Raw genomic sequence first — 57671 nt, 5'->3', positions numbered from 1 at the left:
CTAATCCCTCTACATCAATATCTGCATTAAAAGTTAATGTATTTGCTGATAAAGCCAAAACTCCACCTGTACCAGTTGCATCATTCCAAGGTGCTGCAGTTAGTGTTGCATTAATGTTTGCATCATTTAAATCTGGAATTCTTAATACTTGTACCTTACCTGTAGTATTATAGTTTCTAATTAAAGCATATCTAGGAGTAATCACATTTCCTGCAATTGAACCCACTTCAAAAAACTCATAATTCCCTGCTTCATTTATCGCAGTAACAGAGCCTCCAGTAGCATTATTTGCTGTTGAAACTGTTGCTCCTTTCATTTGAATAATTAAAGCTTTGTCTCCAACAGCAAACGCAGAAGCATCAGCTACTGTTATTGTATGAACACAATTTGCATCACAAGGTAAACATACTGGATTATTAATATTTGTTACAGCCGTATAATTGTTTATCACTCCTGAAATATTTTGGGAGAAGATAAACTGACTAAAAAAAAGAAGTAAAAAAACAGGTATTTTTAACGAATAACCTGATACTCCTTTTTTAAAATCAAAAAGGTTAAATTGTAGTAATTTCATCATACACATATATTTATTTAATTATAACACAAAAAATAAAAATTAACACTTATTACATATTTATAGTAAAAAATGTTAAAAATAGTCTGCAAAAATAAAACATGCCATTTGATTATAAACAGGTAGAAATACCTATTTTTTGATTTTCTCTTGAAAAATCAATTAATAATGATTTCCTCATTATTATATATTTAGTCAATAGCATTTATAAAAGTGTATTGTATTCTTATTAAACAATACACAAATTTTGAACAAAAATATTAAGATATTTTTAAGATATTTGCATTTGAAGTAGGCTTTCTTCTGTAGAATAAATACTACACCACACTTAATCGATTATATTCTATATTTCATCGGAATTAATTAACATAAAAAACTATTGAACAGATTTTACTTCATATTTTTCTTATTTCAATTTGGATATTCTCAACAGAATTTTTATGAAAAATGGTATTCTGCAGATACTGAGCATCTACCACAAAATTCAGTAAAGAGTATTTCACCAGATAAATATGGTTTTATTTGGATGACCACTGAAAATGGATTAGTACGATTTGATGGTGAAAAGTTCAAGGTGTATAATAGTTCAAATACTAATACTGTTTCAAACAGGTTTCTATATCTTAGTGGAAATATTCAACAAGATTCTTTAAGTTCTTTTACTGAAGATTATTCAGACAATATTTTTATAACAAATAGAAAAGCAACAAAACTTAAACAAAAAATTTCTAAAGAATTAACATCAGAATATGACAATAAAAGATTTTATCTAAATCACAATAATAAAAATAGACTAAATTTTGATTTACTTTATTCTAAAATTCATGACACTAAAGGAAATTATTATTTAATAGAGAAAAATAAAATATCTTTTTTTGATAAAAAAGGGAATACAAAAAGCGAAGTAAAACACAAATACAGTTCAACTAATGATTACTTTTTAATTAAAAATGAATTGATTTGTATGGATCCTAAAGGAAACTATTCCTTATATAAGGATAAATTTCTAAACTTGGACAAGATCAATATCCCAACAAATTCAAAAATAATTTATAATTATTTGTCTCAACAATATTTTGTTTGTACAAACAAAAAAATTTTATTAGTAAAGAAAACAACTAACAAACTTTATTTAAAAACGTTACACGAGCAAAGCAACATAAGAAACTACATTCCTCGTTGTGCTTATTATGACATAAAAAACAACAAATTATTTATTGGAACAGACAATAAAGGTTTAACCATAATTACCCTTAATAAATTTAAAGTTTTAACCAATAAAAAAAACATCAACAACAATTATTATTCAACTATACCTATTTCTAAAAATGAATTTATAACAGCAAAAGGAGAAATTTACAACAAGGATGAACTTGTAATCGATTTAAAACTAAACACTCTAGGTAACCAATATGGAATTACTTTAGATCTTCAAAAAAACATTTGGATTCAAAATGACAACAAACTAATTCGATTTAATAAAGCCACAAACTACAAATCACATACTATAATTAATTTTAATTTAGAAGTTGCCACAATTTTTTGTGATTCAAAAAATAAAATTTGGATTGGTTTTAAAAATGACTCAAATAAATTAGCTGTTGTAGCCACCATCAATGCCTATAACAAAAAACCTATTCCTATTTTCTTAAAACATATTGTTGAACCAGTAAACTTTTTTGCAGAAACTGAAGATCATTCTATTTTAATGGCTGGAAAAAAAACAATAATAACTTATAATGAAACCAATAATAAAATTAAAAGAATTCCAACTGGTAAAAATGATGTGAGGAGTATTTTTATTTGTAAAGACAAAAATATTTGGATTTGTACTTATAGTAATGGTTTCAGTTTGCTTAAAAACGATATATTTTATAAGCTTCCCTATGACACCAATTTGTTTTTAAATTCGGCTCATTGTATAAATGAAGACAAGGATGGGCATTTTTGGATAAGTACCAATAAAGGATTAATTGAAGTTGATAAAAAAAGCTTATTAAAACATCTTAAAGACAATTCTCCTATTTATTATCATCATTATGATGCAAAAAACGGTTTTTTAACTAATGAATTTAATGGTGGCTGTCAACCATGCAACTCAACACTCGAAAACGGCTACTATATATATCCAAGTTTAAATGGATTAGTTGTTTTTCATCCAGAAAAAGTCAACAAGATTTTACCCTCTGGTGACTTTTATATCAATGAAGTTGAGACCGAAAATAAAACAATCCACTTTAACGACACATTGTTTACTGATAGAGTAAATAATCGTATAGAAGTAAAGATTGATTTCCCATATTATGGTAATGAAAATAATATTCACTTTGAAGCAAAATTACAACTTGGCGATAATGACAAATGGACAAATCTATTCAATGAAAAAAGTATTAGTTATACTAATTTACCTCCAGGAAATCATACCTTATTTATTAGAAAATTAGGTGATTTTTCATCAAAATATCAAGTTAAAAAGATTACCATTTGTGTACCTTTTTTATACTATGAAACTCTTTGGTTTAAAGTATTTATTTTCTTATTAATAGCAGGTCTTTTTATATATACTGTAAGACTTAGATACAATTATATTGAAAAGAAAAACCAAGAATTAGAGCAAATCATTGATGAACGAACGAATACTTTAATTAAAACAGTTAATACTTTAAAAATCACAAAAAATAATTTAACACAAGAAATAATTCAACAAAAAAAATTAATTGGAACTATTAGTCACGATATTAAAAGTCCTTTAAAATTTCTAACTATAACAGCAAAACATTTAAATGAAAAATCACTATTTTTAGTTGACAACAGCATAAAAGAAGAAACAAAAGTCATGCATGAATCGGCAAATCAATTATACCGATTTGTAGAAAATCTAATTGATTACTCCAAAATTTTTATTGGTCATAAAGATATGAACCAACAAGAGAAAAAAAATATAACTTGGATTATAAATGAAAAAATAAAATTATTCAAGAGTATTGCTGAAGCTAATGCTGTCATAATCACATATAAAGACTTTACTACTTCTCAAGTAATAGTAAATAAAAAAATACTTAATATTATTATTCACAATTTGTTAGATAATGCCACAAAAAATACAGTTAATGGTACAATAACAATTGAAGCAAACACTACTAAAAATAAAATCTATATTAGTATAGAAGATACAGGCACAGGAATGCCAGATGAAATCAGAAATTATTACATTAATCTACATAAAAATTTTGAAACAGATAAATTAGCTATCCAAAATTATGGTTTTGGGCTTCATATGGTTTTAGAACTTCTACGCTTATTAAAAGGTGATTTAAAAATTTATTCAAAAGAAAATATAGGAACTAAGGTTGTCATAATTTTAGATTATTAATTAAGCATTGTACATATGAAATTTTTCTATTAATTCAACCAAATTATTTATTTTCAATTTTTCGAAAATCCTGTTTTTATACGTACTAACTGTAGACATTTGTATCCCTAATATATTTGAAATTTCTAAATTCCCTTCTCCTCTTACCAATAAATTTGTTATTTCGTTTTCTCTATTCGAAAGCTTATCAAATGGATTTACTGGTTCATTGTTCAACTTACTATAATTTAGTTGATTGATTAAAGCATCTGTCAAAAATTTCCCAGAACTCATAATTGATTTTACTGCTTCAACAATTTTTTCTTCACTACTCAATTTGTTTAAATAACCATCTGCACCAGCATGAATATATCTTAAAGCATAAAATTCTTCTTCATGCGCAGAAAACATAAGTATTTTTACTTCGGGAACAATAGTTTTAATTTCAGCAATCATTTCAACATTTTTCCCACCTGGAATATTAATATCTAAGACAATTAAGTTGTATTTAAATAACTTAACTTTTTCTAAAGTTTCACTAAAAGTTGAAGTATATTGAATATCCAAATTATCAATTTCGCTTTTTAAAATGATTGACACACCTGTTTTTACGACCAAATGGTCATCAACTATTAAAATTTTATAACTCATTTTAAAGAAATTTATAAATGCTAAAATAATAAATTAATCATATATTATTTTTAAATACTATTTTTGCACCAAATTATTACACATGGGTTTTAAAGACGAAATAAAAAGAAGACGAACATTTGGAATCATATCACATCCTGATGCTGGTAAAACTACTTTAACTGAAAAGCTTTTGCTATTTGGTGGTGCCATTCAGGAAGCTGGTGCTGTAAAAAGTAATAAAATAAAAAAAGGAGCTACTTCTGACTTTATGGAGATTGAAAGACAGAGAGGAATTTCTGTAGCCACTTCTGTTTTAGCCTTTATATATAAAGACAAAAAAATAAATATTTTAGACACACCAGGTCATAAAGATTTTGCAGAAGATACTTTTAGGACATTAACGGCTGTTGATAGTGTTATAGTGGTTATAGATGTTGCCAAAGGAGTAGAGGAACAAACTGAAAAACTTGTTAAAGTTTGTAGAATGCGAAAGATTCCTATTATTGTCTTTATCAACAAATTAGACAGAGAAGGTAAAGATGCTTTTGATTTACTTGACGAAGTAGAACAAAAATTAGGGTTAAAAGTTACTCCGTTAAGTTTTCCGATTGGAATGGGTTATGATTTTAAAGGAATTTATAATATTTGGGAAAAAAACATTAACTTATTTGAAGGTGATAGTAGAAAAAACATTGAAGAAACTATCGCTTTTTCAGACATTGAAAGTAAAGAATTAGATACTATTGTAGGAGAAAAAGCCGCAAATCGATTAAGAGAAGAACTAGAATTGGTATACGAAATATATCCTGATTTTGATAGAGAAGCCTATTTAAAGGGTGACTTACAACCCGTATTTTTTGGTTCTGCCTTAAATAATTTTGGTGTAAGAGAACTTTTAGATTGCTTTATTGAGATTGCACCAACCCCAAGACCTAAAGATTCTGATACTCGTTTAGTAAATCCAGATGAGGATGTATTTAGTGGATTTGTATTTAAAATCCATGCTAATATGGATCCTAAACACAGAGACAGAATTGCTTTCGTCAAAATTGTTTCAGGAACTTTTGAAAAAAATAAACCTTATTTACATGTAAGACAAGGTAAAAAAATGAAATTTTCAAGTCCGAATGCCTTTTTTGCTGAAAAAAAAGAAATTGTAGATATTTCTTATGCAGGTGACATTGTTGGTCTTCATGATACAGGAAATTTTAAAATTGGAGACACATTAACTGAAGGTGAAGGTATGAATTTTAAAGGAATACCTAGTTTTTCTCCAGAACATTTTAGATATATTAATAATGCAGATCCTTTAAAATCAAAACAATTAGAAAAAGGAATAGACCAATTAATGGACGAAGGTGTAGCACAGTTGTTTACTCTAGAAATGAATGGAAGAAAAGTAATCGGAACAGTTGGTGCCCTTCAATATGAAGTCATTCAATACCGTTTAGAACATGAATATGGTGCAAAATGTACCTATGAAAATTTTCCAGCATATAAAGCCTGTTGGGTTAAACCCAAGGACTCTAAAAATGAAGAATTTGCAGAATTTAAAAGAGTAAAACAAAAATTTCTAGGTCATGATAAATATGGCCAATTAGTATTTCTAGCAGATAGTGAATTTTCAATACAAATGACACAACAAAAGTACCCAAGTGTAGAATTATTTTTCACATCAGATTTTCGTATTACATAATTTTTCAATATAGTTTGCAATGTATTTATTCTAAATCAAATACTGCTAACCCAATTTACCTAGAATAAAATGAAATCTAAATTAGTTAGTTTTATCTCACCTTTTGTGTGGAATGTTTAGCGTAATTACTTTTGCATAAGAAAATCCACCTGTAGATGATGAACTTCTTCCTGCTGCATTTGGTTAGCGATTACAGATGTCTCTTTTGCTATTTTTTATTTTTAAAATAAATATCATAAAATGAAATCATAAAAAAAGTTGCTTACGCAACTTTTTTTATTTAGATAAGGTAACAACTTATTTATTTTTTTTTTGCTCACGTGCTAATAGTGTGTTTTTCAACAACATAGCTATTGTCATAGGACCAACTCCACCAGGAACTGGAGTTATGAATGAAGCCTTCTTAGAAACATTTTCAAAATCAACATCTCCTGTTATTTTATATCCTTTTTCTATAGATTCATCTGGAACACGAGTTATACCAACATCAATTATTACAGCATCATCTTTAATCATTTCTGCTTTTAAATAATTTGGAACTCCTAAAGCTGTGATTATAATATCTGCTTGACTTGTAATTTGGTTAATATTTTTGGTATGACTATGTGTTAAAGTAACTGTTGAATTACCAGGAAATCCTTTTCTCCCCATTAAAATACTCATCGGTCTTCCCACAATATGACTTCTACCTATCACAACTGTGTGCTTCCCTTTTGTTTCAACATTGTATCTTTCTAAAAGTTCAAGAATACCAAAAGGAGTAGCAGGTATAAAAGTAGTCATGTCTAAAGCCATTTTACCAAAGTTTTCTGGATGAAAACCATCTACATCTTTACTTGGATCAATTGCTAAAATAATCTTTTGTGTATCAATTTGTTTTGGTAACGGTAACTGAACTATAAAACCATCTATATTATCATCTTCATTTAATTCTTTAATTTTTTTTAAAAGTTCCGTTTCTGATGTAGTACTTGGCATCTTGATTAAGGTAGATTCAAAACCAACTCGTTCACAAGATTTCACTTTGCTTCCTACATAAGTTAAACTAGCTCCATCATTACCCACAATAATAGCCGCTAAGTGAGGTACTTTCTCTCCATTTTCTTTCATTTTTAAAACTTCTGCTGCAATTTCATTCTTAATGTCATCAGAAACTTTTTTACCGTCTAATAATTTCATTTTGTTGTTGTTAGTAGTTAAAATATCATAAAAAAAAGACGCGAAATTTCGCGTCCTTATATTATCTCATTCCTTTCATTCCTCCCATCATCTTCATAAGATTCTTTCCTCCACCACCTTGCATCATTTTCATCATCTTACTCATCTGTTCAAATTGCTTCATTAATTGATTTACGTCTTCAATTTTCCTTCCAGCTCCTTTTGCAATTCTATTTTTACGCTTTACATCAATCAAAGAAGGTTTACTTCTCTCTGCAGGTGTCATAGATTGAATAATTGCTTCAATATGTTTAAATGCATCATCTTCTATTTCTACATCTTTTAAAGCTTTTCCAGCACCTGGAATCATACCCACAAGATCCTTCATGCTACCCATTTTCTTAATTTGCTGAATTTGAGATAAGAAATCATCAAAACCAAATTCATTTTTTGCAATTTTCTTTTGTAACTTTCTTGCTTCTTCTTCATCATATTGTTCTTGAGCTCTTTCTACTAAGGAAACAACATCACCCATTCCTAAAATTCTATCAGCCATACGAGAAGGGTAGAATACATCAATTGCATCCATTTTTTCTCCTGTACCAATAAACTTAATAGGCTTGTTAACAACCGACTTAATTGAAATTGCAGCTCCACCACGAGTATCACCATCTAATTTAGTTAGAATAACTCCATCAAAATTTAATCTATCATTAAAAGCTTTTGCTGTATTTACTGCATCTTGACCTGTCATGGCATCTACAACAAATAAAGTCTCTTGAGGTTGAATAGCCTTGTGAACATTAGCAATTTCAGTCATCATTTCTTCATCAACAGCTAAACGACCAGCTGTATCGACAATAACTACATTAAAACCATTTGCTTTTGCATGCTTAATTGCATTTTGTGCAATTTCAACTGGATTTTTATTCTCAGGTTCTGAATATACTTCTACTCCTATTTGATCACCAACAACATGCAATTGATTAATTGCAGCAGGACGATAAATATCACAGGCAACTAATAATGTTTTTTTTCCTTTTTTAGATTTTAAGAAATTGGCTAACTTACCAGAAAAAGTAGTCTTACCAGAACCTTGTAAACCTGACATTAAAATCACGGATGGTGTTCCAGACAAGTTTATTCCTGCAACATCACCACCCATCAATTCCGTTAGTTCATCTTTAACAATTTTAACTAATAACTGACCTGGTTGAAGTGTAGTTAATACATTTTCACCTATTGCTTTTTCTTTTACTTTAGTTGTAAATTCCTTAGCTATCTTAAAGTTAACATCGGCATCAAGAAGTGCGCGTCTAACTTCTTTTAAAGTATCCGCTACATTAACATCGGTAATTTTACCATGCCCTTTTAATATATGAAACGCTTTATCTAATTTATCAGTTAAATTATTAAACATAATAGTATTTGATTTTAATAAGTTGCAAAGATAGTATAAAGTGTAAAAGTTTCAAAGAGAGAAAAGAAACTTGTTTAACATATGAATCATTATTTGTTTTTAGTTGGGTTTTCAAATAAAAATCCAAATTTTAATCTTTAGATCACTATAAGTAATTACTACCTTCGCTCCTTCCCACTTTCCTTCTAAGTCAAGTTCCAATTCTCTTTCGCTTACATTTGAGTTTGTTTCCCAAGTTTCATTTATTACATTCTTATTACCAATTACTTATATAAAAAGAACCAATACTATCAATAATTAAATTATTGAGTTTATTTTCTTAAATTTGTTACTATATGTAAAACAGTTACATTAAGCTTTACTCTACTTGTTATATATATTGAGGAAGAAAAAACATTTGCAAAGAGAAAATTTCACTGCTATTTTTAAATCAAATGTTAAATCATAAGGCAATTATCTTTTGCATAAATGTGGTAATGAAGAATAAGAGAATATAGTTAACAAAAGAAACTTTTGTTATATTGTGGCACATAATATTCCTTTAAATATAGCCTTTCAATAAAAAAGGAATCTTAAAAATTTGAGAACAAAATAATGAAACCATAAACATCAATTAGAACAAAAACAATTTAAAAAGAAGCAATTAAAGACAATCAATGCAATTAATGAAACCTAAATGCTTTTTTAACATATAAAATAGATAAAAAAATAGTAAAAAATTACTAAAGAATTAATATTGCAACGTAAAAACTATTGAAAAGTGATAACTGATTTCAAGTCGCGCAAAACAGCCTAACTTACTTGTAATCAAAATAAAACCATGACAAAACAAAAATACATACTTACCAAATGGATTAATAATGAAGAGACAAATGATTCTGAAAAGAATCAAGATCAATATACATACGAAAGTGATAAAGAACATTCTGTTCAATTAAAGACTATAAATTTTGATGAAGACAATTTACTTAATAAAATCAAATTTAGGAAAAATGATTCTTCTAAAGTAATACAAATAGCACAAAATTGGTTTTTTAGAATTGTTGCATTAATTCTTATTTCATTAGGTATCTTCATGTTTTATCAAGACAACAATTGTATTATAAAGTTTACCAAAAAAGGAGACAAATCAGTATTTATGCTACCCGATAAATCAGAAATCACCTTAAATTCTGATTCTGAAATTAAATATAAAGATAAGAATTGGAAAAAAAATAGAATAGTATATCTAAATGGTGAAGCTTATTTTAAAGTTACTAAAGGGGAAAAATTTGAAGTAAATACTACTTTAGGTAAAGTATTGGTTTTAGGAACTCAATTTAATGTAAAAGCAAGAAATAATCGTTTTGATGTTATTTGTTTTAAAGGTAAAGTAAAAGTGAATCATAATGACAAAACCATTACTTTAAAGCAAGGTGATAAGATCTCTTTTGAAAATGACGAACTTATAATTCAAAAAAAAACTTCTGAAACCAAGCCAAGTTGGATAGAAAATGAATTGTCATTCGAACAAGAACAATTACAAAATATAGTGGAAGAAATTGAACGTCAATACAATATCTCTATAAAACATAATTTAGAAACTAGAAACCAATTGTTTTCAGGAAAAATACCTAATAATAATTTAAAAATTGCACTTCAGATCATAGCCACAACCTTCCAATTACAAACAGAAAAAATTTCTGATTTTCAATATGAATTAAAAAAAATGGATGAGATTTAAACAATCTTTTGCATACTTATTTTCAAAACTACAACTCATGACAAGCACTGTTGTTAATAAACCTTACTTTCTTGAATTAACTCCAAATGCTTCATTTAATATATCATTTTAAATACTAATTCTATTAAACGATTTGGATCTTTATTTTTATTTACATCAAGAAAACATCTGCAAAAACAATTGCTCAATTTAAAGCTTTATCTATATTTGCTGAAGAATGATTCTTGCCGTTAAAAAAGGATATTTATACTATCCTAAAAATGTAAAACAAAATACTAATTATTAATACTTATTAAATGATTTTAACAACAACCAATACTATAGAGGGTTTTAAAATAGCCGAATACAACGGCATTGTTTCGGGAACTGCTGTAAACATGCAAAAAACGAAAATGACTTTTAATATGCAAAAATATTATGCAGGAATTAGCGAAAGCATTTCAGAAATTAAAGAACAAGCTTTCGTACAACTAAAAGAGAATGCTGAAAAATTAAATGCAAATGCTATAGTAGGTATAAAAGTTGATATTGAACTAACAGAAAGTAGTATGATTAGTGTTTCTATAACAGGAACTGCAGTTAGTATTATTAAAAAAAGAGACTAATTATTCTTGCTAATTCACTTAAAAAATCATTGAAATAACATAAGTTACTCCATTAAAACAACAAAAAACGCCTTAAAATAACTTAAAAGGCGTTTTTGTTGCTTAAAATTAATCTTTTATTTTAAATCCTTTTCGAAGTATATCTTCCATTAAGCACCATTTTGTAAAAGAAGATTGTAACAAATTGGCTCCCACAAAAAGGGTAAACCACAACCAGTTTTGGTTGACATACATCGCTAATAACACACTGATTATTATAAATGTTCCTGCTATAGCTCTAACTATTCTATTTATCATTTTATTATTTTTTAATTTGATTTTTCAATATTTACAACTGCTATATGTATACGAGAAAGGGTTTGCTGTTTTCCATTAAATGTATTAACCGATTCAAATAACTTGTCTACATTTTCTTTTTTTACAAAAGCATAAAACAAAAGGGATTCCGATTTATTCATTTCACTTGAGAACCAATTGGATTCAAAAGCGTCTTCAGTATTATCTCGATATCCTATTACTTCACGATAAGAAAAAGTAGTCACTTCTGCTTGTTTTAATTGCAATTTGATTTCCTTTTCAAACTCTTTAATCGCTGTTATTATTACTAATTTCATAATTCTTAATTATTAGTTTCCTCTTTGCTTTCTTTTATCACTTCTTCTTTCTCCCATTTCTTGCGCTCTACTATGTAATAAATCAAAGGCACAACAAGTAAGGTTAAAATGGTAGAAACTATGGCTCCAGCTACTAAGGAAATGGCTAATCCTTGAAAAATAGGATCAAATAATATAATCGATGCTCCAATGACTACTGCTCCTGTCGTTAGCAAAATAGGAGTTGTTCTTACAGCTCCTGCTTCAATAATGGCTTGTTTTAAAGGAATACCATCATTCAATCGGATTTCTATAAAGTCAATTAATAAGACCGAGTTCCTGACCATCACTCCTGCTAAAGCTATCATTCCAATGAAAGAGGTTGCTGTAAAAAACGCATTCAAAAGCCAGTGTCCAAATACAATTCCAATTAAGGAAAGTGGAATAGCAACCATCATTACTAATGGCGTTTTGAAATTTTGGAACCAACCCACAATCAACATATAAATAACAATAATCACTACTAAGAAAGCGGTTCCTAAATCACGAAAAACTTCTAAAGTAATTTGCCATTCTCCATCCCATTTTACAGTAAAATCACTTTCATCTGAAGGTTGATCGATGTACAATTCGTTAACTGTGTAGCCTTTTGGTAATGTCATTTTTTGCAACTTCTCGTTCATTCCTAAAATTGCATACACTGGACTTTCCAATGCTCCTGCCATATCGGCTAAAACATACACTACTCTTTTTTGATCTTTACGATAAATGGTGTTTTGTAAAGTATCTGTTTTTACTTTTACCAAATCACTTACCGAAACCACATTACCTTGTGATCCTTTAATTTTCAAATTTTGAATGTCTTGCAATGATGTTTTATCAGCATCATCTAGCGACAATACGATTCCTACTGGATCATTAGATCGTTCATCATACAAATTAGATACTGGCATTTCTCTTAGCAAATACGTTAAATTACCCACTACTTGTTGCGGAGCAATGCCATTTAACATCGCTTTTTCTCTATCTACTTCTAATTTGTATTCTACTTGAGGAGCTTCCACCATCCAATCAGCATCTACAACATCAGCAGTATTTTCTAAAATCGTTTTTACTTGATGCGCTACTTTAATTTGATCTTCATAATTAGGACCATATACCTCAGCAACTAGTGTTGATAAAACGGGTGGTCCTGGTGGCACCTCAACAATTTTCACATTGACACCATATTTTTTAGCAATCTTTTGTATTTCTGGACGCACTACTTTTGCTATATCATGACTTTGCAAATTTCTGTCTTCTTTGTGTAATAAATTTACTTGAATATCTGCCATATTACTTCCACCTCTCATGTCGTAATGACGAACCAATCCGTTGAAAGTGATAGGTGCAGAAGCTCCAACATAGTTTTGGTAATCGACTACTTCTGGAACTGTTGAAAGATATTGTGCAATTTCTTTCGTTACTGCTGCTGTTCTTTCTAAAGTAGTTCCTTCTGGCATATCTATTACTACTTGGAACTCGTTTTTGTTATCAAAAGGCAACATTTTCACTGCTACCGATTTCGTAAAGAACATGGCTACTGAACCTAATAATAAAACGATGGTAACGATAAACATTAGGTTTCGTTTTTTCGAACTATCTAATAACGGTTGCTCTATTTTCTTATAAATTCTATAGATTAATGACGTTTCTAAACCTTTCTCTTCTTTGTGAGCTTGTTCATCTTTTTCCTGCAGTAAGTGGTAGCCCAAATATGGTGTAACAGTTAAAGCAACGAATAATGACAATAACATAGCAATAGAAGCCCCAATTGGCATCGGACTCATATAAGGTCCCATCATTCCAGATACGAAAGCCATGGGTAAAATTGCTGCAATAACTGTAAAGGTTGCTAAGATGGTTGGATTTCCTACTTCATTAATCGCATAAATAGCCGCTTGTTTGAAAGGGAGTCGCTTCATCTTAAAATGTCGGTGCATGTTTTCGGCAATAATAATACTATCATCGACTACAATTCCTACTACGAATACTAATGCAAAAAGCGTAATTCTATTTAAGGTGTATCCCAATAAATAATAACTGAATAACGTCAGTGCGAAGGTTAACGGCACAGAGAAGAACACTACTAATCCACCTCTCCAACCCATAGCCAACATTACTAAAACAGTAACGGCTAAAATGGCAACACCTAAGTGCATTAACAATTCCCCAACTTTATGAGAAGCGGTTTCTCCATAATTACGAGAGACTTCTACGTGAACATCGGTTGGAATTAAATTCTTTTTTAATCCTTCTACTTTTGTTAGAATTTTATCCGCAATTTGCATGGCATCTGCTCCTTTTACTTTGGCAACTGAAATCGTTACTGCTGGATATTCTGATTTGTAATTTGTAAATTTCTCATTGGCTTTGCCATATCCAAAAGATACATAATTCTTTGGTGTTTGTGGTCCATCTTGAATATTGGCTACTTGTTTTAAATAAACCGGTCTGTTTTGGTTGACACCAATTACTAAGTTTTCTACATCTTCAGAAGTGGTTAAAAACTTGCCTGTTGTTACTAAATATTCCGTATCGTTTTGAACGAAACTTCCCGATTGTGCGCTTCCATTATTGGCTTGAATCATTTGTAGGATACTTAATGCGTCTACTTTGTTTTCAGCCATTTTATCTTTGTCTAAAACGACTTTCAACTCACGTGTTCTTCCACCTATTTCTTTGGTAATCGCAACATCTTTTACTTTTTCAATTTCTGAGGTTACTTCTTCTGCTATTTGACGCAATTGAAAATCGCTGTATTTTTCGCTCCAAAGCGTTAACCCTAACATAGGTACATCATCGATCGAACGGGTTTTTACCACTGGTTTATAAACACCTTGAGGGAACATGTCTTGATGTTTCATCAATTCGTCATATAATTTCACATAGGAATCTTCACTGTTTTCTCCTACATAAAATTGCACTACTATCATCGCTTGACCGTTCATAGCCATACTGTGAATGTGCTCTACTCCTTTGATATTCCCTATTACTTTTTCTAGTGGTTTTATGACTCTACTTTCCACTTCTTTAGGGCTTGCTCCTGGATAACCCACCATTACGTCGGCCATCGGAACATTAATTTGTGGTTCTTCTTCTCTTGGAATTAAGAACGAACTATACGATCCAATAATCATCAACGCTACCATTAATAAAATGGTTAGTTTCGAGTTGATGAAAAAATTGGCTATTTTTCCTGCTATACCTTCTTGCATGAGTTTAATGTGTTAATTTGTTAATGTGCCAATTAGTCAATGAGTTGATCTGTTAATTATCAAATTGTCTCATTTTCTTATTGTCTTATTGCCGCATCATCTAATTGACTAATTTAATTTTAGCTCCGTTGTACAACTTTCCATCTGCTGAAAGGATGAACTGTTCGTCTGCTGCTAATCCTGAAAGGACTTCTACTTGGTTGCCGTAGGTTTTTCCTATTCGTAACCAACGTAAGATGGCTACATTTCCACTTCCAACTGTGTACACTCCTGTTAATTGACCGTTTCTTACTAAAGCACTTTCTGGTACTAAAACCGTTCTTCTATTTGTTGCAGTTTGTGTTTTTTCTATTGGAAATTGTACGTTGACAAACATGCCTGATAAGATACTTTTATCCGTTTTGTCTAAGTTTATTTTCACTAAGTATTGTCCGCCTGTGTTTTTGGCAGATAAGCTTACTTCTATTACTTTTCCTGTTACTTCCTTGTTTAAGGATTTGATGTTGATGGTTACAGGCATTCCATTAGTAATCGCTGAAATATCACTTTCAGAAACCATAGCTGTAACTTGCATTTTTCCTGAACCTTCTATGCTTACTAAAGGCATTCCTGGATTGGCCATGTCTCCTTCTTTTATGAAAGTATTGGTTACCGTTCCACTGAATGGTGCTGTTATATTTGAATACTTAAACTGTGCTACTACTTCGTTACGCATTTGTTTGGCTGCTTCTAAACCTGCTTTTGCCATTTCGTAACGTGAAGTCATATCATCTAATTCTTTTTGAGAAGCACTTTGTTGGGCAAACAAGTTGGTAAAACGTTCATAATCTTTCTTTGCGTTATTGAAAGCGGCTGTTGCTTGTGTAATAGAAGCATCCACTTGTGCTTTTTTCGCTTGTAAGTCGGTGTTATTGATACTAACTAATTGCTGACCTGCTTTTACATTTTGTCCTACTTTCACATTGACTTTGGTTACATAACCCATCATTCTGGTACTTAAATTAGCACTGTTTTCGGATTCTATTTTTCCACTGGCTGATACATACGGATTGGTGTCGTTTATACTTTTTCCAGATACCTTTACTGGAATAGCTGGTGTGTTGTCTACGGCTTCTTTTTTATCACTACCGCATGAGGTTAGGGTAAGTGTTATGGCTATAATTAGGGTTGTTATTTTTTTCATTTTATATTGTTGTATGTTGTGAGTTGTATGTTGTGGGTTGTCAGTTATCGGTTTTCTGTTGTCTTCTTTGTGTTTTTTTCTTACTATTAACTAATCACTCTATTTAACCAAAAACTGTAAATATTCTTTCGTAAAATTGTATTCAAAAACGGCTTGTAGGTGTTCTAATTCTTTTTGGGCTACTTGGGTTTCTGAAGTTAGTAAATCGCTAGTTTTTTCTAGGCCTTGTTCGAATCTGTTTTGACGAATTCTGAAGGCTTCCTGACTTTGTTCGAAAGCTAGTTTAGATAAATTCACTTTATTTTCCGCGTCTTGTAATTGTCGGTTGGTTTTGTTCACTTCTAACTGACTTTGCTTTTTGTATTGTTCGGTTTCAATGGTGGCTTTGTTGAAATCCGCTTTTGCTTTTTGGGTTTTTCCAATGTTTTTGTAGCCATCGAAAATATCCCATGATAATTGCGCTCCTATTAAATAGCCTTTCGCATTTGTACTTAGAAATTTACTATCGTATAATTGGTAATTTCCAAAAGCATTTAATCGTGGTAGAAAACCATATTTAGAGGATTGGAACATCTTTTTATAGGCTTCTGATGATTTTTCCATAGCTTGAATGTCTTTTCTAGAAGAGTTTAAGCTAGTGTTTATTGCTTCCAAAGTAATTTCGTTTGCCAATTCCTCTGTAGGTTGATAGGTTTTTCCATTGGTCTCTTCATTTAACAGAAAAGCCAAATAATCGGAAGCATTTTGCACATTACTTTTGGCATATTGCAATTGGTTTGCAATTTCGTTTACTCGTACTTGGACGTTTAGTAAATCGGTTTTTTGTAGCATACCATTTTTGAAGTAGTTGTTTACCATCTTCAAATTACTTTGTGCCGTTTCGTTTGCTTTTTCTAAAACAGTAACCGCTTTGTAAGCCAATTGCAATTGCATATACGCTTTTGAAGTTTCTAGTACCAAATATTCTTTGGTTCTTTCCGTTTGCAATTGGAACGCATCCATTTTCGCTTTGGCCGCTTGCCTTCCTAACAAACCATCGATATTTAGCAGCGGCTGTTTCACTTCAATTACTGTGGCAAAATTTTGTATTCTATCGGGGTTGTTTAACAAGGCAGGATTAAAATCGGCTTGTGTTAAGATTTCCTGATTTAATTTGGAACCAAAAGCCATTAAAGGATTTGTGGTAACGATTCCTGTATAAGACACATTTACATTAGGCATAAAAATCGCATTGGACTGACGGTAATCGGCTTTTGCAGATTGATAGGAAGCTTCTGCTACTTTGATTTGCAGGTTCTTTTCTGTGGCTTTTTGTACGACTTCCGCTTTGGATATGGGAAGCGTTTCTTGGCTATGCGCTACTGTTGCGAGTAGTACGATGGCAAGTAAGTAAAATCCTTTTATTTTCTTCATTGTTTTTTTATTCTTATTTACAAGAACAAAAGTACAATGGCAAAAATGAGGTTTTGGTAACCAATGTTACATAGCGGTGTAACTTTGGTTACAGAATAAATGATTCATTAGAGGGAGTAGTCATTAGATTGTGTAAACTCATTTAATGTTTCAGGTTCAAGTCTTAATTGATATCAATTAAGACTTGAACCTGAAAAAGATTTAAGAAAGAGTATATTTAACAATCTAAAAAAAAGATATGGAAATTAAAGATGGCAAATTACCAAAAGATTTCGCAAAAGAGTTTACTACAAAAGAAGATTTTCATTCCTATTTTGAGAGTTTATATAAGCAAGGAATTGAGCAACTTCTACAAGGTGAACTAGATGCTCATTTAGGGTATGAAAAGCATAAAATAGAAGGGAATAATTCAGGTAATAGCCGTAATGGATCTTTCTCCAAAACTATAAAATCAGAGACTTTTGGTGATATGGTTTTAAATATTCCTAGAGATAAAAATGGCAAATTTGACCCTCAAATTATCCCAAAAGGAGAGACGATGAGTCAAAAAATTGAACATGCAATTTTAGGTATGTATAGTCGAGGAATGACCCGTAGCGATATTGTAGAACAAGTAAAATCGGTTTATGGAATATCAGTTAGTGAAAGTACAATTTCTACGATTTCTGATAAAATTTTAATCGATGTAGAAGATTGGACAAAACGAATTCTAGAGCCTCAATATTTAGTAGTATGGATGGATGCTGTACATCTCAAAGTTAGAACTGAGGGTAAATACATCAACAACGCAATGCACATAGTTATTGGGTTAAGAACTGATGGAATAAAAGAAGTTCTAGGCATGTGGCTTAACAAAACTGAATCTGCTTCTTTTTGGATGAGTGTATTATCGGACTTAAAATGTAGAGGTGTTGAAGATATCATTATTGCTTGTACTGATAATTTAAAGGGATTTACAAAAGCAATAAAAGGTGTTTTTCCTGAAACGATAACGCAACTATGTATTGTACATCAAATACGAAATAGTCTAAAATTTGTAGTTTGTAAAGACCGTAAAACGTTCTGTGATGACATGAAACAAATCTATACTAGCATCAATCAAGAAAATGCTGTTGAGGCTTTAAACTCGCTTAAAAGCAAATGGGGTCAAAAATACAAGTATGCTATAGATGGTTGGGAAAACAATTGGGAAAATATAATGCCCTTTTTAGAATATCCACCAGAATTAAGAAAAATAATATATACAACCAATACGATAGAAAATTTGAATAGAAACATTAGAAAATACACCAAAACTAAAGTGCAATTCCCTGATGAAAAAAGCGTAAAAAAATCAGTCTATTTGGCTATAAAAAATTCTAACGAAGGATGGAAAAGACCTATACTAGGATGGGGATTGATTATGAATCAATTTTTGGTTATCTTTGGGAATAGGTGTAAAATTAAACATTAAAACATTTTGTGAGTTTACACAAAATTATGTCCAGTCTCTTGATTTCGTTTAAACAGAACTTAATACACATTAAACTGCACTTAATACATAATAAACGTAATTCGATTCACATTAAGCCGCACTTAATACATAATAAACAGAACTCAATACACATTAAACCGAACTTAAAACATCATAAACATAACTTAATACACATTAAGCAGCACTTAATACATAATAAACAGAACTCGATACACATTAAACCGCATTTAATACATAGTAAACTTAACTCGATTAGTATTAAACCAAATTAGATTAGCAGTAAGCAAAACTGGATTACTAGTTTATGCATTTGATACATAGCACTTTGCAATTGATTACTAGTTCTCTGAATCAAGTTAGCAGTAAACAAATTAAGAAAGTGTAAAAATCACTTCGAAGTCAGGAGATTTTGAAGAGCGAGGGGGAATTAAACAAGCAAATAAACATGTTTTAATGGCAACGATGACCTATAATTTAAAGAAATACATGAAGTTTGTGGTTAAAAAGCCAAAAGTAGTTGTTCAAGTTTTATCGGTAAAACAAGGGAAAGTACACACTTTTCTAAAAACACAATTTTATGAGTTAAAAATAGCTTTTTTAAGCCTATCAATTTTTGTAAAATTGTCCTTTAGTCAAAAAACAAACCTCGTTTAAATCACTTTAAATGAGGTCAATATTTTTATTTATTTAGAAAATTTAGCTTTTTGGAGAGGTTGTACAACAGCTACCGGTGTTGTAGCCAGTTATTTTTTGTCAATTCGTATCTTCTATCTGTACAATTGTCTCTTTCATTAAAAAATTCACGCACAGGTTTCATAAATTTATCTAAGATTTTTACTGACCCAACATTAGCAATATTGACATCTGCGGTTACTTTTCCAACTTTCATTTGTTTGAAATAATATTCCAACATTCCTTTTGTTGTTTCAGTTCCGTATCCTTTTCCCCAATATTTTTCTCTAAAGCGATATCCCAATTCTTTTTCGTCCTCTTCATTTATTAAAAAAAGAGCAAGTCCAATTAATTCAGTTTTCCCTCTTTCAAATATTCCGAAAGCACATTTTTGGTCATTTAAATCACTTAATTCCAAATTAAGACTTTTATTAAATCTATCCTTAATTTGATTTTCCGTAAATGCTTTTTGAGGTATAAGTTCTAAAACTTTAGGGTCAGTGAACAATTCAGCAAAGAGTTCCTTATCTACGCTTTGTAAACGCCTTATTTCTAATCTCTCTGTTTCTAATATTTTCATTTAATCAGTACGGTTTGTGTTTAATTGGCTACAACGTTAGGCTGCTTGTGACAGTTGCGTAAATCTATAACAAAACTTTACAAGTACAAAACTACTCATAGAATTTTCGAAGAAAACTCCAAAAAAGCACTAACCTAGCAATTGCTACAAACGGTGGTTGTGCGTTCGGTTTTTACTTTTCTTTAAAGGTTTTCAAACACTGAACCATTATAGACATGTTCTTTTTTAAATCATTTGTTCTTGAAGCAGATGCATTTAAATAGTAAAAACTATTATCATTTTTACTTTTAGTTATTAAGGAAATTATTTCGATTTCACCAGAATTTCCAGAATTTGATCTATAATGTACAAAGTAAGAATCATTTTCATTAAATAATGTTTTGCCCGATTCAATTAGTTTATAACCTGAATTCTGTCTTAGCTTTTCCAATATTATTTTATATTCGGTTTCTAAAGTTTTGGAATTAGAAAACCCTTTTCCTTTTTGTATTGAAATAGCATCAATAAAATTTTTTTCGTTGGGTTTTGAAAACGCATCTATTCCAATACTAATTTCATCAACTTCATCATAATTTTCAACTTTCCATTCCCATTTAATTGGCAGAAGAAACTCAAAAGTATTATTTGGATAAGTAACAGTTTTTCTAGCAACTTTTACAGGATAATTTTCATATTGTTCAAATGTAAATTGTTCACTTGAACAAGATATTAATAAAAAAAGTAAAAATATATTTGTAATTAATTTCATTAATAGTATTTTTTTTCAGCATTCCACAAAACTGACGCACAACGTTAAGCCAGCTAAAAGAAGCGCCTTCCTTTAGTGGCTTTTCAAATATAAAACAATTTTTAATTTTTCTCTTAATTCGTCAATCTCTCCATTCAAAAGCAGGTTGAAATAGTCTTTTGCTGACTCTAATTTGTCAAGGTTGATTTTATAGTTTTCTTCTTCTCCAAAGTTTCCAAACATTGTCAAGCTTTTATGAAACTCGAGAACAAATTCATCAGTATCAGCTCCATATACACCTACCCAAAATCCACCGTGTTCATCGTCCATATTTGTCAGGTCATTTAAAGCTTTGTCAACGTCTGAATTTGTGATATCGTCCTTGTCGTATCCCGCTGCATACTGAATATATGAACCTTCAATTTTAATCATTCAATTTCTTCTATAATACTTTTAGTCAATTCTATTTTATATTCCGATTTTTTAACATTCGAATCGAATGGAACGATTATTACGTCAGCCCAAGCAACCTTTTCAGAGTCATAGACATATGGTGATTCTTCAAGTACAAACCAAGAATCTTTTCCGTCCCAAATCAATCTAAAACAATGCTTTTCAATTCTGTTTACCCAAACAAAAAATCGAGAACCAAAAGACTCTTCATGATATTCTTGTTTTATAAGTTCATAACCCTTTTTGTTCAAAGTGTCATTTAGTGACTCTTTAATTAATTCACAGGTATCGTCTATATTTTTGGTTCGATTCATTCTAATTAAGCACAACGTGTTGCCGCTTGTGGCAGTTGCGTAAATTTATAACAAAAGATTACAAGTACAAAACTCCTCGTGGAATTTTCGGAGAAAATTCCGAACACACACCGAGCCTAGCAATTGCTACAAACGGATGTTATGCACAGTATTTATAGGCCTAATTCTTTTAATTTTCTAAAAATATCTGCTGTATTTTCACCTTCTTCAATTGGTCTTTCGGATTCTTGTTTAGTTAATAAATAAGATTCAATACCATTTTTAGATCCAAAAATAAATTTTTCTGAATTTTGCATTTGAGAGAAATTAGTTGTTAGTTTTTCTATTTCTGAAAATGGAGCAACTGAAGTTCTTCTGAATATTCTATTTCGAAGTTCTTCTGGGCATTCTGGCATCAAAACTAATTTATGTTTTGAGTTTATAGGTAATTCAAGAATGTTTGTTGAGTCGAAAGGAGCAAACCTTTCAGGGTTATTATTTTTTGCAATTACTGGATTATCACTTGTTATAAATTCTAATCTATCTTCTTCAATTTTATGAACACAAATTGAATCATTTTCTAATCTTAGAGCAATTAAATTTAAAGCTGTTTCTAACTGAATTATAATCATTCCAGGTTGTCGTTCTTTGTTAAATTCTGATGTGAATTCTTTAAGAGTTTTTCCCGCAATAGATATTTTTTCTCCTTCGTATGTAAAATAATCTGTTCCTGTTTGTTCACAAAGTTGAAACATTCTTTCAAAAACTCTACCCATTAAATCACGACTAAGGTTAACCCATTTTGTAGTTCGGTAGTACATTGTTATAACAGTAGAAATAATTAATCTTCTTTCTTCAGCTGTTATTTCAATTTTATTTGGGTCAGTTAGAATGTTATAAATTGTATCATAATGGCCTTCAAGTTCTTGTGAATAAAAATTCTCTATAGCCATTTTTTGTTCATTAGTTTCACCTGGTAAAGTGTAAAGATGTTTTTCTAATGCAACATTTTTAATATTTGAATTAAAGATTTTACTTACTTCTGCTTCGTTTGCGGGTAAGACTTCTATATAAAATTCATCTCCTTTTTGTTCTCCAAAATGTTTTAAGTATGTTCGAGGAACAAAATGCTGTCTTTTTACCAAATCTGTTGCCATAGTTTATCAGAATATTGTGCATAATGTTCAAGTATAAGAGCAGTAGCGGATTTTAAGGCGATTACCTGTCCGCCATCACTAAAGTTTATTAAATGCACAGACCTTGATTTTACCACTTCACCCGCTATTGCTTTTATACAATGTTAGCTACAGCTTTTTCTAATTCTTCACTAAACGAAGGGATTCTCTTGCGCTTGATTTGTTTCAAATAATTTGAGACTATATTTCTTGAAAGCCTTTTTACCCATTCATCATTTCTAAGGTTAGACTTATAATCAAAATCTTCTGCCAAATCTCCTACTTCCGCATTTAAATCAATAATAATATCATCTATTATTACCAACAATGCCTCCTTCAGAGCAGACCTCAATTCTTTTGTTGAAACATAAGTTTCAGGGTTTTGAATTAGTTTTTGACCTACAACATCATTTTCAAGGATTCCACGAGTAATATACATTAATGCATATTTGGTTAGTGCATATCTTGCAATAAGCTTATTTTCTAAGTCTTCAATTTTGTCAACAAGTGCTTCGTTAATTATTTGAATTAAAATTAGTCTTGAACCATTTACTTCAGGTCGGGCAAAAAGTTTATTGTAGGCATCCTCAAATACTTGATAAACTCTGTGGGTATTCCAGGGCTCACCGATATCAAATGACATAAGAAACACTCCCATTGTTTCATTCGAAATTACTTTTAAACCATTCGGTGCAATTTCGCCTCTTTTAATTTCATAAAAATATTCAGTACCAAACTTTTCGCTAATTTCATTTTGAAGTCTAATTTGAATTTGGTTGTAAGATTTGAAGTCTCTTGGTTTAACTCCATTCTGACTATTAGAATACTCGGTAATCTGAGAAGAAAGAGGTGAATTTATAGGCACCTTAATGACTTTGGTTAAAATTTTTAAATCCTCAGTTAGGTAAGCTTGATTTTTGTGAAGTGAGGTTAAACTTTGGCATCCGTTTACAACATAAAACCTTTTTATCTTTAGTACATCTTCAACCTTTTCCACCTCTTCAGCAACAATAGTAATTCCATTATGGAATAATGGAAATTGTTTATGTAATCCCTTGTCTTTAATACTTCTTACTATTCCTTTATTAATTTTTGTATTCCCTAATGCGCCTCTAACATTGTAATCAAATATGGATTGGTCACTTATTCCCTCAAGTTGGACAAGTTCAATAGCCTTTATTGGTGCTATGTAAGTTATCGTATCTGCATCAGCAAAATAAGTTGTCGTTTCATTTTCAGATATATCAAATTCAGCTTCTGCTTGAACATTTATTTCTTTTTTGTCACTGATATATTGGCTCTCCAATACTGTTTTACCATAGAACTCAATAAAATCTATTTGATTGAGAAGAGCCTCTCCATCAGCTGATAAATCAACATTTGTTACGAAAACTCCCCTTATTTTATAGGCATCAAGTTTTTCAACTAAATCCAATCTTTGTATCAAAGATGAAATTTGCGCTTTACCTGCCGTTTTCACCAAATTTTCTAACTTTTCCTTTGAACTAAATTGGTCAAGCGTTCCTAAAAACTCCTTTAAGGTACTATCACCTATTGATTTTTTTTCACTTTGAGCTATTTTGGTTTGAAATACATCTATTGTGCTCATTCCCTCATTAATATAAATTCCATCCACACCTTTGTCACCACTGTTATCACAAACAGAATCAATGGCAAGTTGTCGGTCAAGTCGGTAGTATTTTTCTAGATACCACATTAAAAATGAAGCACTTTCTGTACGACCGTCAATATTATAAAAATCTATTTCTGAAAGTATTTCTGGATATTTTACTGTCATTGTATGTTGTTTTAAGTTGTAGCTAACTTGTTTATATGTATAACAAAATCATACAAAGCCATCCAAAAATAGGTAGATATGTATGATAAATTACATTTTTTATACATACAAATCTAATCTATTCAATTCAATCACACAATACGTATAAATACGTATTTTTCGTGTTTTTTGTACGTATTTATATGTACGTAAGTTGTTTTTAGGGTAAGAAGTGTGTTTGTAATCATTTTAATTTGGGTAAAAATAAAAAGAAAGTAAATCGCTTTTTTACGGGAATACGTAAGAGAGAAAAGTTTTTTAAAAGAATGTTATCGATATTCTCTACAAGCGGAGAAGCATCTTTATAAAAAAACACTCGAAGTGACGGTGTACGGTTTTATTTCTTTTTGTAAAAGCAATAAGTATTATTAAAAAAAAACATCTCATAATAAACAACTTACAATTAAAAATACTGAAAAAATGACAACTAAAAGTGAAAATCTGGCAGTATAATACTCTTTTCATTTTAAAATAATGTTAAAGATTTTAGCTTCTTCGTTTTGGTATTTTATTTGTGCGAATAGTATAGAAAGTAATAAAATTTTCAAACTCAAAATAATGTTTAATTAAAAATTTAAATCATGAAAAAGTATGTATTAATTTTAGTGGTTGCATTATTAAGTACAAGTTGTAATGGGCAATCCAAAGAAAAAAATGGAGAAAAAATAAAAGAAACTGAAAAAGCGATAGTTGGGCAACCAAAGGGGAACTGGACAGTAGAAAAAGAATTTGATGATGAAGGAAACTTAATCAAATATGACAGTATTTATTCTTGGTCTTCAGCTGGCAATTTAGATAATCTTTCTTCTTTAGAAAAAGATAGTTTGCTAGAATCTTTTAAGTCACGATTCTTTACAAATTTTTCAGATTTTAAAAATCAAGGATTTGATTCTCTTTTTTCTAAAGATTCTCTTTTTAGTAAACATTTCTTTACTGATGATTTTTTTGAAAGTGACTTTGGCAAAGACTACATGGATATTGACAAAGTAGCTCAAGAAATGATAAAAAAACAAAAGCAATTTTTAGAGAAGTACCAATCTGAATTTCACAAACCTGAAGAAAAAAATAAAACTTTGTAAGATTTATTTTATGTACAGTGAATTAAAACGTGACATAATTATTAAGTTAATCGATTTGTTAAAAAAAGAAGCTGTCTAAAATGGACAACTTCTTTTTTTATATAAAACTTTAAAGCTATTATAAAATATAATCGGTATTAGTGAAATTACTTTTTTTACTGTCTAATAATTCTTGTAGAATGGCATTGTTGTAATCGTAGTCTTTTGAAGCTACAAAGGTTCCTTATCGAGAACGAACGTAAGGCATCATGAATACTTAGTGTTCCTACCGTAAAGACTAATTATTTAATTCTAAAAACAAATCTTCAAAAAGAATTTCTTTATCATTATCGTAACAGTCATAATTTGTCCCAAAGAAATAGTACCTGAACTTTTCATTGTTTTTCGTTTTAATCTGAATCCATTTATATTCCCATGGAATGAACCACATCAATATAAAATTATTTAATATAAACCTTAATACCGTTTTAAAACGACTCCTTTTGTTAGAAGATTCTGTCCATTCCTCTTTAAAAATAATTTCCGAAATATGTTCTATTTTGAATTTTCTTTTTCGTAATCCTTTAAAAAGACTCGATTGAATTACTATTTCTTCTTCATCTAGTATCAAATCAGTATTGGTTAGAAGTATTTGGATTACAAATAATAGAAGATAAATAATTACAATCTCAAAAACACCTATTTGTGAAGGAATGAATTCAGAATAATTTATAAAGCTACTTGATAAATAAAGAACCCACACTAGCATGAAGTTTCTAAGTCCTTTGGAGAATATGGAATCAAAAATATTGCACTTAAATTCAATCATTTTTATTTCTTAATTTAATTACAGTTATTTTTACTCCTTTTCATAAAGATAGCAAGAATGTTTCATTGTTTTTATAGAAAAACTTAAACAATAAATTTTTCCTAATTTCCAATAATTCCTAATTCGTCTTTAACATCATTCCATTGCGAAAGTTTTGTTGGATTTACACTCCATTCTTCGGCTATTTTCATAACGAGTTCTTCGTCTGGATAATCTAAATCTTCTCGTTCCCAATAACTATCTGATGCTGCTTCTTTAGATAATGAATTGAATAAATTCAATCCTGTTTCAGCAGTTGTTGGTTCCCCAAATATTTTTATATTCTCCCCTTTTTCTCCTAAGTAGGAATAAATTCTTACTGTTTTTCCCTTCACCGATTTCATCCAATGATGATACTCTACTACTCTGTGTGTTCCAAAAGATTGTGCTTCACCAAATTCTGAGCTCAATTGGTTTAACTTTGTTTCCAATTCGTTTAAATCGTTCAAACTACCTCCATTTCTCATTAATTGCATGCCTACTACTAAAGTCCATTCTCCAATTTGTGGAGTGATGAAAATTCCATCATTATACGCTGTCTCAATACCACTTTTCCAATTGGCATCTTGGGTGTTTTTAAGATCTAAAATTTCTATTATCCTTTTTTTGTCATTTGTTTTAACTGCTATCCAAACTGTTTTATAACCAAAATCAATTGGAGTATCTCTTTTGGTTAAAATTTCCTTTAGGTCTTTTTTATATTGTGCTGTAACACCATTTCTTTTGGCAATCCAAATAGCTAAAAATATAAAAGCAACAATTCCTATGATTATTAGTATTTTCATTTTATTCAATTTAAATTCAACCACTTATCAAATAATTTATCATTTTAATCCGTTCTCACAAATCTAAACTATTACTGACAAAACAACAATTCTATCCTGATTAATTCTCTTTTAATAAGAAACTGACATAAAGCTAGCTCCAAGTTCAAAATTATCTATAAATGTTTTTTTAAATTCATCTTTTCGTAGGTTGACTATTTCTTTAGTGTCTGAATCTCTATAATGATCTACACATGATAACGCAAACTTAAAGTCTTCCTCAAGTGCAAAATTACTGGTATTTTCATTGCAGAATTTATTCCAAAATTTATCATTCATACTCATTCGTTGCTCTCCTACACTTTTGAAATAAAATCCTTCTTTTTTTTCTGTAGTATAGTATTTAACAATAATCCAATCATTATGACTATCGTCAAAGCACTTTTTCAAATTTTGATATCCTTTCTTTTTTTCAAAATCTTTTAATTCCCTTTCAAGTTGTTCTTCGTTTTCACGAATCAAAAAATTACTATCATTTGACTTAAAATGTGCTTTCACTTTTTTTTCATTTTCACTTCCTTTAATGATTATGATACTTTCTACTTTTGTTGGAACTTCTATTTCTTGTATGTATTTACTGAAGTGATCAAAATCAACATTAAAGGAATCAAATTTCTCTCTAATCTCTGCTCCTGTTTCACTATAAATATCTTCTCCAATATAGAATAAGTGATGTTCTTGTGCTTTTTCTAAAGTTGCTTTATAGTGTGTGATATCTAATCCCATTTAGTTTTTAATTACTTAACACAAAGCTATACTTTTACTTGTAAAGTGGCAATAGGTGTTAAATAGCTTCTCGATACATTTTTTAAAAAAATGCTGTTCGCATTATATAAAGACATTCAAAGTGATGTGTGCCGTTTAGAAAAATTTAAGAGTATCGAAATGTTGCATTTCTTTAAATACTAAGTCTAATTAAACTGTTGCTATTTAAAATATTCTATCTATGATTTATGTTACAAGAAAATTAATCCATGATAACTTTCTCTATTATAGATTTACCTGTATAAAAATCTTTACCATAAAAAAGCACATATTCAGCATTAGTTTTAATTCCCAAGAAGCCTTCTTTAAGTTTTACAAACATTTTATCTAAATACATTTTGTGTTTATTCACTGTAACATAGATTTTTGCTCCAGTACTTGCTGTATACTTAAGGTAAAAATCTATTTCACCTGAAGCGGCAAGCCGAAATTTAAAAAGGTTGTGTTGCGCTTCTTGTAGAATCATTCCGTAAGCTAGTTTCTTTTGAGTGTTAGTTAATGGCTTTTTTATACCATTTTCTGTATAAACGATTTGATACTCTTTAATAGGTTGGGACGAATCTATTATTCCTCCTTTTATATTAGCATCGTACACATAGGTATTGTGATTATTGCTATGTTGAATATAAAACAAACGTGTAGCTGTTTTTTCAGGTTCAGGGTAATTACTTTGTGAAAAACTACTATAAATATAAAAAAAAGTACAAAAAAGTGTAACGATAATTTTCATTAGGATTGTTATTTTTTTAAGCTTGCTTTGCTTTTGAAATATACATACTTTTTTATAAAATAGTATGTTTTAAAAATAAGACAAGAATATATCTATAATTATAAAGACTAAGCTCAGATACAATTAATATTTCCATTTACTAATTTAAAAAAATAATTATTGTTATTACTCAAATTTAATCTCTTATTTCAAAACTAACAATATATACTTCCTGTAAAACTAATAAGAGAGCATTTTTGATCTAGCTTATAAGTTTCTTAAAAGAACAAAACTAGCTTATTTCTAAACTAGTTTGTTTTATTTAAATTTAAAAGCAAGATAAATACTTACAAAATATAATCTGTATTGATAAAATTACTTTTTTTACTGTCTAATAACTCTTGTAAGATGGCATTGTTGTAGTCGTTATCTTTAGAAGCTACAAAAGTTCTTATTGAGAACGAACGTAAAGCATCATGAATACTTAGTGTTCCCACAGCGGAATCTTTTCTTCCTGTGAATGGGAAAACATCTGGTCCTCTTTGGCATGAACTATTTAAGTTTACTCTACACACTAAATTTACTAAAACATCTATCAATGGAGCAACGGTTGTAATGTCTTTTCCAAAAAGACTTACTTGTTGTCCATAATCAGAAGCTGCCATATCGTCTAAAGGTTCTTGAATGTCTTTAAAAGTCAAAATAGGTACAACTGGACCAAATTGCTCTTCGTGATACACTCGCATTTTTTTATTTATTGGGAATAAAACGGCTGGAAAAATATAATTATCCATACGCTCTCCTCCTCTTTTGTTAATGATGGAAGCTCCATTGACTTTGGCATCATCAATTAATTCTTGAATATAATTAGGTTTATCTGGTTCTGGTAAAGGTGTCAAAAAAACATTTTCTTCCCAAGGATTTCCAAATTTCAAGGCATCTACTTTTTCACTAAATCTTTTATTGAATTCTGCAGCTATCGATTCATGAACGTAGATGATTTTCAATGCAGTACATCTTTGCCCGTTGAACGAAAGCGAACCTGAAATACATTCGGAAACAGCCAAATCTAAATTAGCATCTGGTAATATGATTGCTGGATTTTTGGCTTCCAAGCCTAATATCAAACGTAATTTATTTTTATTGGGATGCAAATCTTGTAAAGCAATTGCCGATTTACTGTTTCCAATTAATGACAAAACAGTTACTAATCCAGATTGCATAATTGGTGCAGCTACTTCTCTACCTCTACCGTATAGAATATTGATGACTCCTTTTGGGAACGAACTTTGGAACGCTTTCAACAAAGGAGCCAACAACAACACTCCGAATTTAGCCGGTTTGAATAAAACTGTATTTCCCATTATTATTGCAGGAATTAACAATGAAAATGTTTCATTTAACGGATAATTATAAGGTCCTAAACACAACACCACTCCTAACGGACTTCTTTTAATCATGGCATTAATTCCTTGAACCGTATTAAAACGATTGCCTTTTTGATTTAAATCTTTATACCCTTGAATGGTATCTTCAATATATTCTACAGTTCTATCGAACTCTTTTTGACTGTCTGGTAAAGTTTTTCCAATTTCCCACATTAATAAATTGACTACTTCGTTTCTTGTTGCTTTCATCTGCACAACAAATTTCTCCATACATTTGATACGATCTTGTACTTTCATAGTTGGCCAATCACCTTGTCCATTATTATAGGCTTTTACTGAAGAGTTTAAAGCTTCCAAAGCTGCCGCTTCGTTCATATTAGGCACAGAACCCAATAAAGTTGGTGCATAGATTTCTGTACTGGAAATACTTGAAAAAACATTAGCCGTTTCTCCTTTCCAAATTTTCAATTCACCGTTTAGTAAGTATTCTTTTTGATGTAAAGGTTCTTTAATTATTATGTTTCCTGGAATCATTTTCATATCTTATAGTTTATTTTATAATTTGACCGTCTATTTTCATTCAAGTCTTTTATAAAAGTCTAACTATTTTGGTTAACAAACAAATATTTTAACTCCAAACTACATTATATAATGAATTCTTGTTGATTTGTTAAAAATCAACATTTTATCAAACGTTTTCGTAGTAAAAAGTAAATAGGAACACAATATTAAAATTGCTATTGAAACGAATTTCTATATACTATTTCAAAAATAATTTGGGTGTTTTTGAAATTTTCGTTGATAGGTTTTACATAAAAAAGACTTTCAAATGGGGAAAAATAATTTACTACTATTTTATTGTTTTTTTTAATAATCAACAAGTACATAGTAAAATGGTTCTGAGCAAACTTACAAGGTTGATAATAATTTTCTGTGATTAAATTACTCCAAATAGCATCCAGAACTTTTTTATCTTCTTCAACAAACTCTATGGGTTTACTAAAATTCTCATACTTTCTTACAGCAGAAAAATTAGCATCGAAATCTATGGTTAAAAAGTTACCAAATTCATGACCATCTGTTCTTTGATAATATAAAATACCATTGTTTATTTTGTCAAATTCGACAAACTGATTCTTAAAAAAACAGGAAGTATCTATGTCTTTATATATTGAAACCAATTCGTGCCCTTGTTCTTTTGGAACAATTATAATTTCACAATTAGTAGTTTCTGATTCTATTTTTTTATTTGTATTACAGGAAAGAATAGCAAAAGAAAATAGAATAAAGATTGTTTTCATTTATTACAATTTTTAGTCAAAAATAACTTTTATATAACTCTGTTTCACCTATCATATTAATTAACACACACCCTATTACATAAAAAGCTGACATTCAAACAATTATTTTAATAATTTTTCGTTATATTTTTTCAAACAAACTTTATGAAAACTAACCTCTTAACCTACAGTAAAATATCAATTTACACTTTACTATTCTTATTCTTTATAAGTTGTTCCAAAGATTCTCCTTCAGAGGAACAAGGAATTGAAGTGCACAATCCTTTAGAAAACCCTCAAGATGGGCCAGCAGCTGGAAATCCAAACGGCAATGCTTCCATTCCTGCTGGAGCAGGTCCAGAAAACATATCTAATCCTGATGTGGTAGTTGGTGATGGAACTCCTGAAAGTTGTACTTGTGACGCTGTTGTAAATGCAGTTGCACAAGGAGGTAAAATTACTTTTAATTGTGGTCCAAATCCTGTGACTATTGTTATGGATCGACCAGCTAAAGTTTTTAATAATGCTAATCCAGACGTTGTAATTGATGGTGGTGGTTTAGTGACTTTGAGTGGTGGTGGAACAACTCGCATTTTATATATGAACACTTGTGACCAAGACTTAGTTTGGACAACTTCTCATTGCCAAAACCAAGATCATCCAAGAGTAACGGTTCAGAATATCACTTTTGCAGATGGAAATAATATGAATAGTGGTGCTTCTGGAGGTGGTGGAGCCATTTGGGCAAGAGGTGGCCGATTGAAAGTGGTGAATTGTCGTTTTTTCAATAACCGCTGTATCGGCACAGGTCCAGATATAGGTGGAGGAGCTATTAGAGCTTTTAGTCAATATAATAGTTTGCCTATTTATGTGGTGAATACAACCTTTGGTGGTGGAGCAATTTATGGAAATATTGGCTCAAATGGAGGAGCTATAAGTAGTATTGGAACTTCTTGGACAATCATCAATAGCTTATTTTCACACAATAAAGCTATAGGTAATGGTGGTAATCCTGCACAATCTGGAACTCCTGGTGGTGGAAGTGGTGGTGCAATTTACAATGATGGTAATGAAATGACGTTAACGATTCTTGGTTCTTTATTGGAACAAAATGAAGTCAATTCCTATGGTTCTTCTATCTTTTTTGTGAGTAATAACCATACAGGTAACATTAGAATTGATAACTCGACTATTAGAAATAACATAGGAGGTTCTTGGTATCCTGTCTATCCAAGTATTTCAATGCATAGCGACACACCTATTGCTGTAACTAACTCTTCCATACAATAGTTTATTCTAATTCAATACAACTGTAATTTAAAGCATCAAATATTTCATAGACCGAACTAGTAATATCAGTCTCGGCTACTATTCGCAAAATATTATCACAATCTTCTAAATCAAAATTCCATTTTTTAATTTCATTTATTTCATTAAGATTTTTAGAAATATCCTTAATCTGTTTTTTGTATTGAATTGATGTTTTGAAAACGTAAACCATAATTAGCGTTCCTTTTTATTTGTTTTCACAAATTTAAAACTATGTTGCGACAACAGTATGTCAATAGTAATGTAGCAATACTATTTTTTATTAGTAAAATGTTTTAAATAAAAGCTAGTAAAGTAACCAACATTAATAAAGCATAAATTGTTATGGATACATCTAAATAAAGGTTTACATACATCGTCCTAAAAGGAGCTTCTGACTTTTCTACGTAAAGTTTCAAAATATACTTACAAAAAGAAACAATGAAACACATAATAGAAATTGCAATAAAAGAAACAAGTAATATCATTATCATTTCATCAAAAGTAAAATTTGATTTAAAATGATTTTTTAAAAAATTAAACGTCATAAAATTTAACAAAATTAAAACGAGTACAAATATTAGTCTTTTCATGGGATAAATATTTATTAAGTTAAAATTTTGGTTAAGATTTCATAGCAAATCAGAAGGACGATTACTATTCTCTAAAAGAAAAAAACTAAATTTAATAAGGTGGCAAATAAAAAATCACATTTAATCCCTTATGGATTTAGAGTTATGATTTTTGTTACTGTAAAGATACTACGTTTTTTTATATAGTGCAATACGTATTTATACGTATTTTTGGTGTTTTTTTATACGTATTTATACGTATAAATGCTGTTTTTGCTTCTTAAAAAGACAAAAAGAGTCACTTAAAAGTGACTCTTTTCTAACCAATAAAAATTACTAACCATTATCATTCGTTAAAACAATAATTATTTTCTAGTTCCTCCATGACCACCTGCAACAATTTTTAAAATTCTAATATTTAAGTAGATGAATTTAAAAAATTGAATAAATAGATTTTGCATATTAGAACGCTGTGATTTTGATATTCTTTGTGTCATATTATTTAAGTTTTATGTTGAAGAAGAATAAATTGTATTTCCTTACTATTATTCTCCCTATCTTTTCTCTTTCTTCTTTCAAAAACTATTCGGGAATTAACCACCAAAAAGGTTTCATTTTAGCTTTGTATATAAATGCATAATGCAAAGCAAGTTTTACCCAATGTCCTGCTAAACCAATTTCTCCAAAAGTCTTTTTCAAATCTCTTCCTCCTGTATTTTTATATTTTTTATAATCTGGAACAATTGGATAAGTGGTAATACTTACACCACTTCCTTGGGTCATTCCATATCCAGCAGAAGCAATACAAGCGGCTCCCATATTTCCCATAGAACCTTTATGATGTAATGATTCTTTACCAAATTTGATACTATCAATAATATTATCTGCTACCAATTTTGCTGTAATTCCAGAAGGCATCCCTGTTCTTGGAGGTGCTGGAAAAATTTCGGTACCATTTTTACTTTTTCTTGGTTTAGAAATCGAGTGTGGTGGTGCAAAAGCAATTCCTGGAGCAAAAATATTCTTATAAGTAGGGTTTTGATACGTTTCTGGCCAATCTTGAACGGTCCATTCCTCGTAAGGTTTTGGTGTGTAATCAGCATCTACTATCATAAATCCTTTGAATAATTTATCAGTAACATCAACTTCATTTTTATCAAAAGCTTTAAAACCATGACCCGAAAAAGCTGGAATTAACATCGCAAAATCAAACGTTTCTGTTTTATATTCTCCTTCTAAATTTTCATAATAAGCTACTCCATCTTCAACTTTATAGACACCTGCTTCTAAAATCCATTTGATACCTCGATCTTCAAAGATCATTTCAACCATTTCATTCGACTTCATAATCATATTACCATAGCTTAAAAGCATACCATCCATACCGAAATCACCTAATTTATATTCGTTAGAAATCCATGTAATTTCAGCTTTATCTCTTACTCCATGTTTTACCAATTCCTTTTCAACATTTAGAATATATTCAAAAGCAGCACCTTGACAAGTTGCTTTGGAATGCCCTGTTCCAATAAGAATTTTTAATTTCCCATCTGTTGTTTTTAATTGTTTTATGATTGCATGTAATCCTTCCCAAGCGTGTTCAGCATGATCATAAGTACAAACAGAATAAGCTTTATTAGTGCCCGGATTTAAACCTTCTGTTAAATCGAAAGCTAATTTAGGTCCGGTTGCGTTTATTAAATAGTCATAAGTAATGTTTTCCTGAGTTCCTTTGGTTTCACCAAAAACATATTCCACCGTTACAAAAGGTTTTTCTACTTCTTTATTACCTTCTGGATGAAAGGAAACTACTCTCGCTTGTTTGTATCCAATTCCTTTTCTTTTATATAAAGGTTCTAATGGAAAAATCAATTCTTTCGATTTCATCCTACCAATACCTACCCAAATATTGGAAGGCACCCATTGATAATTACGATTAGGAGAAACAACAAGCACTTCATGTTCTTTTCCAAGCTTTCTTCTTAAATGAGCAGCTGCAGTATGACCTGAAATACCTGCTCCCAATATGACTATTTTTGACATTTTAAATTATTTTAGTAGTTAGTTATTGGTTTAATTCTAGTACTATCTCGATAGATTGCGATTAAAAGCATTTAAATGATTATAAGAAGCATTTAACAAATTAGTATAAACTTGTTTAGTATAACTATCATTGGAATGACTAATGGCAACTTGTAAATCTTCTATGTCTTTTTCTTCAATTGCTTTACCTACTTCCAAGGCATCGATTACTGAAAGCGACCCTTTAGCGATTAAATTGTTATACATTATTTTTAGTTCTTCATTAAAAAAAACTCCTGACTCACTACTAATTTGATATGAAATAGTATTTCGTTCTAGTAGTCCTTTCATGGCTCCCATGTGTTTGGCTTCACTTCGCTTGATATTAGCAAATACTTGTAAATTCCATTTTTCACCTAAAAAAGTATACACATCAAAAGCTACTTTTTCTTCTTCTAACATGAATCTCATAGTATTGATTTCTTCTTGTGATAGGATTTTGGTATCAGAGTTATTTTGACAAAAAATATTTGTTAAGGTTACTAACAAGATTGCTAAAAATCTAAATTTTATTTTATTTTTCATTTGTATATGACTTGAGGTTACTATACAAATTTGGTTAAATTTCCAGAATACTACAGTTACATTTGTTACATAAAAAAAGTGCCTAAAAAGACACTTTTAAAATTTAATTATTAATGCTCTCCATAACCTACATCATCCATTTTACCCTTAAACACTTTGTATTGGATTACAAAATATGCAATTACTAGTAAAATAGCTATGATAAACCAATAAACACCCACTGAAAGTCCATAGTGGTCTGCTGCTACATTATACAATGTTAAAGAAGGATTTATTTTGTTTGTTGAAGGTAATAAATTTGGAAAAATGGAAGCTACTGTTGAAGCTAAACCACCAACTAAAAAAAGCGTCGAAAACAGAAAACCTAATCCGTCTTTTTTTAATGTTTTTACTTTGAATAGACCTAAAAGTCCTATAAGCATTAGTATTGGTAATAACCAAAGAAAGGGATATTTAAAAAAATTATGAAAAGGCTTTGGTTCAATGATGTGCCAAATAAAAATAGATATAATAACTAAACCTAAGAGTGCAAAATTCAACTTAAAAATTACTTCTTTTAATTTTACATTAATATCAGAATTCGTTTTGAAGATAATCCAATTTGCACCGTGAATGGTCAAAGCTACTACACTAATAATTCCTAGCAATAAAGTAAACCAATCGATGATTCCTAAATGATTTGCTTGTGGACTAAAAGTAGGGTTCCAAAGTGGTAAAAAGAAATAATGTGCTTCTTCTGTGGAAATTCCATTTTCTACCATACCCAGATTTACGCCTCTAACAACATTACCTAAAGCTACTCCAAAAAACAACGCTAAAAGTAAACTTGCTATTCCAAAAGCTTTATCCCAAATGGCTTCCCACATAGGATGATGTACTTGTCCTCTTAACTCTAACCCAACGGCTCTAAAAATAAGCAACCATAAAATCATGATTAATGGCAAATAGAAACCACTAAACGAAGAAGCATAAAGTGTGGGAAAAGCAAAAAACAAAACACCTCCTGTAGCAATCAACCATACTTCATTGGCATCCCAAAAAGGGCCAATAGCATTGGTAATATTTTTTTTATCTTTTTCTGTTTTTGCGAAAAAGAAATGTACAATACCTGCTCCAAAATCATAACCATCTAAAACCACATAGGTCGCTAACATGATGATTAAAACGATATACCAAAAAAATTCCATAGTTTAATGAGTTTGAGGTTTTGGTCCTTTACGAACAATTTTTCCAACTAATAGTAAGAATAACATTCCTAACAGAAGATACAATCCTATAAATCCTAATAAGGTAAATAAAGTGTTACCTGAAGAAACAGTAGGTGAAGCTCCTTCTGCTGTTCTTAGCAAATTATACACCAACCAAGGTTGTCTTCCCAATTCTGCTGTATACCAGCCCGTGGTGTTTGCTATATATGGAAATGGCATCATGAATACTAGTGTCCATAAAACCCATTTTGTAGTATAGAGTTTTTTTCGAATTAATTGAAAAAGTGCAAAAGCCATTAATCCAATGAAAATAGTTCCTAAACCAACCATAATATGATAGCCATAATACAAACCTGAAATATTAGTGGGATGCACGTCTTCTGAATATTCTTCTAGTCCTTTTACTTCTTGTTCCCAATTGCCATAAGTTAGAAAACTTAAAATATTAGGTACTGCAATTTTATTGTCAAGTTTTTTATTTTTCACATCAGGCTGACCAATTAAAATGATTTCAGAACCTCCTTTTTCGGTGTGAAAAATACCTTCCATCGCTGCGAAAGTTACGGGTTGATGTTTGACAACATTTTTAGCTAACATATCTCCAGTTGGCATAGCCACTATTAAACTTGCAATCAATCCAAAAATCACTCCAGTTTTCAGGAATAGTTTTCCAGATTCAACGTTCTTTTTATTTAGAATATAAAAAGCTCCTATCCCTGCTACCACAAAAGAAGCTGTCACCAATGAGGCCGCTTGATTGTGTAAATAAGAAGGCCACAACCAAGGATTGGTAAATAGAGCTCCAAAATTATTTAAAACAAATTTCCCATTTGCTAAAACTTCATAACCTACAGGATTTTGCATCCAAGAATGCGTAGCTATAATAAGGAAACCACTTGCCCAAGAACCTAAGAAAACTAAAAATCCTGTAAGAAAATGGAGTTTTTGTCCTAGGAGTTTTTCCCCAAATAAAAAAAGCCCTAAAAAGGACGATTCTAAAAAAAAGGAAAACATACCTTCCATCGCTAAGGTTTGTCCAATGATACCTCCTGTTAGTTCAGAGAATTTGGCCCAATTGGTTCCAAACTGAAATTCCATAGGAATTCCTGTAACAACACCCATAGCAAAATTGAGTGCAAAAATACGCATCCAAAATTTAGCAGCATCATTATAGTGTTCGGATTGTGTTTTTATAAATTTCCACTTGAAATAAACAATAATTAGGGAAAGTCCCATAGTAAGTTGTGGAAATAAGTAATGAAACGTGATAGTAAATGCAAATTGCATTCTATCGTAGAATAACATTTCTTCCATTGTAGTTGTATTTGTACAAAAATACGCAAGAATGCTAAGAATGCATGTAACTTTTGTTACTTATTTCAGTAAAAAAATATAATCAACAATTTGAAAAACAAGAAAGAAATAGACTATTGTTTATAAAAAAACTACTTATTCTCTTCGTTTAAAAACAGTTAATTCATATTTTTCTACTTTTTGATTAGTAAAGTGAATATAAAGATAATTTTTCTTAAAGTAACTGATTTTTTCATTAATTCTAAAAACCCAAACATCACTGTAAAAATCATTGAATGATTCCGAGAAAATACTTTTTATATCTTTTTTACTTAAACCAATTAACTTTTCATAATTCTTAGAAATATAATTGGAGTCTTTATTCTCTTTATTAATTGGCAATCTTTCGAAAATAGTACTTAAATCATTTTCATTTTTTGCCTCTTCTAAAATTTGATTTAAGTTTCTACCTAAACTATCATTATTCATTTCATCATTTTTATTGTTCTCTATAATTTCTGTAGCTAAAGATAAATAATTTAATGCTCCTTTACTACTCGCATCATAATCAATCAACGTTTTTCTGTGACTTTGCGCTTCACTAACTTTTACATTTCTCACAATAATAGTATTGAATACTAATGTTTTAAAATGATTCTTTATTTGATCAACAATGACATTAGAAAAAGCCAAACGTTTATCATACATCGTTATTAAAATCCCCTCAATATCTAAATTTTGATTATATTCTTGTTTAATTGTTTTAAACACATTAAATAATTTAAACAATCCATTGAGTGCATAAAATTCACATTGTACAGGTATTAAAAGTGAATCTGAAATACATAAAAAACTTGTAGTAATAAAGTTTAACGATGGACCACAATCTATTATAATATAATCATATTCCTTTTTTAGATCTTCTAAAGAATGCTTTAATTCATGATGTGTACCAAAATAATTTTTTTCTTGAATTTCAAGATTTGCTAAATTAATATTTGTTGGAATTAAACTTAAATTAGGTGTTAATGTCCTAAATGGATTAATTGAATCTTTAGCATAATTATACAAATCAATTGTAAATGTACAATTCTCATTATCAACTACTGGAAATGAACTTGAAGTATTTGCTTGTGGATCTGCATCAATAAGGAGTACTCTTCTCTCTAAAACAGCTAGTGAAGCTGCTAAATTTATAGAAGTAGATGATTTTCCTACACCTCCTTTTTGATTTGCTATTGCAATAACCCTACACATCAAACACTAAGTAAGTCATTAATAAGTATTCTTTTTCTAAATTTTCAACTTTTCTTACAAATATATGAAATATATTATTAAAAAAAGAGGCCTAAAATGACCTCTTATTTGTATATAAATAAAGTGTTATAATCTACATTCTATTTGGAACTTGGATTCCTAATAATTGAAACGCATTTTTAATAGTGTTACCCACTGATTTTGATAATTGTATTCTAAAAGCTTTTTTCTCTAAATCCTGCTCTGGTAAAATAGGTACATTTTGATAAAAAGAATTAAATTCTTTCACTAAATCATAGATATAGTTCGCTATTAATGCTGGACTATGATTCTCTGCTGCATTTTGAATCACCTCTGGAAATAATTGTACTTGCTTAATCAATTCTTTTTCTTTTTCATGTATCTCAACACTACTAGAAACTACAGTATTTTGATAATCAAAATCGGCTTTTCTTAAAATCGATTGAATACGAGCATAAGTATATTGAATAAATGGTCCTGTATTTCCATTAAAATCAACAGATTCTTCAGGATTGAACATCATTTGTTTTTTAGGGTCAACCTTTAACATGTAATATTTCAAAGCGCCTAGCCCGATTATTTCATATAAAGCGACTTTTTCTTCTTCAGAATAGCCATCTAATTTACCTAATTCTTCAGAAATATTTTTAGCCGTCACGGTCATTTCTTCCATTAAATCATCAGCATCTACAACGGTTCCTTCACGCGATTTCATTTTTCCAGAAGGCAATTCTACCATTCCGTAACTTAAATGAAATAAGTTTTCAGCCCAATCAAAGCCTAGTTTTTTCAAGATTAAGAACAATACTTTAAAATGATAATCTTGTTCATTACCAACCGTATAAACCATTCCACCTACATCTGGATAATCTTTTACACGTTGAATAGCTGTTCCAATATCTTGTGTCATGTAAACTGCTGTTCCATCGGAACGCAAAACAATTTTTCTATCTAAACCATCTTCGGTTAAATCAATCCATACTGAACCGTCTGGGTCTTTTTCGAAAACCCCTTTTTCTAAACCTATTTGCACTACTTCTTTTCCTAATAAATAGGTATTGCTTTCGTAGTAATTTGGTATATTAAAATCAACACCAAGATTTTTATACGTTTGTTCAAAACCATCATAAACCCATTGGTTCATAGTTTTCCAAAGTGCTACCACTTCTTCATCACCTGCTTCCCATTTACGAAGCATTTCTTGGGCTTCAATGATTGAAGGAGCTGCTTTTTTAGCTTCTTCTTCTGTCTTTCCTTGAGCTATTAATTCGTTTATTTCTTTTTTATACTGTTTGTCAAATTCGACATAAAAATTACCAACCAACTTATCTCCTTTCAAACCAGAGGTTTCGGGTGTTTCTCCATTTCCAAATTTCTGCCAAGCCAACATCGACTTACAAATATGGATGCCCCTATCGTTGATGATTTGCGTTTTATATACTTTTTTTCCAGAAGCTTTAATTATTTCAGCCACAGAATATCCTAATAGATTATTACGTATGTGACCTAAATGCAAAGGTTTATTGGTATTTGGTGAAGAATATTCCACCATAACTGACTTTTCACCTTCTGTCGGAGTTACAAAACCAAAAGTTTCATTATTCTTGATAGAATTAAAGAAATTCACATAAAAAACATCAGAAATTACTATGTTTAAAAATCCAGCTACTACATTGAACTTCTCAACCTCAGCTACATTTTCAACTAAATAGTTTCCAATTTTTGTTCCAATTTCGACTGGGTTACCTTTTAACAGTTTCACCAATGGAAAAACAACCATAGTAATATCTCCTTCAAAATCTTTCCTAGTCGCTTGAAATTCAACTTTTTCAATGGTTAAATCAAATACAGATTGAACGGCTTCTAAAATGTGTTTCGTAAGGGTTTCTTGTAAGGTCATTTTTCTTTGATTTTATAAAGGTGCAAATTTAGTGATTAGTGGTTAGTAATTGGTAATTAGTCAGTATAATTTTACCAAAATTGTTAAAAAAAAGCCAAATAAAACTTGATGGTGTAACAAATTAAAAAATATACAGTCTATTATATATCATCAATCAAATCACGTTAAACAGTTATTAAAATGAAATTAAAATTATTTATTTTACTTACCTTGAGTAGTTGTATCAACCTATTTGCTCAAAGTTCTGGGAATATTTCTGGAAAAGTAATTGACAAAAAAACGAATGAACCTTTACCTTACGTAACTATTGTTGTTAAAAACAATGATGCTATTGTAACAGGTGGCATTACCAATGAGACCGGAAATTTTGAAATTAGCAAATTAGTTCCACAAAAGTATAGTGTAGAAATCCAGTTTATTGGTTACAAAACACTTTTAAAAGAAGTAGATTTAACCACTAATACTAGAATAGACATGGGAACACTTGCTATTGAAGAAGATGTTGCTCAATTAGCTGGAGTAGAAGTCGTAAAAGAACGCTCTATTATGGAACAAAAAATCGACAGGAAAGTCATTAATGTTGGGAAAGATTTAATTAGTGCTGGAGCTTCTGCTGGAGAAATAATGAATAATATTCCTTCAGTTTCAGTTGATCCTCAGACAAATCAAATTACTTTAAGAGGTAATTCTAATGTACGAATTTTAATTGATGGAAAACCAACCAATATTTCCCCTGAACAATTGTTAAAACAGATTCCATCGGCTTCTATCAAACAAATCGAATTAATTACAAATCCTTCAGCAAAATATAATCCTGAAGGGATGAGTGGTATTATTAACATTGTATTACATAAAAATGCAAATGATGGTTTTAATGGCTCTATCAATTCTGGAGTAACATTTGGTATTACACCAAAAGCAAACTCCTCTTTCGATTTGAATTATAAAACTGGAAAAGTTAATTTTTATGGCAATTATGGGTTCAATCATGGAAAAAATGCAAATGATGGTTTCATAAACAGTTTCGAAACCAATAATAAAAACCGTCAGGATTTTAAATTCAACAATAAAAACACTTCTCATCTTTTTAAAGTGGGAATGGATTATTTCATCAATGACAACAATACGCTTTCATTTTACACAACTCAAAATTTATTTGATGGTGATGGAATAGGAAGAACTTTTGTTGATTATGAAAATATGACAACAGCAGATATTTTACAGCTTTTCAATTCGAAAACAGAAAGCAATTCTCAGGCTTATAACTTTGATTACAAACATAATTTCAAAAAAGAAGGAGAAAATATTGAATTAGAAGTAAATTATAATACTAATGATAGTCCAGAAAGAACCACTTTTGACTTTCCATTAATTCCTAGCTATACCTTAAATACTGTAGCCAACAATAATGACAATATAATTATCAACCTAGACTATGTGAATCCATTAAGTGAATCGACTAAACTAGAAACCGGTTTACAAACAAGAATTGAAAGTACTGATAATTTATTAAACATTGATAACTCATATAATTCAAGTTTCAATTATGAAAGAAGAATTTATTCTGCTTACGCAACATACGGCAAACAATGGAAAAAATGGAGTGCACAAGCTGGAGCTAGAGTAGAAAAATTTGAAGCAGAAGCTGATTTTAGACAAGTTGGTAACAATCAAGCTCAATTTTCAGATAGTTTTATAACGGTTTATCCTTCTGGTTTTGTGAGTTACAATCCAAACGACAAAAACTCTTTTAACTTTAGCGTAGCAAGACGAGTAGATAGAGCTAGTATTCAACAAATAAACCCTATTAGAGAATGGTCTACACCAACGATTGATTCAAAAGGAAATCCTGATTTAGACCCTCAGTTTACTAACTCTTTTGAGTTGAATTACACAAGACGTACAAAAATTGGTTCTATTACTTCAGGGATATTTTATAGAAAAATCTACGATGAAATTAGCAGATATATTTATGAAAGTCCAACTGATCCCAATAAAAACATCTTGTCATATGACAATTTCAAGGACAATGATGCTTTTGGTATGGAAATCTCTGGAAATTTAAATTTCACTAAATGGTGGAGTGCCAATTTTGGAATTGATGCTTATTTTAGAAAAATAAGAGGTGTTGTGGCAACCGATTATGTAGAGGCAAATACAACCATATTTAATAGTAGAATTAATAATACGTTCAAAGCTACTAAAGATTTACGTTTTCAACTTTTTGGAATGTACAGAGGAAAAGACATCAACTTACAATTCGTAAGAAAACCAATGTGGAGAACCGATTTAGGAGCTAGTTATACAGTTTTAAAAGGAAAAGGAACTGTTAGTGCGCGTTTTAGTGACATTTTTAAAGCGATGAAATTTAGTTTTGACGGAGACTTACCTTATAGACAAGTTGGTGAATTTCATTGGGAAAGTCAAACCGTTTATTTAGGTTTTAATTACCGTTTTGGAGGTGGAAAAAACAAAGCCTTACAAAGAAAATCAAGAGACAACAATGAAACTCAAAAAAGTGGTGGTTTATTGTGATCAAAAAAATGCGATTCAAAATTGAATCGCATTTTTTATGTTGATTTATCTACCCAAGTTTTCAATTGCCATTTTCCATTTATTTTTTCAAAGAAATAATCAATCATTATTCCATTACCAGTACCTCTAACTTCTATAAAAGCATCGTTTTCATCAACAACAGTCTTTTGTTTAAACTCAACAAAATCAGAAGGATACATGAAAGTCAACATCAAATAATCACCCTTAACTATTGAGAAATCAACTAATTCAAAATCATCATCTAAAAGCTGAATGGTTAATGGAAAATGAATCCTGCTTATTTGAAAAATGGAATCTTTGCTGAATTTTTCAATGAAATTTGAAAATTCTTCTTCTATTTTTGGTTCAACTTCTTTATATTCAACTTCTATATTTGACTTGTTTTTGGTTTCAGTCTCTTTAACTGCTTCTTTTACATTCTCATTTTTACAACTGATAGTTAGAAAGTAAGTAAAGAAACTCATCACAAAAACAAACTGTTTCGTCAATCTAGACAAAACAGTTTTATTCTTAAAATTATTTATCATTTTTATTTACCAACGAATGATTGCACTTCCCCATGTAAATCCACTTCCAAAAGCAGCTAAAACCACTAAATCCCCTTCTTTAATTTTCCCTTGTTCCCAAGCTTCTGTTAAAGCAATTGGAATAGAAGCTGCAGTTGTATTTCCATACTTCTGAATGTTGTTATACACTTGGTCATCCGTTAGTTTGAATTTTTGTTGGATAAACTGAGAAATTCTCAAATTCGCTTGATGCGGAATCAACATATTAATATCTGAAACTTGTAAATTATTAGCTTGTAAACCTTCATTAATGACTTCGCTAAAACGAACAACTGCGTTTTTAAATACAAACTGACCGTTCATATATGGATAATAACTTTCATCATTTGGATCATTGTCTGCTAGAATATCTAATACCCAACGTTTTCCCATTCCTGGAGCAATTAAAGATAATTCCTCTGCATGTTGTCCTTCAGAATGTAAATGCGTTGACAAAATTCCTTTAGACAAATCTTCTTCTCTACTTAAGATAGCTGCTCCTGCTCCATCACCAAAAATTACAGAAACACCTCGACCACGAGTAGTCATATCTAAACCAGTGGAATGTAATTCAGAACCAATTACCAAAATGTTTTTATACATTCCTGTTTTAATATATTGGTCGGCAACTGAAATGGCATAAATAAATCCAGAACATTGGTTTCTTACATCTAATGCACCAACCGTTTTCAATCCCAAATCGCGTTGCACTAAAACACCAGGTCCAGGAAAATAATAATCAGGACTTAACGTAGCAAAAATTATAAAATCAATATCATCTTTATCTATTTTAGCTCTTTCAATAGCTATTTTTGCAGCTTTTACACCCATTGAAGTCGTGGTATCTTCCCCTCTTATAACATGCCTTCTCTCTTGAATTCCAGTTCGTTCTTGAATCCATTCATGATTGGTATCCATTTTTTTTGATAAATCGTTGTTTGTAACAACGTTATCAGGAACATAATACCCTAAACCTGTTATTTTTGAATGATACATTTTTTACACTATTTATATTTTAAGCTAGGCAAATTTAGTAAATTATCATTTTAAATGAATTACAAAGCCCATTTTTTCATTAATCTCAAAATTAGACATTTTAAAATTACATTTTAACAAAATTTACATATTTTAAGATTTTAAATTCAATATTTTTGGGAAAGAAACTAATTATACCATTCCAAATGAAATCATTTTTTACCTGTTTATCCTTTTTTTTCTTGAGTGTTACTGTGTTCTCTCAGGAAAACTTGACGTATCAAAAACCACCACAAGAAATCTTAGCATTAGCCAATTACGAAAGAGCACCAAGTGTATCAATGGATACCAAAAAGGAGTACATGCTTTTAAGTTATAGAAATACTTACAAACATCTTGATGATTTAAATCAAGATGAAATGCGTCTGGGTGGATTGCGTATTAACCCAACAACAAACATTTCAAGTACAGTAACTTATGTAAATAATTTAAAAATTGGTAAAATAAAAGACAAAACAAAAAAGCAAGTTACGGGTTTGCCAGAGAATCCTAAAATTGCCAATATATCGTGGTCACCAAATGAAAAATTAATTTCTTTTACTAACACCACAGATGTAGGTGTAACTTTATGGTATATTGATGTAGCCACTGCCAAAGCAACAAAAATAAGTAATTCTCTTTTAAATGCTAATATGGGAAACCCTATTAGCTGGTTTAAAGATAGTAATGCCTTATTAATAAAGACTCTTTTACAAGATAAACCCGATTTAATTAACGTAAAAAAAGAGCTACCAAAAGGACCAACAGTTTCTGAAAGTGAAGGGAAAGTTTCTCAAAACAGAACTTATCAAGATTTATTAAAAAATAAAACAGACGAAGCTAATTTTAAAACATTAACTACTTCTGTAGTATATAAAATCGATTTAAAAGGAAATAAAACACATTTCACTAAAACACCTGGAATGTTTTCTGACGTTAGTTTCTCACCTGATGGGAATTACGTAATGATTACTTCAATAGAAAAACCTTTTTCCTATCTTGTGCCTTATAGTCGTTTTCCTCAAATAACAGTTGTTTATGATATCAATGGAAAAGAAATTAAAACGGTAAATGAAGTTTCTTTGAATGAAATAGCTCCAAAAGGATTTATGTCTACCCGCACAGGTAAAAGAAACATGAATTGGAGAAATGATTTACCAGCAACACTTTACTTTGTTGAAGCACTTGACGAAGGTGACCAAGCAAATGAAGTGCCTTTTAGAGATGAATTATTTTTATGGGATGCTCCTTTTTCAGATAATCCAAAATCATTACTAAAAGTCAAACAAAGATTTGGTGGTATTCAATGGGGAAATAAAAGCACAGCTGTTGTAACTGATTATTGGTATGACACTAGAAATAGTAAAACCTATTTAATTGACCCTTCAGTTCAAGGTGCTAATCCAAGGTTAATTTGGGATAGAAACTACCAAGACAAATACAACGATCCAGGTAATTTTGAAACTAAGAAAAATGAAATGGGCAATTATATTTTAGCCATTGAAAATAATAAAATGTATTTACTTGGTGATGGTTATACCAAAGAAGGCCAATTCCCTTTCATTGATGAATTTGACAACAATACTTTAAAAACAAAAAGACTATACACTTCAAAACTTACTGATAAAAAAGAAGATTTATTATCGATTGAAGATATTAAAAAAGGGGAATTATTAGTAATGATTCAATCTAAAAATGAATATCCTAATTACTATTTTAGAAATTTAAAAAATAAAAAATTAACTGCCGTTACGGCTTTCAAAAACCCATTTGAAAGTCTAAACAATGTCTACAAAGAAGTGATAAGTTATAAAAGAAACGATGGTGTAACACTTTCAGGCACTTTGTATTTACCAGCAAATTATGATCGAACTAAAAAAGATAAAAAGTTACCTCTATTAATATGGGCTTATCCAGAGGAATTTAAAGATAAAAACAGTGCTGGTCAAAATACGCAAAATCCAAATGATTTTACATTTCCTTATTATGGTTCGTTTGTTTATTGGGTAACCAGAGGATATGCCGTTTTAGATGATGCATCATTTCCTATTATTGGAGAAGGTACAATAGAACCAAATGACACTTTTATACCACAATTAGTAGCTAATGCCAAAGCAGCAATTGATGCAGTAGATAATTTAGGCTATATTAACAGAAAAAAAGTAGCCGTTGGTGGTCATTCTTATGGTGCATTTATGACTGCTAATTTATTAACACATTCTGATTTATTTGCCTGCGGAATTGCTCGAAGCGGTGCTTATAATAGAACTTTAACTCCTTTTGGCTTCCAAAGTGAGCAACGCAATTATTGGGATGTACCAGAAGTTTACAACACTATGTCTCCTTTTATGAATGCTTCCAAAATGAAAACACCTTTACTCTTAGTACATGGAGAAGCAGATAATAATCCAGGAACATTTACCTTACAAACAGAACGCTATTTTCAAGCTTTAAAAGGATTAGGTGCTCCTGTTAGAATGGTACTTTTACCTAAAGAAAGTCATGGCTATGTAGCTGAAGAAAATATTTTTCATTTGCTATGGGAACAAGACCAATTCTTAGAAAAGTATTTAAAAAATTAATTTTTTTAAATTATTGGTTAAACTAAAAAATAGACTTGTAGTTTTTACAAGTCTATTTTTATTTTCAAACCTATTTTAGTGTTTCGTTCTATATTATATTTACTCTCAAAAAACACAATTTGATTATTAAAGACAGATTCAATAAGGTATTTATCTCCTTTAAAATAAGATTCTTTTACTTCCACTTCAAAAGTTGAATTTAGGGACATTTCCAATTGATGTGGGTAAACAAATAGTTCATTTTCTTCCCATTTTATTTCATTTACTTCTCCAAATAAAGATGCTGAATAAAATGAACTAGGATACCTATAAATTTCTTCTGTCTGCCCTATATCAATTATTTCTCCTTCTTTCATTACTAACACTTCATCACAAAACGAAAGCACATCATTAGTATCGTGTGTTGCTATAATGCAAGTAATTTCTTTTTTCTTTAAATATTTAAAAATTTTACGCCTAAGACTATTTTTCAGAAAATTATCAATATGACTAAAGGGCTCATCTAACAATAACAATTCTGGTTCTAAAGCTAAGACTTTTGCTAAAGCTACTCGCTGCATTTGACCACCGCTTAATAGTTGAGCCTTTGTATTCGCAAACCCTGTCATTTCTACTACTTCAAGTAATTCATTCACTCTTCTTTCTTTTTCTTCTGGATAAAAATTCGATAAAAATTTACCCACATTTTCTGCAACAGTCACATAAGGCATCAAATCGAAATCTTGAGCCAAATATTTCATATATGGCATTCCAGGTACTAAATTAAATTTTGGACCTAAAACAGAATCATCATTCCAAAAAATTGAACCCAATTCTAAATCATGTAAACCATATATTAATTTCAATAGTGTACTTTTCCCACAACCACTTTCTCCAATAAGCGCCAAAAAGCTACCTTTCGCTAAGGAAAAACTCATTTTTTTAAGCAATGGATCACTTGTGTAAGAAAAAGATATATTCGATACTTTTAACATTTTTCAATTAAAATTTCAACAAACTTACAAATAAAATGACTTTAATCCTGTTAACATTTAAAAACACTAAATTGTTAATAAAAAGGGCTTCATTAGATAAAAATTAATTTCTATCTTGCGACTCCCAAAATAACAACCTATTAAAATTCAAAATGACACGAAATTTTTTCACATTTAGCCTAATTTTAGCTTTCTTTTTATTTTCCAATTCCTCAAAAGCACAATTTGGTATAGAAGTAAACTATGGCTTAAACGGAGTAATGAATCCAAGTATTACAAATTTCTCTCACTTTGGTGGTGGAATTCTATATGATTTTAATGAGTCTTTTGGTGCTAAATTAGATTTTGGCTCTGACCAATTTAGATCAAATGGGGATTTTTTTAACAAAGAGACAGGAGTAAACGTTACACGAATTTCTTTACAAGCAACAGCTAACATTTCTGACTTAATTGATCCTACAAGTTTATACAGTTCGTTTAATTTATCAGCACATGCTGGAGGTGGTTATTCTTTTATTAAATCTACCGAATATACTAATGCAGACAATACTGCAAATGCTATTATTGGTTTAACTCCGAAAATTAAGATATCACAGGGTTTATATTTTGCAATTGACACTTCTGTTATTATTAATTTATCACAACATTATGGCTTTGATGGTCAATTTACTTATCAAGGGTATCCAAATTCTATTACTGGAATTATGTATAATGTTACTGGAGGAATCATTTATAAATTTGACGAATATTATTAATATAAAACAAAAAAGACTGTATTAAAACAGTCTTTTTTATTAGCATTGAAACAATATTTTATTTTTGAGATTCATTTTTAGCATCTTCAATCATTTTTTCATTAGCAACAATAGCAAATTCAACACGTCTATTTTTGCTTCTTCCTGCATCAGTTTCATTATCTGCAATTGGATCAGCTTCTCCCATGCCTTTAATTACAAATCTAGAAGAAGAAATTCCTTTCTGTGTCATATAATTTTTCACACTTGTAGCACGTTGCTGTGACAAATTTAAATTATACTCATCAGCACCTTTACTATCAGTATATCCAAAAATAGTAATATCTGTATCTGCATAATCTTTAAAAACAGGCACTAATTTATCTAAGTTTTGTTTTGCTAAAGCTGTTAATGTAGCTTTATTAAAATCAAAATTCACAGAACTTTCTCCTAAAACTAATTGTATTCCTTCTCCAACTCTCTTTACTTCTGCTCCTGGTAAAGCTGTTTCTATTTCTCTTGCTTGCTTGTCCATTTTATTTCCAATAACACCTCCCGCAACACCACCAACTACACCACCTATTACAGCTCCAAGGGCTCCATTACCACCTTTTCCAATGTTATTTCCTAATACACCACCAATTATTGCTCCACCAACTGCACCAATAGTAGCTCCTCTTTGGGTTTTATTTGTATTCTTAACTGCATTACAACTATTTAAACTAACTAACAAACTTATTGAAATAGCTGTCAGTATTAATATTGATTTTTTCATATTATTAATTTTTAATTATTTCTTATAAATTGATATACTACATTAGTATTTTTACCTCCTACATTAATGTTATCGATTAATTGAAATGAATTTTCAGTAACATTAGTAACTGTTAAAACATATCCAATATCCATTTTTTTAGCTTTTACTCCTTCTAAAAATTTCATTACTAATTTCCCATCTTTATTTATATACCAAGTTATAGGTGAATTATAACCACTACATGCTGCCTTTGTTAATCTCATTTCTCCTTTATTATTATTTGAAATAAAACTCCATTCACTTCCTACAAAACATTGAGAATCTTCAATATTAAAAGACGTAACCTTAATATATTCTGAACCTGGATAAGTAACTGACGATATACTCCAATTCCCTTTTAAAGCAACCTCTGTCTTCATATCTAGTTTCGTTCCAACAGGTGAATTCGACTTACAAGAGACTAGCATTACAACTAAACTCATAATTATTAAAACTTTTTTCATATTTGTATTTTTTTAATTTCTTTTACAAATGTAAATCTATTTCTTTATCTTTTTTTTATATAATCTCATTTTTCAATTGCAGAATTTCCATTCAGCCAATTTGTCAGTTTACTTAAATTGGTATTCCTTTTGAATAGGAATTAAATCAAAATGTATAATTAAAAAATCATAAATATGTCTAGTGGAAAAATTAATGTATCAGTAGAAAACATCTTTCCTTTAATCAAAAAGTTTTTGTACAGTGATCACGAAATTTTCTTACGTGAACTTATCTCAAATGCTACAGATGCAACTTTAAAATTAAAACATTTAACCAGTATAGGTGAAGCTGCTGTAGAATATGGCAATCCAAAAATCGAGGTAAAAATTGACAAAGAAGGCAAAAAATTACATATCATAGACCAAGGTTTAGGTATGACTATGGAAGAAGTTGAAAAGTACATCAATCAAATTGCATTTTCAGGTGCAGAAGAGTTTTTAGAAAAATATAAAGACTCTGCCAAAGATTCAGGTGTTATAGGTCATTTTGGTTTAGGGTTTTATTCTGCTTTTATGGTAGCTTCAAAAGTAGAGCTTATAACTAAATCATTTAAAGATGAGCCAGCAGCTCATTGGACCTGTGATGGTAGCCCAGAATTTACATTAGTACCTCATGATAAAACCGAAAGAGGAACTGAAATCATTCTTCATATAGCAGAAGATTCACTAGAATTTTTAGAAGAAAGCAAGATTAAAGGTTTATTAACGAAATACAACAAATTTATGCCTATTCCAATTAAATTTGGAACTAAGCAAGAAGCGTTACCAAAACCAGAAGATGCTCCAGAAGATTATAAAACAGAATACAAAGAAGTAGAAAACATTATTAACAATCCTAATCCAGCTTGGACTAAACAACCTACTGATTTAAAAGACGAGGATTACAAGAGTTTTTATCGTGAATTGTACCCAATGCAATTTGACGATCCATTATTTCATATCCATTTAAATGTTGATTACCCTTTTAACCTAACAGGTATTTTATATTTCCCAAAACTAGCTGCTGATTTACAAATTCAGAAGGATAAAATTCAATTATATCAAAATCAAGTTTTTGTAACAGATAATGTAGATGGAATTGTTCCTGAGTTTTTAACCATGTTGAAAGGAGTTATTGATTCACCAGATATTCCATTAAATGTTTCTCGTTCTTATTTACAAGCAGACGGAAATGTTAAGAAAATTTCAAATTATATTACACGTAAAGTTTCTGATAAATTAAAATCTTTATTTAACGAAAATCGTGAAGATTTTGAAGCAAAATGGAATGACATTAAAATTGTTTTAGAATATGGAATGCTTTCAGAACCAAAATTCTATGAAAAAGCAGGTGATTTTGTATTGTATCCAACAATTGACAATACCTATTTTACTTTAGCAGAATTAAAAGAAAAACTAAAAGACACACAAACCGATAAAGACGGAAAACTAGTTATTCTTTATGCTTCCAACAAAGAAACACAACACAGTTATATAGAAAGTGCTAAAGAAAAAGGATACGAAGTATTACTTTTAGACAGTCCAATTGTATCGCATTTAATTCAAAAATTAGAGGCTGACAATGAGAACTTAACTTTTGCTCGTGTAGATGGAGATGTAATTGAAAAATTAATTCAAAAAGAAGAAAATCAAATTTCTAAATTATCTGAAGACGAAAAAGAAAGTTTAAAAACAGTTTTAGAAACTATTGTTCCAAAAGAAACCTATTCAGTTCAATTAGAAGCAATGGATAGTAAATCGGCTCCATTTATGATTACACAACCAGAATTCATGAGAAGAATGAAAGAAATGAGTCAGTCTGGTGGTGGAGGCATGTTTGGAATGGGTAATTTACCTGAAATGTACAATTTAGTGGTAAATACCAATTCTGAATTAGCCACTTCAATTCTAAGTACTGAAAATGAAGACGCAAAAGCTAGCTTAGTAAAACAAGCTCTAGATTTAGCTAAATTATCTCAAGGTTTATTAAAAGGAGAAGAATTAACTTCTTTTGTAAAACGTAGTTTTGAGACTTTGAAATAATATCAAGGCACATGAATTAAGACAAACCTGCAAGTTAAAATTTGCAGGTTTTTTTGTATGTTTGAATTTTTAATAACGTAAAACAAATGTATAATTTTAAAGTTGATATAAACGTTTCAGTTTATAGAGATGAACTAAGAAGAGAATTACATTCTCATATTTTATCTTTACAAATTTTATTAGAGAATATTAATAATGACTCGATTTTAAACAGAGAAGTTAAATTAGGAAACTTAATTAAAATGCCTCTACTGATACATGAAAGACAAGTAATAATAAAAAACGAAATTAATAAAACCTTTATTTCAACTATAAGAAGTTTTCAGAATTTCATAGATAAATTAATAGCTACAACAGATTTATTTAATAGAGAATATAAAAATGATTATGAAATAAAGTCTAAAAAAGAATTCAATTCATTTTTACAAAAACAATTAGATGAAATGATAAATAAAGTTTCAACTAATAGATACTTTGGATTTTCCGATAAACTTAAAAAATTTAATATTGATGAAAATACTAAAGAAATATTAATGGGTTATACTACATTAAGAAATAATTTAGAACATCATAAAGACATATCATCTAAAGATACAGAATTAAATTTTTTCGTAACATCTGTATATGTAAATAACAACGAATTACAAGAATTAAATCAACTTTTAGAACAAGGAAGTTCAATCAATGTGAGAAAAAAAAGTATCACTAGACTAATTAATAAGGGTGAAAAAGTAGAAATTCTTGAAAAAGAAATTTTTGAAATAATTTTCACATTAAGTGAATTAATTTCTGTTGAATTTATTAATGCAACCTATGAAAATTTGAAAGACATTAAACAATACTATAAATCATAAAATAATGCGAGATACTTCCTCCAAGAACAAATAAATGCCAAATAAAATGTCCGTAAGGAATTCTCTTAGAAGCATAAAAAATAGTTCCTAATGTATAAAAAACGCCTCCAATAGCTAAATATGTTAATGCTTCTGTAGAAAGCAAATTCATTAATTGATTCAATTCTGCTACTACTAACCAACCCATAACTAAATACATTATTAAGGATAATTTTTCCACTTTTCCTGTCAAGAATAATTTCATTACTAACCCAATTCCTGCAATACTCCAAATCACAAAAAACAACCTCCAACCAGTAGTTTGTTCCAATGTAATTAAACATACTGGTGTATAAGTTCCTGCAATGAGAAGAAAAATACCTATGTGATCAAAAATTTGAGCTTTTTTCTTCTTTACTTCATGTTCTAATGCATGATAAACTGTCGAAGCAGTATATAACGCAATCAAACAAAATCCGTAAATCCAAATACTTAAGGTACTAAAATGATTTACTTCTCTATTCTTTAATAACAAAAACACTAATCCAAAAATCCCCAACACTATACCAAACCCATGTGAAATAGTATTTAAAAATTCTTCCTTATTTTTGACTTTTAATAACATCACAAAAAACTTATTATTATTCATATAAAGATACTAAAAACACATGAACGAAAAACCTATTTTATACTTTAAAAACGATTCCGATTGGAGAAAATGGCTACATGATAATCATGATTCCGCTAAGGGTGTTTATTTAATTTTTTTTAAAGTAGCTAGTGAAACTGAAAGCATGAGGTGGGAAGAGGCTGTTAAAGTAGCTATTTGCTATGGCTGGATAGACTCTACTGTTAAAAAAGTAGATGAAGAAAGAAGACAACAATTGTTTACTCCTAGAAAAGATAAAAGTGTTTGGAGTAAACTTAATAAGACCTATATAAAAGACCTAATTGAAGTGGGTTTAATGCATGAAAGTGGTCTAAAAAAAATTGAAACAGCCAAACAAAATGGTTCTTGGGAAAGTTTAGATGCTGTTGAAAATTTAGAAATCCCAAATGACTTACAAATTGCTTTTAACAACAATACTATTGCTTTTACAAACTATACTAACTTTAGTAAATCTTATCGAAAGGGTTACTTATATTGGTTAAATCAAGCCAAAAGAGAAGCAACAAGACAAGATAGAATTCGTCAAATAATAGAACTATGTGAGAAAAACATCAAATCAAGGTAAACTATTTTTAAAAACTAAACATTTAACAAATTCTATATTTTTCTTGTAAAGCAAATTCGAAAAGTCTTATTAGATTTGTATCAACAAACAAACAGATCAAGCATGATAGAACCGTCTAAAATTATTTTTTTAGACGGTTTTGTTTTTTATCTAATTCGTTATTAATTGATTGTTTTCTTTTCTCTCCTTATTTAAAAGATTTGGATCTTCTTTTGCTAATTTATTTTTGGTAGGAATTTTATAATTAATAGTAAAGCCAATTCTTCTCGTATCATTTTTACTTTGTAATAACAAATTGGTTCCTGATGAACCAAAACCTTGTTGATTTGTATTTAAAACATCATCAAAATTGATAGATACTGATAATTTATCTTTTAAAAACTTTTTAGAAAAAGTAACATCTAAACTATGATTAAATGGCTCTTTCGCAATAAAATAATAGTAATTTCCTCCTTTAGTATTGTAACTATAATTCGTTACAAATTTAATTTCTTTTGATAACAAAATTTGAGACATCAAATTAAACATCCAAAACCCTTTTGTATTTAAATCTGGTATTTGATGAATTTGATACCCAGTATACACATATAAAAAATTAATTTTATCTGGATTAAAATCAAATTTTAATGTTTCATTCAATCCTTTTGTAAATAGCATATAAGGGATAGGTAAACCTATACTTAAATTATGAATTTTAAGTTCGGGTACATTAATAGTAGTATTTGAAACTATATTATTATTTTCCAAGACTCTATTTATCACCTGATTCTTAGCAACACTTACGTTATATCCTATGTAAGCGTAATCAAAAGCACTTACTTTCACTTCAAAATTGTCAAAAATTGTTGGTTGCAATTGAGGATTACCAGAATAATTGATATTAGGATTTTGATAATTTGTATTATTGGGATTCAATGAAGAAGTACTTGGTAAACTAATTTTCTTATTATAATTTACATTGAAAAAAATTTGAGGCGCAAAATTATATTGTACGGTGGCATTCGGAAAAAATCGGAATTGCTTAAAAGGAATTAATTCAGTTGTATCAGTATTTCCTTTAATTACATAATCTTCTGCTCTTCCTCCTAAAATAAAATCAATTTTTTTATAAGAAGATTGGAATTCTAAATAAGTTGCTGCTGTTCTTCTAGAATAATCTAAATTGGTTAACCCAAAACTTTTTGTTTCAAAAGCAAGATTATCAAATAAAGTTCCAACACTCATTTTCCCTTCATCTAAAAGTTTTAATTCTTGCGAATAATCGATTTTAAAATTCACATAATCATAAACAGATGTATTATCTAAAACATTTGTATTCTGTAGTCTTGAATCGAGATTAAAATCATTGTCACTTCTGTTATAATTAAATCTAAAATCTAGCTTTTTATCATAATCATCAAATCGCTTTTGATAAGTAGCAACTACATCTTGTCTGAAGGTTTTATTTTTACTAAAATCATTAGTTTGAAAGCCTAATCCATTTCCTAAAACATAAGAATCGTTATTGTTATAATTTACATCATAATTTAACAACAACCGATCTTTTTTAAAATCAAAAGTTAAGGCTGACTTTGCAAAAGTTGAACGTCCTGTTCTATCAGCATCAGTATCAGATAAAATGGTTGTGTTTCCATTTGATTTAGTAGATATTGTAGACCAAAGTGCACTTTCTCTATAATTTTGACCTACATTTAATTGCCATCCAAAATACCTGTTTTTTGCACTTAGTAGCAAGCTATTATTGAATCGCGTTCTAAATTTATCATAATTTGTGAAGTTAAAACCTGAAGAATATGTCGCACTTAAATAACTTTTTGCTCTCCTACTAGTTATGATATTAATTATTGCTCCACCAGACGTAGCAGGAAATTCAGCACCAGGTTGTGTTATTATTTCCACTTTCTCAATACTATTTGCTGGCATACCTTCTAAAAAAGAATTTAAGTCATTTGATGAAATGTTTAAGGGTCTACCATCTAAAAAAACTTCTAATTGCTTTCC

The 57671-nt window shown here is 29.8% G+C and carries 48 protein-coding genes and 1 pseudogene (2 of these 49 running past the window's edge); 13 read left to right on the top strand and 36 right to left on the bottom strand.

The window, feature by feature from the left end; all coding sequences use genetic code 11:
- The coding region annotated (locus FIA58_RS11455) for a beta strand repeat-containing protein (protein ID WP_394352423.1) crosses the window boundary (this coding region is incomplete at its 3' end): on the bottom strand, positions 1-577 show 577 of its 2415 nt. 1838 nt of the annotated region lie to the left of the window's left edge.
- 376 nt (positions 578-953) lie between these two features.
- Here FIA58_RS11455 and FIA58_RS11450 point away from each other — a divergent pair.
- Positions 954-3947 (top strand): sensor histidine kinase, encoded by a 2994-nt coding sequence (locus FIA58_RS11450; protein WP_140962616.1) that lies wholly within the window; start codon positions 954-956, stop codon positions 3945-3947.
- Here FIA58_RS11450 and FIA58_RS11445 read toward each other — a convergent pair whose 3' ends face one another.
- Complete coding sequence (locus FIA58_RS11445; RefSeq protein ID WP_140962615.1) at positions 3948-4577, bottom strand: response regulator; 630 nt, start codon at positions 4575-4577, stop codon at positions 3948-3950.
- A gap of 82 nt (positions 4578-4659) precedes the next feature.
- Between FIA58_RS11445 and FIA58_RS11440 the strand changes: the two genes are divergently transcribed.
- Positions 4660-6255: a peptide chain release factor 3 gene (locus FIA58_RS11440; RefSeq protein ID WP_140962614.1), complete on the top strand. Its 1596-nt coding sequence runs from the start codon at positions 4660-4662 to the stop codon at positions 6253-6255.
- 297 nt (positions 6256-6552) lie between these two features.
- Here the strand turns inward: FIA58_RS11440 and FIA58_RS11435 are convergent, their stop codons facing one another.
- Together FIA58_RS11435 and ffh are read right to left on the bottom strand one after the other, a co-directional pair.
- Positions 6553-7434, bottom strand: coding sequence for a bifunctional 5,10-methylenetetrahydrofolate dehydrogenase/5,10-methenyltetrahydrofolate cyclohydrolase (locus tag FIA58_RS11435; RefSeq protein WP_140962613.1), 882 nt, complete (start codon positions 7432-7434; stop codon positions 6553-6555).
- A gap of 61 nt (positions 7435-7495) precedes the next feature.
- Positions 7496-8833: a signal recognition particle protein gene (gene ffh / locus FIA58_RS11430; protein ID WP_140962612.1), complete on the bottom strand. Its 1338-nt coding sequence runs from the start codon at positions 8831-8833 to the stop codon at positions 7496-7498.
- A gap of 820 nt (positions 8834-9653) precedes the next feature.
- Here ffh and FIA58_RS11425 point away from each other — a divergent pair.
- Complete coding sequence (locus tag FIA58_RS11425; RefSeq protein WP_140962611.1) at positions 9654-10556, top strand: FecR family protein; 903 nt, start codon at positions 9654-9656, stop codon at positions 10554-10556.
- Between the two features lie 296 nt (positions 10557-10852).
- Complete coding sequence (locus FIA58_RS11420; RefSeq protein WP_140962610.1) at positions 10853-11161, top strand: YbjQ family protein; 309 nt, start codon at positions 10853-10855, stop codon at positions 11159-11161.
- A gap of 108 nt (positions 11162-11269) precedes the next feature.
- On the opposite strand, the gene FIA58_RS11415 is transcribed toward FIA58_RS11420, so the two are convergent.
- From FIA58_RS11415 to FIA58_RS11395, 5 genes are all read right to left on the bottom strand, one after another.
- Positions 11270-11458, bottom strand: a complete 189-nt coding sequence (locus FIA58_RS11415; RefSeq protein WP_140962609.1) for a YgaP family membrane protein — start codon at positions 11456-11458, stop codon at positions 11270-11272.
- Positions 11459-11469: 11 nt separating this feature from the next.
- Positions 11470-11775 carry a hypothetical protein gene (locus FIA58_RS11410; protein WP_140962608.1) on the bottom strand — a complete coding sequence of 102 codons (306 nt, stop codon included), beginning with the start codon at positions 11773-11775 and terminating at the stop codon, positions 11470-11472.
- Between the two features lie 5 nt (positions 11776-11780).
- Positions 11781-15011 carry an efflux RND transporter permease subunit gene (locus FIA58_RS11405; protein WP_140962607.1) on the bottom strand — a complete coding sequence of 1077 codons (3231 nt, stop codon included), beginning with the start codon at positions 15009-15011 and terminating at the stop codon, positions 11781-11783.
- 100 nt (positions 15012-15111) lie between these two features.
- Positions 15112-16194, bottom strand: a complete 1083-nt coding sequence (locus tag FIA58_RS11400) for an efflux RND transporter periplasmic adaptor subunit (protein ID WP_140962606.1) — start codon at positions 16192-16194, stop codon at positions 15112-15114.
- Positions 16195-16293: 99 nt separating this feature from the next.
- A complete protein-coding gene (locus tag FIA58_RS11395; RefSeq protein WP_140962605.1) occupies positions 16294-17607 on the bottom strand; it encodes a TolC family protein in 1314 nt (437 codons plus the stop codon).
- A 238-nt stretch (positions 17608-17845) separates the two neighbouring features.
- Between FIA58_RS11395 and FIA58_RS11390 the strand changes: the two genes are divergently transcribed.
- Complete coding sequence (locus tag FIA58_RS11390; RefSeq protein WP_140962604.1) at positions 17846-19060, top strand: IS256 family transposase; 1215 nt, start codon at positions 17846-17848, stop codon at positions 19058-19060.
- A gap of 745 nt (positions 19061-19805) precedes the next feature.
- Here FIA58_RS11390 and FIA58_RS11385 read toward each other — a convergent pair.
- The 6 genes from FIA58_RS11385 to FIA58_RS11360 all read right to left on the bottom strand — a co-directional run bounded on the left by FIA58_RS11385 (position 19806) and on the right by FIA58_RS11360 (position 24779).
- Positions 19806-20333 (bottom strand): GNAT family N-acetyltransferase, encoded by a 528-nt coding sequence (locus FIA58_RS11385; protein ID WP_140962603.1) that lies wholly within the window; start codon positions 20331-20333, stop codon positions 19806-19808.
- Between the two features lie 172 nt (positions 20334-20505).
- Positions 20506-21081: a hypothetical protein gene (locus FIA58_RS11380; RefSeq protein WP_140962602.1), complete on the bottom strand. Its 576-nt coding sequence runs from the start codon at positions 21079-21081 to the stop codon at positions 20506-20508.
- A 72-nt stretch (positions 21082-21153) separates the two neighbouring features.
- A complete protein-coding gene (locus tag FIA58_RS11375) occupies positions 21154-21492 on the bottom strand; it encodes a hypothetical protein (RefSeq protein WP_140962601.1) in 339 nt (112 codons plus the stop codon).
- Complete coding sequence (locus FIA58_RS11370; protein ID WP_140962600.1) at positions 21489-21827, bottom strand: hypothetical protein; 339 nt, start codon at positions 21825-21827, stop codon at positions 21489-21491. Before FIA58_RS11370 ends, FIA58_RS11375 begins: the two co-directional genes overlap by 4 nt.
- A 152-nt stretch (positions 21828-21979) precedes the next feature.
- A complete protein-coding gene (locus tag FIA58_RS11365) occupies positions 21980-22963 on the bottom strand; it encodes a DUF4238 domain-containing protein (protein ID WP_140962599.1) in 984 nt (327 codons plus the stop codon).
- Between the two features lie 133 nt (positions 22964-23096).
- Positions 23097-24779, bottom strand: coding sequence for an AIPR family protein (locus FIA58_RS11360; protein WP_140962598.1), 1683 nt, complete (start codon positions 24777-24779; stop codon positions 23097-23099).
- A gap of 620 nt (positions 24780-25399) precedes the next feature.
- Between FIA58_RS11360 and FIA58_RS11355 the strand changes: the two genes are divergently transcribed.
- Positions 25400-25897 carry a hypothetical protein gene (locus FIA58_RS11355; protein ID WP_140962597.1) on the top strand — a complete coding sequence of 166 codons (498 nt, stop codon included), beginning with the start codon at positions 25400-25402 and terminating at the stop codon, positions 25895-25897.
- Between the two features lie 277 nt (positions 25898-26174).
- Here the strand turns inward: FIA58_RS11355 and FIA58_RS11350 are convergent, their stop codons facing one another.
- The 6 genes from FIA58_RS11350 to FIA58_RS11325 form a co-directional block, all read right to left on the bottom strand.
- Positions 26175-26705 (bottom strand): hypothetical protein, encoded by a 531-nt coding sequence (locus FIA58_RS11350; protein ID WP_140962596.1) that lies wholly within the window; start codon positions 26703-26705, stop codon positions 26175-26177.
- A 101-nt stretch (positions 26706-26806) separates the two neighbouring features.
- Positions 26807-27529, bottom strand: a complete 723-nt coding sequence (locus FIA58_RS11345; RefSeq protein ID WP_140962595.1) for a hypothetical protein — start codon at positions 27527-27529, stop codon at positions 26807-26809.
- 111 nt (positions 27530-27640) lie between these two features.
- Positions 27641-28294, bottom strand: coding sequence for a hypothetical protein (locus FIA58_RS11340; protein ID WP_140962594.1), 654 nt, complete (start codon positions 28292-28294; stop codon positions 27641-27643).
- 241 nt (positions 28295-28535) lie between these two features.
- Complete coding sequence (locus tag FIA58_RS11335) at positions 28536-29063, bottom strand: DUF4833 domain-containing protein (RefSeq protein WP_140962593.1); 528 nt, start codon at positions 29061-29063, stop codon at positions 28536-28538.
- 326 nt (positions 29064-29389) lie between these two features.
- Positions 29390-30970, bottom strand: a complete 1581-nt coding sequence (locus FIA58_RS11330; protein ID WP_140962592.1) for an NADP-dependent glyceraldehyde-3-phosphate dehydrogenase — start codon at positions 30968-30970, stop codon at positions 29390-29392.
- Between the two features lie 197 nt (positions 30971-31167).
- On the bottom strand, positions 31168-31731 hold the full coding sequence (locus tag FIA58_RS11325; protein ID WP_140962591.1) for a hypothetical protein: 564 nt from the start codon (positions 31729-31731) through the stop codon (positions 31168-31170).
- Between the two features lie 144 nt (positions 31732-31875).
- Here FIA58_RS11325 and FIA58_RS11320 point away from each other — a divergent pair, with 144 nt between their 5' ends.
- A complete protein-coding gene (locus tag FIA58_RS11320) occupies positions 31876-33000 on the top strand; it encodes a hypothetical protein (RefSeq protein WP_140962590.1) in 1125 nt (374 codons plus the stop codon).
- A 1-nt stretch (position 33001) separates the two neighbouring features.
- On the opposite strand, the gene FIA58_RS11315 is transcribed toward FIA58_RS11320, so the two are convergent.
- The 8 genes and pseudogenes from FIA58_RS11315 to argS all read right to left on the bottom strand — a co-directional run bounded on the left by FIA58_RS11315 (position 33002) and on the right by argS (position 41876).
- A complete protein-coding gene (locus FIA58_RS11315; protein ID WP_140962589.1) occupies positions 33002-33211 on the bottom strand; it encodes a hypothetical protein in 210 nt (69 codons plus the stop codon).
- Positions 33212-33955: 744 nt separating this feature from the next.
- Positions 33956-34087, bottom strand: a complete 132-nt coding sequence (locus FIA58_RS21655) for a hypothetical protein (RefSeq protein WP_262887682.1) — start codon at positions 34085-34087, stop codon at positions 33956-33958.
- Between the two features lie 85 nt (positions 34088-34172).
- Positions 34173-35633, bottom strand: coding sequence for an NAD(P)/FAD-dependent oxidoreductase (locus FIA58_RS11310; RefSeq protein ID WP_140962588.1), 1461 nt, complete (start codon positions 35631-35633; stop codon positions 34173-34175).
- 42 nt (positions 35634-35675) lie between these two features.
- Positions 35676-36197, bottom strand: coding sequence for a ferritin-like domain-containing protein (locus FIA58_RS11305; protein WP_140962587.1), 522 nt, complete (start codon positions 36195-36197; stop codon positions 35676-35678).
- A gap of 110 nt (positions 36198-36307) precedes the next feature.
- Positions 36308-37384 carry a cytochrome d ubiquinol oxidase subunit II gene (gene cydB, locus FIA58_RS11300; protein ID WP_140962586.1) on the bottom strand — a complete coding sequence of 359 codons (1077 nt, stop codon included), beginning with the start codon at positions 37382-37384 and terminating at the stop codon, positions 36308-36310.
- Between the two features lie 3 nt (positions 37385-37387).
- Positions 37388-38719: a cytochrome ubiquinol oxidase subunit I gene (locus FIA58_RS11295; RefSeq protein WP_140962585.1), complete on the bottom strand. Its 1332-nt coding sequence runs from the start codon at positions 38717-38719 to the stop codon at positions 37388-37390.
- Positions 38720-39196: 477 nt separating this feature from the next.
- Positions 39197-39955: pseudogene (locus FIA58_RS11290) on the bottom strand (ParA family protein); the annotation flags it as partial.
- A gap of 133 nt (positions 39956-40088) precedes the next feature.
- Entirely contained in the window at positions 40089-41876 is a 1788-nt protein-coding gene (gene argS, locus FIA58_RS11285; protein WP_140962583.1) for an arginine--tRNA ligase, read from the bottom strand.
- Between the two features lie 180 nt (positions 41877-42056).
- On the opposite strand from argS, the gene FIA58_RS11280 reads away from it, so the two are divergent.
- On the top strand, positions 42057-44411 hold the full coding sequence (locus FIA58_RS11280) for a TonB-dependent receptor domain-containing protein (protein WP_140962582.1): 2355 nt from the start codon (positions 42057-42059) through the stop codon (positions 44409-44411).
- A gap of 35 nt (positions 44412-44446) precedes the next feature.
- Here FIA58_RS11280 and FIA58_RS11275 read toward each other — a convergent pair whose 3' ends face one another.
- Positions 44447-44959 (bottom strand): DUF4348 domain-containing protein, encoded by a 513-nt coding sequence (locus FIA58_RS11275; RefSeq protein ID WP_140962581.1) that lies wholly within the window; start codon positions 44957-44959, stop codon positions 44447-44449.
- Positions 44960-44965: 6 nt separating this feature from the next.
- Positions 44966-45973 carry a 3-oxoacyl-ACP synthase III family protein gene (locus FIA58_RS11270; RefSeq protein WP_140962580.1) on the bottom strand — a complete coding sequence of 336 codons (1008 nt, stop codon included), beginning with the start codon at positions 45971-45973 and terminating at the stop codon, positions 44966-44968.
- Between the two features lie 185 nt (positions 45974-46158).
- Between FIA58_RS11270 and FIA58_RS11265 the strand changes: the two genes are divergently transcribed.
- Entirely contained in the window at positions 46159-48573 is a 2415-nt protein-coding gene (locus FIA58_RS11265; protein WP_140962579.1) for an alpha/beta hydrolase family protein, read from the top strand.
- A gap of 44 nt (positions 48574-48617) precedes the next feature.
- On the opposite strand, the gene FIA58_RS11260 is transcribed toward FIA58_RS11265, so the two are convergent.
- Complete coding sequence (locus tag FIA58_RS11260; RefSeq protein ID WP_140962578.1) at positions 48618-49547, bottom strand: ABC transporter ATP-binding protein; 930 nt, start codon at positions 49545-49547, stop codon at positions 48618-48620.
- A 152-nt stretch (positions 49548-49699) separates the two neighbouring features.
- Here FIA58_RS11260 and FIA58_RS11255 point away from each other — a divergent pair, with 152 nt between their 5' ends.
- Entirely contained in the window at positions 49700-50302 is a 603-nt protein-coding gene (locus FIA58_RS11255; protein ID WP_140962577.1) for a hypothetical protein, read from the top strand.
- A 58-nt stretch (positions 50303-50360) separates the two neighbouring features.
- Here FIA58_RS11255 and FIA58_RS11250 read toward each other — a convergent pair whose 3' ends face one another.
- On the bottom strand, positions 50361-51056 hold the full coding sequence (locus FIA58_RS11250; RefSeq protein WP_140962576.1) for an OmpA family protein: 696 nt from the start codon (positions 51054-51056) through the stop codon (positions 50361-50363).
- Between the two features lie 11 nt (positions 51057-51067).
- Positions 51068-51541 carry a lipocalin family protein gene (locus FIA58_RS11245; RefSeq protein WP_140962575.1) on the bottom strand — a complete coding sequence of 158 codons (474 nt, stop codon included), beginning with the start codon at positions 51539-51541 and terminating at the stop codon, positions 51068-51070.
- Between the two features lie 174 nt (positions 51542-51715).
- Between FIA58_RS11245 and htpG the strand changes: the two genes are divergently transcribed.
- Positions 51716-53602 (top strand): molecular chaperone HtpG, encoded by a 1887-nt coding sequence (htpG, locus tag FIA58_RS11240; protein WP_140962574.1) that lies wholly within the window; start codon positions 51716-51718, stop codon positions 53600-53602.
- An 86-nt stretch (positions 53603-53688) separates the two neighbouring features.
- Positions 53689-54456 carry a hypothetical protein gene (locus FIA58_RS11235; protein WP_140962573.1) on the top strand — a complete coding sequence of 256 codons (768 nt, stop codon included), beginning with the start codon at positions 53689-53691 and terminating at the stop codon, positions 54454-54456.
- Here FIA58_RS11235 and trhA read toward each other — a convergent pair.
- Complete coding sequence (trhA, locus tag FIA58_RS11230) at positions 54434-55084, bottom strand: PAQR family membrane homeostasis protein TrhA (protein WP_243754666.1); 651 nt, start codon at positions 55082-55084, stop codon at positions 54434-54436. The genes FIA58_RS11235 and trhA overlap by 23 nt on opposite strands.
- Before the next feature lie 19 nt (positions 55085-55103).
- Here trhA and FIA58_RS11225 point away from each other — a divergent pair, with 19 nt between their 5' ends.
- Positions 55104-55670 (top strand): YdeI/OmpD-associated family protein, encoded by a 567-nt coding sequence (locus FIA58_RS11225; RefSeq protein ID WP_140962572.1) that lies wholly within the window; start codon positions 55104-55106, stop codon positions 55668-55670.
- Between the two features lie 150 nt (positions 55671-55820).
- On the opposite strand, the gene FIA58_RS11220 is transcribed toward FIA58_RS11225, so the two are convergent.
- Positions 55821-57671, bottom strand: the 3' portion of a protein-coding gene (locus FIA58_RS11220; protein WP_140962571.1) for an outer membrane beta-barrel family protein. 270 nt of this gene lie beyond the right edge of the window; only the last 1851 of its 2121 coding nucleotides appear in the window; the start codon falls outside the window, past its right edge; the stop codon is at positions 55821-55823.

Source organism: Flavobacterium jejuense (assembly GCF_006491595.2).
In the GTDB taxonomy this organism is placed as follows: Bacteria; Bacteroidota; Bacteroidia; order Flavobacteriales; family Flavobacteriaceae; genus Flavobacterium; species Flavobacterium jejuense.
The sequence above is the reverse complement of the archived record's forward strand: the minus strand, read 5'-3'. Positions and strand labels throughout refer to the sequence as shown.

Bases quoted from the DNA above. Each gene is read 5' to 3' on its own strand.
- FIA58_RS11445 (WP_140962615.1), bottom strand. From the start codon at position 4,577: ATGAGTTATAAAATTTTAATAGTTGATGACCATTTGGTCGTAAAAACA.
- FIA58_RS11440 (WP_140962614.1), top strand. From the start codon at position 4,660: ATGGGTTTTAAAGACGAAATAAAAAGAAGACGAACATTTGGAATCATA.
- FIA58_RS11435 (WP_140962613.1), bottom strand. From the start codon at position 7,434: ATGAAATTATTAGACGGTAAAAAAGTTTCTGATGACATTAAGAATGAA.
- ffh (WP_140962612.1), bottom strand. From the start codon at position 8,833: ATGTTTAATAATTTAACTGATAAATTAGATAAAGCGTTTCATATATTA.
- FIA58_RS11425 (WP_140962611.1), top strand. From the start codon at position 9,654: ATGACAAAACAAAAATACATACTTACCAAATGGATTAATAATGAAGAG.
- FIA58_RS11420 (WP_140962610.1), top strand. From the start codon at position 10,853: ATGATTTTAACAACAACCAATACTATAGAGGGTTTTAAAATAGCCGAA.
- FIA58_RS11415 (WP_140962609.1), bottom strand. From the start codon at position 11,458: ATGATAAATAGAATAGTTAGAGCTATAGCAGGAACATTTATAATAATC.
- FIA58_RS11410 (WP_140962608.1), bottom strand. From the start codon at position 11,775: ATGAAATTAGTAATAATAACAGCGATTAAAGAGTTTGAAAAGGAAATC.
- FIA58_RS11405 (WP_140962607.1), bottom strand. From the start codon at position 15,011: ATGCAAGAAGGTATAGCAGGAAAAATAGCCAATTTTTTCATCAACTCG.
- FIA58_RS11400 (WP_140962606.1), bottom strand. From the start codon at position 16,194: ATGAAAAAAATAACAACCCTAATTATAGCCATAACACTTACCCTAACC.
- FIA58_RS11395 (WP_140962605.1), bottom strand. From the start codon at position 17,607: ATGAAGAAAATAAAAGGATTTTACTTACTTGCCATCGTACTACTCGCA.
- FIA58_RS11390 (WP_140962604.1), top strand. From the start codon at position 17,846: ATGGAAATTAAAGATGGCAAATTACCAAAAGATTTCGCAAAAGAGTTT.
- FIA58_RS11385 (WP_140962603.1), bottom strand. From the start codon at position 20,333: ATGAAAATATTAGAAACAGAGAGATTAGAAATAAGGCGTTTACAAAGC.
- FIA58_RS11380 (WP_140962602.1), bottom strand. From the start codon at position 21,081: ATGAAATTAATTACAAATATATTTTTACTTTTTTTATTAATATCTTGT.
- FIA58_RS11375 (WP_140962601.1), bottom strand. From the start codon at position 21,492: ATGATTAAAATTGAAGGTTCATATATTCAGTATGCAGCGGGATACGAC.
- FIA58_RS11370 (WP_140962600.1), bottom strand. From the start codon at position 21,827: ATGAATCGAACCAAAAATATAGACGATACCTGTGAATTAATTAAAGAG.
- FIA58_RS11365 (WP_140962599.1), bottom strand. From the start codon at position 22,963: ATGGCAACAGATTTGGTAAAAAGACAGCATTTTGTTCCTCGAACATAC.
- FIA58_RS11360 (WP_140962598.1), bottom strand. From the start codon at position 24,779: ATGACAGTAAAATATCCAGAAATACTTTCAGAAATAGATTTTTATAAT.
- FIA58_RS11355 (WP_140962597.1), top strand. From the start codon at position 25,400: ATGAAAAAGTATGTATTAATTTTAGTGGTTGCATTATTAAGTACAAGT.
- FIA58_RS11350 (WP_140962596.1), bottom strand. From the start codon at position 26,705: ATGATTGAATTTAAGTGCAATATTTTTGATTCCATATTCTCCAAAGGA.
- FIA58_RS11345 (WP_140962595.1), bottom strand. From the start codon at position 27,529: ATGAAAATACTAATAATCATAGGAATTGTTGCTTTTATATTTTTAGCT.
- FIA58_RS11340 (WP_140962594.1), bottom strand. From the start codon at position 28,294: ATGGGATTAGATATCACACACTATAAAGCAACTTTAGAAAAAGCACAA.
- FIA58_RS11335 (WP_140962593.1), bottom strand. From the start codon at position 29,063: ATGAAAATTATCGTTACACTTTTTTGTACTTTTTTTTATATTTATAGT.
- FIA58_RS11330 (WP_140962592.1), bottom strand. From the start codon at position 30,970: ATGAAAATGATTCCAGGAAACATAATAATTAAAGAACCTTTACATCAA.
- FIA58_RS11325 (WP_140962591.1), bottom strand. From the start codon at position 31,731: ATGAAAACAATCTTTATTCTATTTTCTTTTGCTATTCTTTCCTGTAAT.
- FIA58_RS11320 (WP_140962590.1), top strand. From the start codon at position 31,876: ATGAAAACTAACCTCTTAACCTACAGTAAAATATCAATTTACACTTTA.
- FIA58_RS11315 (WP_140962589.1), bottom strand. From the start codon at position 33,211: ATGGTTTACGTTTTCAAAACATCAATTCAATACAAAAAACAGATTAAG.
- FIA58_RS21655 (WP_262887682.1), bottom strand. From the start codon at position 34,087: ATGACACAAAGAATATCAAAATCACAGCGTTCTAATATGCAAAATCTA.
- FIA58_RS11310 (WP_140962588.1), bottom strand. From the start codon at position 35,633: ATGTCAAAAATAGTCATATTGGGAGCAGGTATTTCAGGTCATACTGCA.
- FIA58_RS11305 (WP_140962587.1), bottom strand. From the start codon at position 36,197: ATGAAAAATAAAATAAAATTTAGATTTTTAGCAATCTTGTTAGTAACC.
- cydB (WP_140962586.1), bottom strand. From the start codon at position 37,384: ATGGAATTTTTTTGGTATATCGTTTTAATCATCATGTTAGCGACCTAT.
- FIA58_RS11295 (WP_140962585.1), bottom strand. From the start codon at position 38,719: ATGGAAGAAATGTTATTCTACGATAGAATGCAATTTGCATTTACTATC.
- argS (WP_140962583.1), bottom strand. From the start codon at position 41,876: ATGACCTTACAAGAAACCCTTACGAAACACATTTTAGAAGCCGTTCAA.
- FIA58_RS11280 (WP_140962582.1), top strand. From the start codon at position 42,057: ATGAAATTAAAATTATTTATTTTACTTACCTTGAGTAGTTGTATCAAC.
- FIA58_RS11275 (WP_140962581.1), bottom strand. From the start codon at position 44,959: ATGATAAATAATTTTAAGAATAAAACTGTTTTGTCTAGATTGACGAAA.
- FIA58_RS11270 (WP_140962580.1), bottom strand. From the start codon at position 45,973: ATGTATCATTCAAAAATAACAGGTTTAGGGTATTATGTTCCTGATAAC.
- FIA58_RS11265 (WP_140962579.1), top strand. From the start codon at position 46,159: ATGAAATCATTTTTTACCTGTTTATCCTTTTTTTTCTTGAGTGTTACT.
- FIA58_RS11260 (WP_140962578.1), bottom strand. From the start codon at position 49,547: ATGTTAAAAGTATCGAATATATCTTTTTCTTACACAAGTGATCCATTG.
- FIA58_RS11255 (WP_140962577.1), top strand. From the start codon at position 49,700: ATGACACGAAATTTTTTCACATTTAGCCTAATTTTAGCTTTCTTTTTA.
- FIA58_RS11250 (WP_140962576.1), bottom strand. From the start codon at position 51,056: ATGAAAAAATCAATATTAATACTGACAGCTATTTCAATAAGTTTGTTA.
- FIA58_RS11245 (WP_140962575.1), bottom strand. From the start codon at position 51,541: ATGAAAAAAGTTTTAATAATTATGAGTTTAGTTGTAATGCTAGTCTCT.
- htpG (WP_140962574.1), top strand. From the start codon at position 51,716: ATGTCTAGTGGAAAAATTAATGTATCAGTAGAAAACATCTTTCCTTTA.
- FIA58_RS11235 (WP_140962573.1), top strand. From the start codon at position 53,689: ATGTATAATTTTAAAGTTGATATAAACGTTTCAGTTTATAGAGATGAA.
- trhA (WP_243754666.1), bottom strand. From the start codon at position 55,084: ATGAATAATAATAAGTTTTTTGTGATGTTATTAAAAGTCAAAAATAAG.
- FIA58_RS11225 (WP_140962572.1), top strand. From the start codon at position 55,104: ATGAACGAAAAACCTATTTTATACTTTAAAAACGATTCCGATTGGAGA.